The following is a 57,671-nucleotide window of genomic DNA, read 5'->3' on the forward strand; positions in this document are numbered from 1 at the left end:
GCTCTTGCCCAGCGGCGTCTGCGTCTGAGCGAAACGCCAGCGGTGCGCCACGGCAAAGGTGGGCGTGGCGCGGATGCCGGTGATTTCGGCGAAGCCCTTGAGCAGCTTGGCCTTCACGCGTTCCGCGTCGTCTTCAAGGTGTTTGGTGGACCAGGTCGGGCTGGCCTGGATGGTCCAGCGCTCGATGGGTTCGCGCCCGGGTTTGCTCGATTCGCGCGCCAGCCAGCTGATGCGGTGGTGCGTGCTGCGCGCGGCGTTCCACTGCGGGCCCAGGTGGGGCAAGCCAGGCTGCATGGCCTGGGGGTAAGCCACCATCAGCGTCCAGCAGGGGGCCACATGCACGGGAGCCAGTGCCTGACGCAGTTCGGGCGCCAGGCCCGAGGCGCGCAGCAGGTCGTGCACCTGCGGGTGCGGCATGGCCAGCACCACGCGGTCGAACCCCCCCACGACCTGTTGACCACCGGCGCTGTCTTCGGTGCGCAGTTGCCATTGTTCGGGGTGAAGCGCGTCGCGTTCGATCTGGGTCACACAGGTGTCGAGCAGCGTGGTGGCGGCCAGCGGCTGGGCCCACAGGCCCACCAGGGCGTTCATGCCGGGTGAGGCCACGAAATGCGGTTCGGTGGGCGGCGGCGCGCTGGCCAGCACATGGCCGAATGCGTCGAGCACGCGCACGGTGCTGGCGCTCCAGGGTCGCACCACCGAGGTGGCGTTGCTGCGCAGCGCGGTCTCGAAGCGCGCGTCGCGCACGGTGAAGTACTGCGAGCCGTGGTCAAAGCCGCCGAACTCGGTGCGCCGGGTCGACATGCGGCCACCCAGGCCGCGGCTTTTCTCGAACAGTGAAACCCGGTGACCGGCCTGTACCAGCGTGCGCGCGCACACCACGCCCGCCATGCCGGCGCCCACCACGGCGACGTGCAGACCCATCGACCGGGTGGCCTTGGCTTTGGGGGCAGAACCTTTGGAGGCGCGGGTCTTGGGGGATGTGGTCATGTCTCTGGGCGCTTTCTGATGACGCTTGATCGGGCTGGGTGGAGTGCTGTTGACTGTAGCAGTTGATCCCCCCATCTTCCTTGCTTTCACGCGAACCGCGCCGCGCGAGATGCCACCCTTCCAGAACACCGCGGAACTGGCTTTGCCAGGCCGCAGGTGTTGCCCCTTGGGGGGAGGCGCCTCAGGCGCTTCGGGGGGGTCATGTCTGGTGGTGGTTGTTGAGCAGCGCGGCGCGTGTGTGCGGACTTTGCAGATGATCGAGCCACCAGCGCAGTGCGCGACCCGTGTCGCTGGCGCTGCGTGGCAGGCGCCAGGCATAGGCCACGCGCAGGCTGCGGTCGGGTCGTTGCACGTTTTTCACCACCAGTCGCCCGGCGGCAATGAAGGGCTGTGCCAGCGGCAGCGGCAGGAAACCGCCACCCAGGCCACGCAGCTGGGCGTCCAGTTTGTGCTGCATGGTGGGCACGGTCAGCACGTCCTGACCGGGCAACAGGTTGTGGGTGACGCCGCGCCCACGCTGCGCGCTGTCGGCCACGGCCACGGCGCGGTGTTCGCGCAGTTCTTCGTCGCACAGGCTGTGGCTCACACCCGCCAAGGCGTGGTGGGGCGCCACGGCAAACACGAAGGTGATCGGCCCCAGCGGCGCCGACTGGATCTCGGGCAGCGAGAGGTCGGTGGGCACACCGAGGGCCAGATCGGCCTGGCCCATCTGCAAGGCTTCCACCGTGCCCGACAGCGTTTCGGCCCGCAGCTTCAGCCGTGTGGGCGCGCCTTCGGCGTAAAAGGCTTCGCAGAGTTCGAACAGCGTGGCGCGCGCGATGATCGCGTCGGCGGCGATGGTGAACTGCGGCTCCCAGCCGGTGGCCACGCGCTTGACGCGCTGCGCCACCGCGTCGAGTTCGTTCAGCAGGTGCTGGCCGGAGCGCAGCAGTTCGGCGCCTGCGGGCGTGAGCACGGCGCGGCGCGCGCTGCGGTCGAACAGCAGCACGTCGAGCGCGTCCTCGACCTGGCGGATGCGGTAGGTCAGCGCGCTGGGCACCATGCCCACCTCTCGGGCGGCGGCGGCCATGCTGCCCAGGCGCGCCACCGCCTCCAGCAGGCCCAGGTTTTCGGGGGACAAGGCGGCGCGGGGTGTGGAAGTGGCCATGGCTGCGGGGGTCAACTGTTCAAACGATTTGAATGATGCCATCAAATCCGTGCAGTCTCAATGAGCATGCGCGCTCCCACAATTCTTCCCATGCCAGCGAGATCCATCCGGTTTCAATGGCGCCACTCCCAGAAGGAAAGGAACTCACCATGCTCCAGATTCGACGCTCCGATGCCCGCGGTTTTGCCGACCACGGCTGGCTCAAGAGCTTTCACTCGTTCTCGTTCGCCGACTACTTTGATCCGGCCTGGATGGGCTGGGGCAACCTGCGTGTGATCAACGAAGACCGCATTGCCCCGGGCACCGGTTTCGGTACGCACGGCCACCGCGACATGGAAATCATCAGCTACGTGCTGCAGGGCAATCTCGCGCACAAGGACAGCATGGGCAACGTGAAGGGAATTCCCCCCGGTGACGTGCAGCGCATGAGTGCCGGCAGCGGGGTGCGCCACAGCGAGTTCAACCACGCGCCCAACAGCACCACGCACTTCCTGCAGATCTGGATCGAACCCAATGTGAAGGGCATCGAGCCCGGCTACGAGCAGAAGAGCTTTTCCGAGGACCAGAAGCGTGGTCAACTGCGCCTGGTCGCGTCCAACGACGGGGCCGAAGGCTCCGTGACGCTTCACGCCGATGCGTCCATGTACGCTGGTCTGCTGGACGGTGCCGAGACGGCCGAGCTGGCGCTGAACCCGACGCGCAAAGCCTATGTGCATCTGGTGCGTGGCGCGCTCGATGTGAACGGCCAACGGCTAGAAGGCGGTGATGCTGCGGTGCTTGCCGGCGAGAGCCACCTGGAACTTTCCCGAGGAAAGGACGCCGAAGTGCTGGTGTTCGATCTCGCGGCCTGAACACTTTTCCCCTCAACCCTCAACCTTTGTTTTTTAAGGAACCTCCATGAACGCTCTGCAAAACCCCCTGGCTCTGATTGGCCGCATCCTGTTGGCTCTGATGTTCGTGCCGGCCGGCTTCGGCAAGATTGCCGGCTTTGCCGGTGCCGTTGGCTATTCCACCGCCATGGGTTTGCCGCTGCCCACCGTGGGCGTGGCAATCGCGCTCGTGATCGAACTCTTCGGTGGCCTGGCGCTGCTGATCGGTTTCCGCACCCGTTACGCCGCCCTCGCGCTCGCCGTGTTCACGCTGGTGGCCAGCTTCTTCTTCCACGCTTACTGGGCCTTGCCGGCCGAGCAGCAGATGATGCAGCAACTGATGTTCTTCAAGAACATCGCCATCACGGGTGGCCTGCTGGCCTTCGCCGCGTTCGGCGCCGGCGCCTTCAGCGTGGACGCTCGCCGCAAGGCCTGAGCAACGGTTCTCTTTTTCACTTCGTTTGTCCACCGCGGCGCCTCGGCGCCGTGTCTTTTTCAGAAAGACCAGTCATGTCCAAAGTTGTTGTGGTTTATCACTCTGGCTACGGCCACACCCAGCGCATGGCGCAAGCGGTGGCCCAGGGTGCCAACGCAGAGCTCATCGCCATCGACGCCGACGGCAACCTGCCCGAAAGCGGCTGGGAAACGCTGGCTGCGGCCGACGCCATCATCATGGGCTCGCCCACTTACATGGGCAGCGTGAGCTGGCAGTTCAAGAAGTTCGCCGACGCCTCCAGCAAGCCCTGGTTCAGCCAGCAATGGAAGGACAAGATCGCGGCCGGCTTCACCAACAGCGCGGGCATGAACGGTGACAAGCTGGCCACCCTCAACACGCTGTTCACCCTGGCCATGCAGCACGGCATGATCTGGGTCAGCCAGGGCCTGATGCCGAGCAACACCAAGGGTGCCCAGCGCAACGACGTGAACTACCTGGTGAGCTACAGCGGTGCCATCGCGCAATCGCCGTCCGATGCGGGTGCCAACGAGATGCTGCCGGGCGACCTGGAAACGGCCCGCTTGTTCGGCGAGCGCGTGGCCTCCGTGGCGGCGAAGTTCAAGGGCTGATCGAACCCGCCGAGCAGGTCGGGGCGAGTTTCAACTCGCGGCGACCTGCAGTTTCTGGCGAGCCACCACCTGCAGCCAGGCCTGGAGGTCAGACGCCAGAAAGCGCCCCAGATCGGCTGGTGTGCCGGCAGCGGGCTCCAGCGCATCCAGCGCAAACCTCGCCTTCACCTCCGGCAGCGTGACCAGGCGTGCGATGGCAGCGTTCAGCCGGCCCACCACCTCGGGCGGCGTGCCGTGTGGGGCCACCAGCCCGAAATAGTTGAGAACGTTGAATCCGGCCTGCCCGGCCTCCACCATGCTGGGCACCTCCGGCAAAGCAGGCGTGCGCCGATCCGACGTGACCGCCAGCGCCTTGATGCGACCGTCGCGGATGAATGGCGCCAGTGCCGGCACCGTGCCTGTGACCAGGTGAATCTGCCCACCCATCATGTCCAGCACGGCGGGTGCGATGCCGCGGTAAGGGATGTGCGTGATGAAGGCGCCTGTGCGCACCTTGAGCAGCTCCAGCACCAGGTGGTTGATGCCACCGGCACCGGCGGAGCCGTAGTTGTAGAAGCCGGGCTTGGCACGAGCCAGTTGCACCACCTCGGCCAGTGTGCGGGCAGGCAGGTCCCTGTTGGCGGCCCACACCAGCGGACCGGTGGCGATCATGCCCACCGGGGTGAACTGCGCCAAAGGCTCATAGCCCGCGCCCGGCAGCGCGGCCGGGACGGTGGTGAAGGGGGCCGCCACCAGCAGCAGGGTGTGCCCATCGGGGGCGCTGCGCGCCACCGCCTGTGCGCCGATGGCGCCCGAGGCACCCACGCGGTTCTCCACCACCACAGTGGCAGGCAGCAACTCTGCGAGCTTTTCGGCCACCAGGCGGCCCACGGCGTCCGTGCCGGCCCCGGGCGCGAAGGGCACGACGATGCGGATCGGGCGCTGTGGCCAGGCCTGCGCCCAGACCGCGGGGAAAGACAAGGAAGCCAGTGCAGAGCCGGCGCCTGCCATCAGATGACGCCGGGACAAAGGGTGTTTCATGGTGATCGAAGGTCATGGCGATAGCGCCAGCCAACATTGTCGCCACCCGCTGTGACCTGATCGTGACGCTGAAGGCAAAGGTAACATCGGGCACATGAAGATTCTCAGCCTCATTCCCTGGGCAGACTGGCTTGCGCTGGTCTGCTTTTTTGCGTTGTGGACCGGCTACGCGTGGTTTGCGCGGGTCTGGGGTCGTCGGATGGGCTCGCTCATCGAGACCACCAACCGTTACCGCGGCTACTGGATGACGCAGACCACCGCGCGCGACCCCCGCATGCTCGACGGCGTCATCACCCAGACGCTGTCCAACACGCCGGCCTTTTTCTCGTCCACCTCCATCCTGGTCATCGGTGGCCTGTTCGCCTTGCTCGGCACGACCGACAAGGCGACCGAACTGATGAGTGAGATCCCATTCGCGCAAACCACCACCCTGATCGTCTTTGAGTTCAAGATTCTGGTGATGGTGTCCATCTTCGTGTACGCCTTCTTCCGTTTCTCCTGGTGCATGCGGCAATACACCTTCGTGGCCTTGGTGATTGGCGCCATGCCGCCGGCTGAGGATTTTGAAGCCGGCAAATACGACCGGCGTGCGTATGCCGAGCGCGCCGCGGCCATGGTGGGTGCGGCGGCCGAGACTTTCAACGATGGTCTGCGGGCCTACTACTTTTCGTTTGCTGCGCTGGCTTGGTTCGTTTCGCCGGTGGCCATGGTGGTGGCCACGCTGGCGGTGGTCGCCATTCTCTACAGCCGCGAGTTCCGCTCCGAGGTGCTGAGCATCCTCAAAGACGAGATACCACCGTCGAACTGAGCAAAGGGAGTCGGTGCGCCTCCTAAAATGGACGCATGTTTCTACACCTGCGCCTGCACACCGAATTCTCCGTCGTCGACGGCACCAACCGCATTGATGAAGTCGTGGCCGCCGCCGCGGCTGATGGTCAACCCGCGCTGGCCATCACCGACCTGAGCAACCTGTTCGGCGCGGTCAAGTTCTACAAGGCCGCGCGTGGCGTGGGCGTCAAACCCATCATCGGCGCCGAGGTGATGCTGCAGGGCTTCACCGAAGAGACGCCCGGTGCCATGCCCGGCAGCCACCAGCCGGCGGCACCGCGCGTGCTGCTGCTGGTGCAGGACCACCAGGGTTATCTGAACCTCAGCGAGCTGCTGGCCCGCGCCTGGACGCGCAACGAAGGCCGGGGCCAGGCGCTGGTGCACCGTGACTGGCTGCAGGAGTGCAACGCGGGTTTGATCATGCTCTCTGGCGCTCAGGCGGGCCCGGTGGGTCAGGCGCTGATGCAGGGCGACACGCAGCGTGCGAGTGACCTGGCGCTGCAGCTCTCGACCATGTTCACGCACCGCTTCTACCTGGAGCTGCAGCGTGCCGGCCGCGCCGACGACGAGCGCCATGTGTCGCAGGCGGTGCAACTCGCCGCGCGTCTGCACCTGCCGGTGGTGGCCACGCACCCGGTGCAGTTTCTGGAACCCGACGGTTACGAGGCGCACGAGGCGCGCGTCTGCATTTCAGAAGGCGAGATCCTGGGCAACAACCGGCGCGTGCGCCGCTTCACCCGCGAGCAGTACTTCAAAAGCGCCGAGCAGATGGAGGCCTTGTTTGCCGACGTGCCCTCGGCGCTGGCCAACACGCTGGAGATTGCCAAGCGCTGCAACCTCACGCTGGTGCTGGGCAAGCCGCAACTGCCCAACTTCCCCACGCCGCTGATCGATGGTGTGCCGATGCCGATGGCGGACTTCTTCCGCGAGTCGTCGTTCGAAGGGCTTGAGGAACGCCTCGCGCACCTGTACCCCGATCCGGCCAAGCGCGATGCCGAGAGGCCGCGCTACGTGGAGCGGCTGGAGTTCGAGATCAACACGATCCTGAACATGGGCTTCCCAGGCTACTTTTTGATCGTGGGCGATTTCATCAACTGGGCCAAGAACAACGGCTGCCCGGTCGGCCCAGGTCGCGGCTCCGGTGCCGGCTCGCTGGTGGCCTATGCGCTGAAGATCACCGACCTTGACCCGCTGCAATACAAGCTGCTGTTCGAACGTTTCCTGAACCCGGAGCGGGTGTCCATGCCCGACTTCGACATCGACTTCTGCCAGACCAACCGCGACCGCGTGATCGACTACGTCAAGGACAAGTACGGCAAGGACGCGGTGAGCCAGATCGCCACCTTCGGCACGCTCGCCGCGCGCGCCGCCATCCGCGACGTGGGCCGCGTGCTCGATTTCTCCTACGGTTTCTGCGACGGCATCTCCAAGCTGATCCCGAACAAGCCTGGCATGTCGGTCACGCTGCAGTACCCGCCCAACCCGAAAAAGGAGGGCGACAAGAACAACTACGCGATCGAGATGGAGCCGGTGCTGGCCGAGCGCATCGCGAAGGAAGACGACGTCAAGACGCTGATCGAACTGGCGCAAAAGCTTGAAGGCATGACGCGCAACATCGGCATGCACGCCGGGGGCGTGCTGATCGCGCCGGGCAAGCTCACCGACTTCTGCCCGCTCTACGCGCAGCCCGGCAGCGACTCGGCGGTGAGCCAGTACGACAAGGACGACGTGGAGGCCATCGGCCTGGTCAAGTTCGACTTCTTGGGCCTTGCCACGCTGACCATCCTGGAGATCGCGCGCGAGTTGATCATGAAGCGCCACCCGGGGCAGGAAGGCTTCCGGTTTGAAGACATTCCGCTCACCGACGCCAAGGTCTACGCGCTGTTTTCGCGCGGGCAGACCGAAGCCGTGTTCCAGTTTGAAAGCCGCGGCATGCAGGGCATGCTGAAAGACGCCAAGCCTTCGCGCCTGGAAGACCTGATTGCCCTGAACGCGCTGTACCGACCGGGCCCCATGGACCTGATCCCCAGCTTCGTGAACCGCAAACACGGCAAGGAAGTGATCGAGTACCCGCATCCGCTGGTGGCGGAGATGCTGAGTGAAACCTACGGGATCATGGTCTACCAGGAGCAGGTGATGCAGACCGCGCAGATCCTGGGGGGCTACTCGCTGGGCGGCGCCGACATGCTGCGCCGCGCGATGGGCAAGAAGAAGGCCGAGGAGATGGCCGAGCACCGCGAGATCTTCCGCGCCGGTGCGGCGAAGAACGACATCTCGCAGGAGAAGGCCGACGAGATCTTCGACTTGATGGAGAAGTTCGCGGGCTACGGCTTCAACAAATCGCATGCCGCCGCCTATTCGCTGCTGGCGTACCACACCGGCTGGCTCAAGGTGCACTACACGGCCGAGTTCTTCTGCGCCAACATGACGGTGGAGATGGACGACACCGACAAGCTCAAGGTGCTGGTTGATGACGCGCTCAAGATGGGCATGGCATTTGAAGCGCCCGACGTGAACCGCGGCTTCCACCGCTTCGAGCCCATCTCCAACAAGTCGATCCGCTACGGCCTGGGCGCCATCAAGGGCACGGGCCAGCAGGCGATCGAGGCCATTGTGGCCGCGCGCGAAGGCCGGGGCGAGGGACCACGGGGCGGAGAGACGGGCCCATTCAAGAGCCTGTTCGATTTCTGTGTGCGTGTGGACCGCACGCGTTTGAACAAGCGCACGGTGGAAGCGCTGATCAAGGCGGGTGGTTTCGATTCACTGCACCTCAACCGCGCGGAGCTGCTGGCCTCGGTGGACCGCGCGTTCTCCTTTGCCGCCGCATCGGCTGCCAACGCCGCCCAAGCCGACATCTTCGGTGACAGCGACCATGGGTCGAGCTCGCAAGACCCCGACCTGGTGGCCACCATGCCCTGGGGTGTGAAGGAACGCCTGACGATGGAGAAGACCGCGATCGGCTTCTACTTCTCGGGCCACTTGTTCGACGAGGTCGAGCGCGAGGTGCGCCGCTTCGCCCGCACACCGCTGGGTGACGTGATGGAGAGCCGCGACCCGGTGATCCTGGCCGGCATCGTGACCGACTTCCGTGTCATCAACGGCCAACGCGGCAAGCTCGCGCTGTTCAAGCTCGATGACAAGACCGGCGTGTTCGAAACGAGCGCGGACGAGAACCTGATCAACGCGCACCGCAACCTGTTGAAGGACGACGAGCTCATCATCGTGCAGGCGGTGGCGCAGCCCGACCGCTTCTCGGGCGGCGTGCGCCTGAAGATCCAGCAGGTGTGGGACCTGGCCGCCGCGCGCTGCCGCTTCGGCAAGTACCTGCGCGTGGCGGTGAACGGCCATGCGCCCGCCGTGGCCCAACTCGTGCGCGAGTTCCCGCCCAAGCGGGAGGTGACGGAGCAGGGTGAGCTGGTGCGGGGGTTGCCAGTGCGGCTGCAATTGCTGCGCGAAGGTGCCCAGTGCGAGTTGCAACTGGATGACCGCGCGCTGTTTTTCCCGACCGATGCGGCGCTGGCCAGCTGGATGGCGCAGGCGCACGAGCAGCGGGCGGAAATCGTGTTTGACTAGGAAGCACCCCCTGCGCCGCTGCGCGGCTTCCCCCTGAAGGGGGACAACGCCTGCGGCCTGGCAGAGCCAGTTCCGCGGCGTTTCTGGTATGGGGAGGGCGCGCCGGAGAGGTGCTTGATCAGTCCAACGGCCGCAAACCGATCACGAGTGACGGCGGCACGCGCCCATCGGTGTCCTTGGGCAGGCTGTTGGTGCGGTCGATGGCGCGCAGCACGGCTTCGTCCCAGGCGGCGTTGCCGCTGCTCTTGATGAGCTTGCGCGAGGTGATGGTGCCGTCGGGCGCGGTGCGCACTTCGACTTCGGCGCGTGGGTTGCCCGGGGCCACGTCAGTGAACACAACATTGGGTTTGATCCGCGCTGCCACCTTGGCGCCATAGCCCGGTGTGGGGCCGCTGGACTGCTGTGCGGTGCCGGTGCTCTGCGGGCCACCGCTGGCGCCGGCCTGGCCCAGCATGCGGGTGATCTGTTCGTCGCGCAGCTGTGCGAGGCGCTTCTCGTCCGCGGCCGCGGTCTTGCGTTCCTGCTCGCGTTTCTGGTCGGCCAGTTTCTGTTGACGCTCTTTGTCGTCGGCCGCTTTTTCTGCTGCGGCCTTTTTCTCCGCTGCAGCCTTCTCGGCGGCCTTCGCAGCCGCCAGCTTTTTGGTTTCCTCCTCGCGCGCCTTCTTCTCGGCCTCAGCCTTCTTCTTCGCTTGCGCGGTGGCGATCTCGGCTTGGTTCGGTGAAGGCGGCGGTGGGGCGGGTGCTGGCGCCGGGGTGGGCTTGGGCGGCGCAGGTGGGGGTGGTGCCGGAGGCGGCGGCGGAGGTTCCACCGCACGTGGCGCGGCTTGCTGCGGCAGACGCGACCAGAGCTCTGCCTCGAACGTCACCGGCTCGGCATCGTTCTGCCAAGACACGCCCCAGGTGAGCGCGATCACGAGCAAGCCGTGCGCGATCAGCGCCAGGCCCATCGGGCCGAGCCAGCGGCCGGTGGTCGGCGGCGCGAGGTCGAGGTGGTCGGCGGTGGACTGCATGTCGCTGATCAGCGGGTGGTTTGTACGGACAGGCCGACGCGGGCAATACCCGCCTCTTGCAGGGTGCTCATCACGCGCACGACCGCGTCGTACTTCACGTTTTTGTCGGCGCTGATGACGACCGGCACGCCTCCCTCGGGTGCGGCGCCTCTGCTGGCCTGCAACTGCTTCACGCGCGCCACCAGCTGAGCCATGCTCACAGCCTGTGGCTCGGTGCTGGCCGAGCCTTCGCGCACCTTGAGCTGCTCGTCCTTGTCGATCATCACCGCCACGAAGCGGTCGGGCTGGCGCCCGGCCTGGCCCACACTGGGCAGCGCGATCTGGCTCGGCGTGATCAGTGGTGCGGTGACCATGAAGATGATCAGCAGCACCAGCATCACGTCGATGAACGGGACCATGTTGATCTCGTTGATGGTGCGGCGGCCTCGGCCGCGTGATGAGACGGCGGGCATGTTCAGTGACCTGACGGCGTTTGAGTCTGCGCGCCGAGGTTGCGCTGCAGGATGTTGGAGAACTCTTCCATGAAGGTCTCCATCGCGTTGGCCACGCGGTCGATGTCGTGCGCGAAGCGGTTGTAGAACACGACCGCCGGGATGGCGGCAAACAGGCCGATGGCGGTAGCCACGAGGGCTTCGGCGATGCCGGGTGCCACGGTGGCCAGCGTCACTTGCGCCAGGGCGGCCAAGCCGGTGAAGGCGTGCATGATGCCCCACACCGTGCCGAACAGGCCCACATAAGGCGAGACCGAGCCGACCGAGGCCAGGAACGAGAGGTTGGTTTCCAGCACATCGAGTTCGCGCTGGAAGCTCGCGCGCATGGCGCGGCGCGCGCCGTCGAGCAGCGCGCCGTTGTCGGTGATGCGGCGCTCGCGCAGCTTCTGGTATTCGCGCATGCCGCTGGCGAAGATGCGTTCCATGGGGCCGCCGTGCTTGGCACTCTGGGCTGCGGCGGCATACAGGTCGTTGAGGTTGGTGCCCGACCAGAACTCGCGCTCGAAGTTATCGTTGTGCGCGCGCACGCGTTTGAGCGAGAACACCTTGCGGAAGATGGCGGCCCAGCTCACCACGGAGACGACCATGAGGAGCACCACAACGGCTTGCACCACCCAACTGGCGTTGAGCATCAATTGAACAATGGAGAGATCTTGGTTCATGCGTGTTCAGAGAAGGCTGGTCGTGAAGAAGTTTCGTGGGCCGGACAGGTTGCTCAAGGGGGCAGCTTGAGCGCGGCGATCACGGCGGGTGGTATGCGTTGCGGCCGCAGGTTGCGGTCGTCGACCCAACCGATCCGGATGGTGCCGCTGCACAGCAATTGAGCTTGTGCATCGCTGCCCGCATCGCTTTGCTGCGGTTTCAGGAGCGCACTCTGCTCAATTGTCATGGACGCGCGGCCCGCATCCACCACCCTTGCTGTAACCAGAAGCAAATCATCGAGCCGGGCAGGGCGGTGGTATTGCAGCTGGGTGTGGGTGACGACGAACATGCCGCCGACCTGCTCGCGCATGCGTTGCTGCTCGATGCCCAACGTGCGCAGCCACTCGGTGCGGGCGCGCTCGAAGAACTTGAGGTAGTTGGCGTAGAACACGATGCCCCCGGCGTCGGTGTCTTCCCAATACACGCGCACCGACCACGTGAACAGTGCCCCCACGCTCCCCGCTTCGCGTGGTTCGCTGCCCCCCCAGGGGGCTGGCCCCGCCTTGGGGCGGCCCGGCGGCGTGGCCGTTGCTGAAGTGTGCGGCAAGCTCACAGCGCTTGCTCCAGGCGAGACACAGCTTCCTGAAGCTGAGCCATCGAATTGGCGGTGGAGAAGCGCAGGTAGCGGCCCGGGTCGGCGTTGCCGAAATCACGCCCGGGCGTGGTGGCCAGTTGGCAGCGGTTCATGAGCTCGAAGGCCAGCGCCCAGCTACCACCTTCGTCGGGCCGTGCGCCTTGCGGCGGGATACCCCACTGTTTACAAAGAGCGGTCACGTCGGCCCAGGCGTAGAAGGCGCCATCCGGCATGACCGGTACGTTCAGGCCCAGGCGGTTGAGTTCGGGAATGAAGTAGTCGCGCCGAGCCTTGAACTCGCTGCGTCGGCGCTCGTATTCGGCCAGGCTGTCGGGCTCGAAGCAGGCCAGCGCCGCATGCTGCGCGATGGTGCTGGCGCAAATGAACAGGTTCTGCGCGAGGCGCTCCACCGCAGGCACCAGCGCGGGTGGCAGCACCAGCCAACCCAGGCGCCAGCCGGTCATGTTGAAGTACTTGGAGAAGCTGTTGATGCTGATGACCTCATCGCCAAGGCCATCTGGCAGACCCAGCGCGCTGTGGCCGAACGCGTCATCAAAGCTCAAGCCGAGGTAGATCTCGTCGACCATCGTCACGCCGCCCTGGGCGCGCACGAAGCGGGCGATGCGCTCCAGCTCGTCGCGGGCGATCGATGTACCGGTGGGATTGGACGGAGAGGCCAGCAACACGCCGCGTGTGGCCGGGTTCCAGTGCGCCTCCACCTGTGCCGCGCTGAGTTGAAAGCGCTTGTCGGGGCCACTCGGGATCATCACCGCGCGACCCTCGGCCGCCTGCACGAACTGCCGGTTGCAGGGGTAACTCGGGTCCGGCATCAGCACTTCGTCACCCGCCTCGATGAGCGTCAGGCAAGCCAGTTGCAGGGCGGCGGAAGCACCAGCGGTGACCACGATGCGGCTTGAATCGACCACGAGGCCGAATCGCGAGGCATACCAGCCGCTGATGGCCTCGCGCAAGGTGGGCAGGCCGAGGGCCTGGGTGTACTGGCTGCGCCCGTCGCGGATCGCACGCTCGGCGGCAGCGGTGACCAGTGGTGGCGCGGTGAAATCGGGCTCGCCGATGTTCAGGTAGATCATCGACCGGTCTCCCGGCTGTGCGTTCGCCGCCAGGAGAGATGCCGCCTTGGCGAGCTCCATCACGTAGAAGGGTTCGACGCGCTGGGCGCGCTGCGCAATCCTCACGGTGCGGCGTTCTTGCGCGGGCCAGGTTTTGACGGCGCAGCGGCCACTTCGGCCGGGCGCAGCTGTGCGGCCAGCTGGTGCAGCACGCCGTTGACGTACTTGTGGCCGTCGGTACCGCCAAACGATTTGGCCAGTTCGATGCATTCGTTGAGCACCACGCGCCAGGGCACGTCCAGGCAGTGCTGGAATTCGTATGCGCCGATCCACAGCACGCCACGCTCAATCGGTGAGAGCTCGACCAATGGGCGATCCAGCAAAGGTGTGATCAGCGTATCCAGCGCGTCCGCCTGTTCGATGCAGCCGTGCAGCAAGGCGTCGAAGTGCACGCTGTCGCATTTGTGGAAGCCGGCGAGGTCGCGCGTGAAGACGTCGATGTCGCTGGCGGCGTTTCGCCCCACCAGATGCTGGTAGATGGCCTGCAGGGCGAATTCCCGGGCGCGGGTGCGGGCCGACTTGTCGGCCGCCTTGCGGCCGATGAGACCGCTCTTGGCTTTTTCGCCCTCGGAGGAGGGAAGTTCTGTGGACATGTTCAGCCTATTTCTTGGAGCAGGTGGGCCATTTCCACCGCCACGCGGGCCGCGTCGCGGCCCTTGTCGGTCTTGCGGGCAATCGCCTGCTCAAGCGTTTCGGTGGTCAGGATGGCGTTGGCGATGGGGATCTGGTAGTCCAGGGACAGGCGCGTGACGCCTGCCCCCGATTCGTTGGCCACCAGTTCGAAGTGGTAGGTTTCGCCGCGGATGATGCAACCCAGGGCAATCAGTGCGTCGAAATCGTCGCGCTCGGCCATGGCCTGCAATGCCACGGGCACCTCGAGTGCGCCCGGCACCTTCACATGCGCGATGTTTTTGTCCTGCACGCCCAGTGCCAGCAGTTCCGCCAGACAAGCGTGGTACAGCGCGTCGGTGATGGGTTCGTTGAAGCGGGCCTGAACGATCCCGATGCTGAGCTTCTTGCCGTCGAGCAAGTGGGCTGTGCCTTTGTCTGCGCCGAACATGTGCGGCTCCGTTTCTTGTTGAATATGTGAATGGGTTCAGCCGTTGCGGCTGAGGTAGCCGGTGATTTCCAGACCGTAGCCGGTCATGCTGGGCATGCGGCGCGGGTTGCCCATGAGCTGCATCTTGTGCACGCCGCAATCACGCAGGATCTGGGCGCCAACGCCGTAGGTGCGCAGGTCCATGCGGCCGCGCTCGGGCGCCTGGGCCGAGCGAGCGGTGCCTTCAAACTGGGCCAGCAATTGCGCTGCGGTCTCCCCGCAGTTGAGCAGCACGGCCACACCGGCGCCAGCTTCGCTGATGTAGCGCAGGCTGGCTTCCAGGCTCCAGGAGTGCATGGAGCGACCGACCTCCAGCGCGTCGAGCACCGACAGTGGCTCGTGAACCCGCACGGCCACCGATTGGTCCGGGCCCCATTCACCTTTGACGAGTGCCAGGTGCAACGCACCGCTGGGCTCGTCGCTGAAGGCGTGCACCTGGAACTCGCCGAACGCGGTGTTCAGGCTGCGGGCGCCCAGCTTTTTCACCAGGCATTCGGTGCGGCTGCGGTGTTCGATCAGATCGGCGATGGTGCCGATCTTCAGGCCGTGCTCGGCGGCAAACACCTGGAGGTCCGGCAGGCGGGCCATCGTGCCGTCGTCCTTCATGATCTCGCAGATCACGGCGCTGGGACTGCAGCCGGCCATGGCGGCCAGATCACAACCGGCTTCTGTGTGGCCGGCGCGCATGAGCACACCACCCTCGACCGCCTGCAACGGGAAAATGTGGCCGGGTTGCACCAGATCGGTGGCAACGGCGTTGGGCGCCACCGCCACCTGCACCGTGCGCGAGCGGTCGGCGGCCGAAATGCCGGTGGTCACGCCCTCGGCGGCTTCGATGGAGATGGTGAAGGCCGTGCCCATCTTGGTCCCGTTGCGCGGCACCATGGGAGGCAGCTGCAGGCGCTCGCAGCGCTCTTTGGTGAGCGTGAGGCAAATCAGGCCACGGCCGAAGCGGGCCATGAAGTTGATGGCTTCTGGTGTCACATGGTCGGCGGCGAGCACGAGGTCGCCTTCGTTTTCGCGGTCTTCCTCGTCCACCAGGATCACCATGCGTCCGGCGCGCATGTCGGCCACGATGTCTTCCACAGGCGAGATGGCCACTGGGGCCAGGGTTTCAGGCGCGTTCATGCGGTTTCCTTGAGATTGATGTGACCGGCGCTGAGCATGCGCTCCACATAGCGTGCGACGGTGTCGATTTCCAGATTGACCGGACTTCCGTCGGTCAACTGGCCCAACGCGGTGTTTTGCACCGTGTGGGGAATGAGGTTGATGCTGAATTCACAGCCGTCGGCACGGTCCTGGATCGAATTGACGGTCAGACTGACGCCGTTGACGGTGATAGAGCCCTTGTAGGCCAGGTATTTTCCGAGGTTCAACGGCGCGATCACGCGCAGCTCCCAGCTCTCGCCCACCTGCGCAAAGCGGGCCACATGCCCGACGCCGTCCACATGGCCGGAGACGATGTGCCCGCCCAGCCGGTCGTGGGCTCGCAGGGCTTTCTCCAGATTGACGCAGTAGCCGGCCTGCGCCAGCCCCGTCGTGCGGGCAAGTGACTCGGCCGAGATGTCGATGGTGAAGTGGTGCTGGGGCAGATCCAGCGAGGTCACGGTCATGCAAGCGCCATTGAGCGCAATGCTGTCGCCCAAGCCGACGTCATCGAGATACCCGGAGGGTGTCTCGATCGTGAGTCGCTTGCCATGGTCCAAAGAGCTGCCCAGGTCGTGGAGGGCGGCGATGCGCCCCACGCCGGTGATGATGCCGGTAAACATCCGGCTATTTTCGCAGGGTTTTGCAGCTCGACTGGTTCGTCAGGCTGTCAGCTCCGCTCAGCCTGAGGCAGAGCGATGAATTGGATCGCCTCTACGTGCGACATCCCGTCTTGGTCGGATCGCAGCGGCGGATGCGGCCCGAGTTGGAGTAAACCACTGCAGTGGCACGACCTTCGGGCAGGTAGAACACCACGCTCCCTCCGAGAGCGCCATCGGTGGTGGTGCGGGGAAAGCCCGCAGGATTGAACATCAGGTAACCGTCCGCCACCGTGCCACGGTCGTCCAGATCATCGTCCTCCTCGCCGTTGTTCATCACGCCATCGGGGGCCGGTCCCTGCTCGACGACCAAAACGTCGGTGTCCGCCGTGTAGGCCATGTCGCGGTCGATGTCGGCGTACACCCGCCAACCCCCGACCCAACCCAGATCTTCATTCGTCACCTGCACCAGCGTGTGCCGCGACAAGCGCATGGCGTTGGCCCGGGCCAGTTGCGCTGCGTTGACGAAATTGCCGGTGACCTGGGCGACAGCGGCATTGCGGGCGAAGGTCTGGTAGCTCGGCACGGCCACCACCATCAACACTGCCGCAATCGAAAGAGTGACCATCAACTCGATGAGCGTGAATCCGGCAGCGGCGCGGCCTCGTTGTTCCGTCATGGCCAGCATGGTTTCAGGGCTGTTGAAGAACTGTTGCAGCGCCGCCGCCCCAGGCTGTCCACGGCGATCTCGGCGGCAGGGGGGTCGGCCAGCGCGGTGGTGCGAGGCACTGCAAACACCTCGATGCAGTCGCGCACTTCGGGCGTTTCTCCGCCCACGGCCTGGCACTCGCGCGCTCCGAGCACATGGCTGGCGTCCGCCACGTTTCCCGAACTCGCGGAATGGGTGCGAAACGGGGTGCTGGCCACCCCCGCTGCGAAAGGCCCCAGGTAAGTGTTGTTCTGTGTCAGGTGGCGTTCTTGCTGTTGCATGAGGTTTGCCAGGGCCGCTCTTGCCTCTGCCCGACGGCCCTTGCGCACCGATTCCAGGTAGGAGGGGTACGCCAGCGCTCCCAGGATGCCCACGATCGCAACCGTGATCATGAGTTCGATCAAGGTGAAGCCTTTGTGGTGGTGGATCGTCCCCGCCTTCATGGCGCAATATCCCGGTGGTTGTGAACCTGGCGCCAGCTCATCCGGCCAACCTGCAAGGTAATGTCGAACTGGTTCGATTGAGCCGCCGTTCCTTTGGACCCCTGCATCAGGACACCCATGCGGTAGGTCGCCGTGCGACGCCCGCTGGTGCTGCTGCCCGAGACCACGGCATTGCCCCTTTCCAGCACCATGGGCCCACCCGGCAGACCTACACCGGAGTCCCATGAGGAGCCGCGGCCGGTCAGCACGTCGATATTGAAGCCACGGCCACCACCGTCGCCGCAAGTGCCGCCCGACGGGCTGAGTGTCGTGAAAATCAGGATCCCACGATCGAGCTGCATCTCTGTCACCTGCCGCTCGCCGGCCGTGCTGGAGAAGTCCAGCACCCAGCCCTCTCTTTGGCTTTCAGCCGTTCCGTATTGGAAAGCTTCAATGTTCACCGCGCCCAGGGTGTTGATGCTGGCACTTTGCAGACGGCTGCGATCGGTGATCGTGCTTGAACTGTCCAGCAGCGCATAAAGCGATGCAGGCGGCGTGGTCGGTGCGCTGTTGTCGGTGACTTCAAGGAACTTGCCAGTGCCAACCACAACAAGCCGTTTCCCGCTGAATCCGGTGGCCGCCACCGGTGCCGACGTGATGGGCTGGCGTTTGTCGGTAGAACTCCTCGCTACAAACATCGGGTTGCGATTTTCGCCCATGGCGTTGACCTGTTCCAGGTTGCTCAATCCGTCGGTAGTGAGGGTGCTGACGCCTTGCTCGCGAAACGACAGGTTCCACACATTGCCTTGCAGATCACCGGCAAGAATGGCCTCCAGGTTGCCGCTTCCCGGCGTCTGGACGGTTGTGATCTGGATCAAACCCGGCGCGGTGGATGCATCTCCGGGCGGCAACTCGATGCGCCAGAAGTTCACCCCCTCCTGCCACGGTCGGGACGACGAGGGCTTCGCTTCAAGGTCGATCAGGAAGATCGAGGGATTGGCGTTGCTGTTGGTGTTTGCATCGCTGCGGTGGTTGTTGACGCCACCGGGCACGATGGCCATCCATTTGTAGGAATCCGTTCCGGCACCAGCGTCGTTCATCCGCACGCGCGCCACCCGTGGTTTGCCAAGAACATTGCCCAGCGCGGGATGATCTGCGTCCGTGAACTCCCACAGCACGTTGTCCTTGGTGAACCCATCGGGATCAGTGACATCGATGGCGAAGATGCCTTGCGCACCTGCGCCTGCACCCGACACCAGCACGCTGCGCCATTGGCCTTCGATCTGGGCCTCTGCTGCTGTGGGCGTGGCATCCAGCAAGGGGCGGTGGACATAGTTGACGTCGGTTATTGCATGGAGGCGTGGGACGAGAAAGCCCGGGATGTAGGCAAACGCCTCGCTACCGTCGTCGGCTCGGAAGGCATGGAGCATGCCGTCGTTGGCATTGGCAAACACCACGGGCGTGCGGGTCTTGTTGGTTTCGCGGAAGGCGGCGTAGCCCGTTCCGCTCAACGTGGGAGTGGGTGCGCCTTGGTACACCAGACCTGCGTTCACCACGCTACCCAGTACCAGCTGGCGGGGACGGAATGGCAGCAAAAGGTTGGACCGGCTCTGTTCCTGGCGGCGATCACCCCGCAGGTAGTGCAGGCGGTCCGAGCCCAGGCTGTCGGCGGTGCCTGACGGGTCCCGGTTCAGTGCACTCTTGTGCGCTGAAGCCAAAGAGCCATCCCACACAAACGGAGAGGGATCCAGCGTGCCCTGCTGCCCCAGGGGAGCGCCCACCACGATGTTGCGATCAGCGCCATGGTCAGCCCGCGTGCGCAAGGTCAGCATTTCTGCTGCATCCCATTCGGGGGTGTTTGCCACTGTGACCACTCCTGTGCTGGACGAGAGGCTCAAGGCAAACTTGCGAACCCTGCCGCTCCAGTCGTTGGATTCCGGGTTGAAGCTGCCTTGAAACACGGCGGCGGCCTCGTCGCTGCGCAGTTGCTGGGACGAAGCTGCTCCGCCGGCGATGCTCCTGGTTTCAGTGGCCAGTGACCGGAAGACTTCAGCGATGGAATCCAGGAAGGTTTGCGGATCGCTCACCACGAAGTAGTTCCGCGCATCGCCATCGGCACGTTGCCAGGATAGATTTTCGCCCGATGCGTAGGGACTGCCCGTATTGCCAGTGAGGCTGTCGTCGAAGCCGCCATATTTGGCCGCCAGAAAGAGCTGCGTGCCTCGACGCAGGGTGGCGTTGGAGCCAGTGGTGTTGTAGGAGTTGACGTCGATGGAAAAGGTGCTGATGCGGGCCTTGGGCAGATCTGTGCGGAAGCTTTGCGTGTTGGCGAAATGCGCCAAACCAGCCATCAAGTAGGAGCCCGTCGACTCAACGACGACGTTGGTCGCGATGTTGGACAAATCCACACGGTAGGGATCGTTCAGTGAAATGTTGAAGGCTTTTTGCGCTTTACCGGTGCTGTCGGTGTAGCTCACCCCCAGGTTGGCTTCAAACGAACCCACCACGTTGGTCCACTTTTCCACGTCAAGTGGCACAGGCTCTTCTTCAGAGGCTCGAATGCCGTCGCCGCCGCGTATCTTTTTGTTGCCTGGCAGGTAGCGATCGCCGTGCGTGAAGGCATCGGCGATGGCCAGTACGTTGTTGCGCAGGCAACTGCGCCCTTCTCCCGTGTTGTCTTTGAAACCCGTAAATGGGTCCGTCCACGTCCGGTACGCAGGAAAGTTTTCCGCCAACGATCGGTCACTGGCTGACGTGCCGCTGAGTCCGGCGGTGGCCAACGGCGTGGGCTGTTGGCCCTGCAGATAGCGGAAGGCCTCGTAGTAGAGCTCGCTCAAAGGGTCCCAGTCCTTGGTCGTGCCGAGTGCATCGGGATCGAGAGCGCTGAAGCCGTTGATGTAGGTGATGGCGCCCGACTGGCCATAGCCCTGATCGCCGTAGTCGGCGTGGCCCAACTGGGGATTGCGGTTGAAAACCCCGGTCACGGAATCCCATTCGCTGTGTGGATTCGTGGCGGCCATCAGATCGAAATTGGCATCGAACTGCTTCGAGCCGAGGTACTTCAAAGGTGTCCGCATCACACCGCCGTAGCGGAAATAGTTGTCGTCGTTCAGGTAAGAGAAAACACTCACCCGAACGTTGTCGGAGTTGACCTGGAATTGCCCGACAGGTTTGAAAAAGGTACCACCGCTGGCGTTTTGGTATGGAAAGCACAGGCCGCTCCAACGACGGGTCGTCTGGTTCTGGAGCATCGGGCGGTTGGCGGCGCTGTTGGCATCGCACACCATGACGCGGGTTAGGTAAAACCGCCCCTGAGAGGTATCACCATGCCTGACCAGCCGGTCACTTTGGGCGTTCGCAACACCAAAGGGATTCAGGCAATCCGTGCCCCCGTCGTTCTCCTTGGCGAAATACACCCGGTTGATGCAATTGCGGATGAAAATGCCATCTGTGAATTCACTGGCCGCAAAAGGTGTGCGCAGTGCGATTTGATCCGTGCGAAGACGCTTCAAGGGGAAGAATGGCCCGGAGTACGAAGAACCAGGCAGATAGGCCCTCTCGAGGATGGTTCTGCCAGCGCCTGTGCCTTCGTCGAATACACGGGTCCCTCCCGTCAGGCCGTACCGCATGATGTCGATGGCCGACGTGGTGGCCCAATTGAGAAAGTTGCCATCGAACGACTGGCCGCTAGGGCAGGCTGCATCAATGGTGCTTTTGGCGCTGCTGTAGGAAAAGTACTCGCCAGTGATTCCACTGGCTGTGACATTGGCGTAGCAAACCATGTGGTCGTAGTAGCCGATGTACTTTCGATTTGGATTGAAATCGTTGAGATCGCCGGGGGAGGATGTGTAGGCAGATCCTAAGGTAGGCGTTTCCACCGACAGGGCCAGTATGAGGTTGGCCTTGGCCTTCGATCCGTTCAGGTACAGGGGATCGTTGGGCAGCGAAACCAAAGGCGTAGTAGTGGTCTCTTGGTTGAATGCCAGGCCTGCCACGGTGGCCACTGCTACGCAGAGCACGATGCCCCAGACTTTTCGAGCGATGTTCGCCACGGCTTACTCCTTGCGAAAGAACATTTGCAGCATCACCTGGATTTCCTCGCGCGGGCCGAAGCCCACGGCCGTGACCCGGTACAGATTGCGCGGAGCGCCCTCGTTGCCGCCAGGTGTGGGGTCGGGGATGAGTTCGATGAGATAACGCGGTGTCCGCGCGGGCTGCACGCCACTGGTGCCCGCCGCGTACTGCCGGCCTGTGTAGTCGCCAAAAGCCACGGTGCGGTTGGTGTCCGTGAAGCTGACGGTTGACCAGATCGGGCTTTCGCCGGCGCTCGCGGGCAAACACATGCCCACGGTGGTGCTGCCGGTGCTGCACCCCTCTTCGAAGCCAGCGATGGAGGTGGGGGAGAAGAGGCTCGAGCGGGTGGAGCCCGGGCCCCGGATGTCCAACTCGGCGTCGAGCAGGGCCGCTTCGGCGGCCTGGAATGCGATCAAGCGGTCACGGTCGTAGCGGCTGCTGCGTTCGGACATGAGGACCAGTTGGGAAGCCGCGACCCCGAGCAGACTGGCGATCACCAGCAGCACCAGCGTGGCGATCAGGGAAAAGCCCCGCTCGCGCTTGGCGGAGGAATGCGTGAAGGGCCGCTTCATGGCATGGTCAGGTCATTGCGCAAATGCACAGTGAAGCTGTGCAATGTGCGTAAGCGCCCATCGGCCGGAGTCACCAACACACTGCCAACATCGTTGACATCAGCGAAGGTGGTGCCCAATGGCCAGAAGGTCTTGGCGGCGACTTCGACAGCAGAACCGACAGGACCGCGGACGACCAAGCCGACACGCACGGCCCGAACGCGCCGCCAGTTGGCTCGTGTGGCGGAGGCATCACCTGCCACCGTGAGCTGGTCGGCGCGCAACCAGCGATCGGCCACACTGTCGTTGGTGTTTGCCGCTGGTGCAACCCCTGGTTCCACCGCATCGGTGCCATACAGCACCTGAAAACTCTCGACACCTTCTACCAGTGGCCTTGAGTCTTTCCAGGCACCGCTGTAGGTGGCGCAGCTCAGCGAGGCTTCACCGCTGTCGCTGTTTCTGGACACGTGGAAAAGGCTGATCGACCGTTCTTCAAGCTTGGCAGTGGGGGGCGCTGCTTCGGCACCCCCACCGCAGTTGAGCATTGTGCGATCACCGGTGGCAGCGTTGCTCGCTGCGCTCATGCCTTGGAACCGGATCACCAGAATGTCGCTGCCGTTGAGGCAGGTCGTGGTGGTGTCGCTGCCGCATTTGTCGGGTCGATCGTCGTTGGTGATGTCGGTGCTGGTGCTCAGCTTCTGGTCGGACGGGACGGCATAGAACGCGTTGTCCCAGCCAAAAATGTCGGGTTCGAGGTCGATCGCGGAGTTCTGAAGCCGCGCCACCGATTGCAGGTTGGCTTGTGGGTTTCCCCAGTCCTCATAGCCAGCTTGAAGGATCACCGACGTCAGCAGTTCGGTGGCCAGGCGCACCTTGTCTCGGGCCGCCGAACCGTGGTCCACCGCATTGAATCCCCGACTGGCGCTGAAAAGAAGCCCGATGGCCACGAGCACTAGAAGCAGACCCAGGGTCATGGACACCAACAGTTCGACCAGCGAAAGGCCGCGTTGCTTGATGCGGGTGCCTTTCATGACGCACTGCCCGCTGTGACCGGGATCACAACAAGTGGGCTGGATGCAGCCGATCCAAAAATCAAGGTGCCTTTGGTGTTGATGCGCGTCCAGGCGATCTTGGCCACCAACACATCACCCGTGTCGTCGCAGTCCCATTCGGCTGCGCCAGTGGTGGCGTGAAAAGGGGTGCTGTCAAAGCAGATGCGAACGCGCGGAGAGGGCAGCTCGGACTGCAGCCGCCCCATCCATTCATGGACCTGCCATTGCGCGTTGCTCAGGCGTTGCGCGTCCGTGTTGCCGGAGCACGTGTCCACCCGACAGTTGACCGGTGGCGCTACCAAGGCTCCCGAGTCATGGTCGATCAAGTAGGGATTGGCCGTCGGCAGGGTATTGAGCGCGACCCGGTGGTTGCCACGCATGGCTTCGGCCAATTCCCCGGCCAGCGCGGCGGCGACCACTTGGTAGCGCGTCTGCGTGTTGGCTTGCAACGCTGCCGCCTGCATGCCCGCTGACCCCAGCATCCCGATGCTCAGGATGATGATGGTGACCAGGACTTCAATCAGGCTGAAGCCCGCTTGGTGCGTGCATGGGGATATGTGAGGTGCTGAGGACATGCCCACACTCTAGCTTCAAAAATGAATTTTAAAGTGGCATAGGTTGGCAGCCTTACACCGTGCTTTGTAGGTTAAATTAATACTTCATTCGACGTGCTGGCCTGTGGTCGGTAGTTGCGTTGAGGCGTCGAAAGGCGGACACACAACTTGCCGTAAGGCTTGGAAATCGTTGCGCTTTACCGGTTCCAGCACTCCATCGGCCCCAGCGGAACTGGCACCTCGACGGTAGGAGCTTGCGCTCTTGTGCCAGCCTGATCGGTCCGGAAGGACGCGCACCGGTCACTTGACTGAGCAGCATTGGGCGTCGCCGTCAAGGTGTAGCCAATGCCGTTGGAAACGGCAACGATGTTGTAGCGCCCACCCTCGACGAACAGCACGCCGGGTGGAATGGCGGCTGTGAGCGGGTAGGTGCCTTGCGCCGTGGCGGTGCGCTCCATCCACTGGGCAGCCTGCAAAAGCGCCGCGCGTGCATTGGCGCGGTGGCTTCGCATCACATACTCGTTGTAGCTGGGCAAAGCCACCGCCGCGAGCAACGCCACCACAGCCACCGCGATCATCAGTTCGATCAACGTGAATCCGCGGTTTGGGCGGCGGAAACAGGACATCAGCGCACCTCCCGCCAGTCGGCGCGGGCGCCTCGGCTGTTGCCAAGCTGCAGTTTGCCGCGCGGGATACAGCCACTGCCTCCGCATGCTTGCACCGAGCCCGGGCCATTGACGACGTTCGTACCGAGCTCGCCGCTACCCTCATAGCCCTGGTTGCTGACGTTGAAAAAATCAACGTCCTGAAGGCCATCGATACCCACGAGCTCGTCCGACGCCACCAGCACACTCGTGGCATTTTTCATGTTCATGCTGGCATCGCTGCTGAAGAACACAGGCGAAGAAGAGGGGCGGCCAGTGATCATGTTCAGCACGGTCATCCTGGCCTGCCCGGCGGCGGTCTGAGGGTCGCAACTTTCGCCACCCGCGGTGGGGGACGGAGCCATGCTGGGGATGATCACCCGCTGGCCTTGCAGGGGGCTTGGCGGATTGAGCACGCGCTCACCACTGAGCGGAAGATCCATGAACCAACCGCGTTTCGCGGTGTTGTCGGTGCGCGAATACGAAATGGTGTTGTCGGAGGAGTTGGAGTAGATCGTGTCGACCATGTCGCCGTCTGTCTCTGTTTGGGTCACCGCCGTGGTGATGCTCTGTTGCACCAGCCCATCACGACCCGCCGTTATGGGCTGCGCGTCGGCCAGCTGGAGCAGTTTGGCCTCCGTGTCGAGAGCATCGATGATGGGAGTGAACTTGCTTTTGTCCCAGACGGAGTAGATCGTCTGTACAGCGGCGCTGGCCGGGTCGCTCGCCTGCATGTTCTGGCCGGTGCCGAACATGACCTGGGTTCCGCCCATGGGGTGGGCCATGATCAAAGGTGCGGTGGTGATCGGTTGCACGGTCGACGCGGCGTCTCGGGCAACGAAGAGCGGTTTGCAGGCGGTCGAGTCCTTGCAGGGCTGCGCGGCACCGTCCCAGGCGCTGACGCCCCAGTCGGTGTCGCTCTTGCTGGAGAGGTCGAATTTCCACAATTGCCCCTTCAGATCACCCGCGTAGGCGATGTCGATCATGCCATTGGCGTTGAGGTCGACCAGTCGAGGCGGTGCCAGGCCATTCGATGCACTGGTGGTGGAGTTGGCGACGATGCGCAGCAGGCTGCGATCTCCATCCAGGTACTGGATCAGCAACACCGGCCGCTCATTGAAGCTGTTCACGCCATTGCCCAGCACCACGGCCCAGCGCTTGTTGTTGAGCTTGACTATCTGTTCGCTGCGGCCGCCGGACAAGGTGTCGGTCACTGGCGCGCCGTAAATGTGGCCAACGTCCTGATGGTCGTCGAATGCACCAGTGGAGTTGCCGGGAAATGTTCGATCCAACCAGACCGAGGTGTTGGTCACATTGGTGGGGTCGGTGACGTCCGCCACGAAAAAGCCACGGCCGCCTCCCCCCAGCCCGCTAACCAGAACCGTTCGCCAATTGGGGGTGGGCGGCGTGCTTGCGTTGGCGACCCAGCTGGTATCGACATCGCCGGTGAATGGGTGTCCGTCCACGAAGTGGCGGTGGGTGTATTGGGGCAAGGTGTAGTCGCGCAGGCCAGCGTATGCAGCGCGCGGCACATAGGCAAAGCGTTCTGCACCTGTGGCACCGTCAAAGGCGTGCAGCATGCCGCCGTTGGCGCCGATATAGACCGTGTCTGGCCGGTTGATGTGCGTCGAGCGGAAGCTGGCGTGACCGGCATGCTCGAACTTCAGCCGCTTTGGAGCAGCCACCGTCCAAAGATTGGAGTTCACGACCGTGCCCATGCGGGACGCCCGCTGGCGAAAGCTGCCGGCCGGTGCCTCGCGTGACCGGTCTCCGCGAAGGTAGTCCACCCTTTGCCCGCCCACGGTGGCGGTGTCGGAGCCGCGCAAAGCAGTTTGTTGCTCTGAGCTCAGCGATGTCCAGTTGAAGTTGATGCCTGCTGCGCCCGAATGCGAGAGGATGCGCCGGTCTGCCCAGTTCAGCCCGGTCGCATCGAGTTTGGAGGACGCCGTCCAGATGGGCAGCGTATCCACCGTTCGCGTGGCCGCGCTGATCTTGTAGGCTTCCACGTCACCGCTGAAGCGCTCCATGTCGTAGCTGGCGAGGTATATGCGGCCATCGGTGCGAAGTTGCGTTGAGTTCGCGGCGATGCTCACGCGAGCCTGCCCGTTCTCCGAGGAAAGACCCTCCAGGATGCCCTTGAACGCGTTCACCAGAGACTGAGCATCGGGCGCCGGAATGAAACGGCCACGGCTGTTGAGTGCCGTGTGCCACAGGTCGGCCTTGCGCGCGTCGGCGCGAATTTCATAGTTGGCGTCACCGTCGCAAGGAAGGTTGCCTGCTCCACTGACCGACGCGTTGCAGAAAGGCGTGACCCAGATCTTGTCTCCCCGGATGAGTGGGGCAAGACCTGAGAAGGTGTCGCCCATCCAGGTGGGATAGGACGTGTTCGTTGACCATTGGGCAGCGCTTTTGAATCCGATGGTGTAGGTCACCATGTGTTGCCATGTGGCGGGATTGTTGCGGGGGTTCCAGTAGCTCTCCAGTTCGGCGGGTGCACTGGTTGTGCCGAAGTTTTGCTCGGAAAACTGCTCGGCCGGCACCGGTTTGAGATGGTTGGGAATACTGGGCTGCAGGTCGCGTGACCAGTAGTAGAAGGCGAGATCAGACAATGTGCTCAGCGTGGAACTGCCCCAGGTGTCGCGGTAGAGGCGGGTCTGCGTGTTGGTAGAGGCGACGGAATAGAGCGTGCCGTCGGGCAAAACAGTTTCGGTTCCGTCTGCATTGCCGCCGCGAACAATGCGTGTGCCGGGCGGGCCGGAGGTATCGCGTTCGCCCGAGGCCCAGGAGTGGCCGTACTCTCCGTCGGTCATGAGGATGTGGTACGACCTGCGGCACGACAACACAGGCAACTCTTCGGTGCCAGGATGAGCAGCCCATGGACTGTTGGTGCCCAAACCCGTGGCGCTGAGATACTGGCCTGCGTTGTCCATCATGAAGTGAGAGGGCGTGCCTCGCACGATGGCGATCGAATCGACCCAGTTGAAGAAGTTGGTTCGGTGTTGCCCGGCAAGTCGTCGCATGCCGTTGTACCCTCGGCAGATGCCCGTGGTGCTGGTGCTGCTTCCGGGAATGGTGTTGCAGCCATGCATGGATTGCCATGCCAGGCGGATCTGGTCGTCGGGAAGGTTGCTCGCGGCGAAGGTGGTTTTGAGCGCGGTGCGCAGTTCGGCAACCCCGGTGGAGCCCATGCTGGTGGAGTTGTCCACCGAGACGATGATGTTGGGCGCCGGGTCCCGGGCCAGTGTGGGTGGTGCCTGAGAGAGCAACAGGGGTGCCGCCACGACGGCCTGACTGAATCCGGCGATGGTCAGAGCGGCAGCGCGCGGGGTGAACGTAAAGGATGGCATGGCGGTTTCTCGCTTTCAGTCGAAATCTCTTTCGAGGTACGGAACGAACACGGAGCGCAACCGCACCTGGGTGCCGGGTTTTCGGCCCTGCACATGAGCCGTGATGCGGTAGACAAATGGGTGATCGGCAACGGGCAACTGGGTGGAAGTCGCGATTCCCTCGTTGGTGAAAATCTCGGGATGGCGAAAAACTTCAACCCAGTACCGCGCCTGCCCCGCCGTGAGCAGGGGGTTGCCGGCCGCACCCGGGGTCGCACCTGTGAACTGCCCATAGCTCGCACCCGCCGCCTGCATGTTGGCCAACTGGGCGGTCCATGCACCAGCGGTCTCGAGCTGGGTTGTGGTCTCCGGAAGGCAAATGCCCTGTCTGCAGATGCCCATAAAACCTGGTGCCAAACGGGCCGCAATGATGTCCAGGTCGTCTTCGCCTTTGCCGAACGGGAAATACGCTGCGTTCGCTGCGCGGCACCCGGTGAAGGTTGCGTTCCCCGCGCAGGATTGGCCATTGGACTGACGGCCGCTGATGTCCATTTCGGCGTCGCGAATCAGGGCTTCGGCGGCGGCGAATGCGCGCTCGTGATCGCTTTCACTGCCCACCAGTTTTTCGTTGAGCCAACCCACGCGGTTGCTGGCCAGCAGCACGAAGGTGGTGAGCAACAGCATCACCATGACAACCACCAACGCAATGCCGCGCTGGGATGAAGCGTGCTGGCGAGGGCAGGGTTTCATAGTGCGATGTTCCTGAGGCTGAACACCCGCACGAACACACGGCGGATGCGGCCATCGTCGGCGATGACTTCGCCATTGCGGCAACCTGCGATGTTCTGACCGGTGTGGCCACCGACCTGACCTGCCATGCGCAGGCACACCATGATCGCTTCCACCGAGTTCCACTCGGTTTCGGTCCAGGTTGCGTTTGCGTCCTGGTATTGCAGGTTGCCGTTGGTGCGCCTGCCGTAGCGCACTTGAAAGTCTTCAACGCCTGCGATCAACGGTCCGGGGGTGGCGTTGCCGGAGCCCAGGCAGCGCAGGTTTTGGTCGACAAGTTCGAATCGGTTTTCGATGTCCACATTGGCTGCCACGTTTTGTCCCAGGCAGTCCACCGCGTTCAGTGAAACTTCGCTGTCGTGGCTGATTTCGAGGATATCGGGGTCGTCGTCACCACCATCAGTTCCTTGCAGAGGCTGTGGCTCCAGTGAGCTCCCGTAACCTGCAAACTTGTCCGTGAATGTGACTAGGCCAGGGCTGTTGTCGATCAACCTCACGGCACCCGCCTGACGAATGTGGTGGCCGATGGAGCGAAATGCCATGGCCGCGTCCTGTTGAAGCCGTGTGCTGTCACCCACGGTGGCCGAGGCCGATCGGGTGGAGCCAAAGCTGCTGACAGCGACCACCGACACGATGGCGCCGATCGCCAGTCCCACCAGCAATTCGATCAAACCCACGCCAGATTCACGCGCAGGGCGTTGGGCGACACGTGATTGCGGTTTCATGGCCGTATGTAGACAAGGTGGCATGTGAAATTCACCGGACAAGTGAAGCCAGCCATACCGGTGCCCACAGCACCGGCGGCGTCGGTCACGGCATCGGCGCGTGTGAAAAGGGCATCTTCCGCGTCGGTCGCCAAGGCTTTGTTCTTGCCCTCCAATTCCGTCCAGCGCACCAACACGCCGAACTGGTTGGTGTCGGTGTTGGAGCGGAACACCTGGGCGTCGCCGCTGGGCAGCAACGTGGCCACATTCAGCTTCCAGGCCCGCAGGTCAAAGGCGGCGAGTTGGGTCCCATTGCAGGCCGTGGCCAGGCAGTCGGCGCCTGCAGCGGCCGGCGCTCCCCAGAGGGTTTCGTACGGGTTGGGTGTTGGATTGGTTTGGCGGACGATCGCATTGCTCTGCATGCGCTCGGCCAGATCGTTGGCCATCTGCACGGCGACCGCTCGTGCGTTGCTGTTGCGCGACTCCGTGAGTGCGCTCACCTGCAGTCTGGCCAAACCCAGCACGCCCAGTGAGAGCACCAACAAGGCCACGAGCGCCTCGATCATGGCGATACCGTGCTGCCTTGAGGAAACGCAACGGTGCATGGGGGGCTTCATCATCATGGGCACGCCATCGCGCCGTCCACTGCTCGAATCCGGCCGCTCCGAGCTAGGCAAACTGCTACACCGTCAGCCGCATTGAATCCAGCACCCGAAGGGAAAATGTCGATACGAGCGATCGGTGGATGACCGAAGCGACTGATGGTGACTATCGAAGCGCCAGGTGGTCTGCGAAGACTCACTCCAGGCTTTCCCTGCACCACGTGCAGGACGGGCTCACCTGCGTTGAGCGTGCCGTTGCCATTGAGGTCTGCAAATGCAGTCCAGCCGCAATCCCAATCGAGGGGCGCCTGAACCTGAGGGCAGGGGTCGGTACGGCGAAGCACAACGCTTTGCCCACGCGAGATGGCCTCCACACGGGCATTGGCAAGGGACGCCTGCAATTCCTCGCGCATCGATTCCACGCGCATGCGGCGCAGCATGTCGGCAAAACTGGGCGCTGCCAATGCCGCCAAGACCCCCAACATGGCGACAACAACCATCAGCTCAATCAGCGTCAAGCCTTTGGAGCGAAGCGGATCGACAAGAGGGGAGGTATTCAACCGAAACATGCCGGCACTCTAGCAGGCATGTTTGAATACTTAAGTGCCGAACGGATGGCAGTAAGTAAATGGAAGACAGGAGGATTGAATACTATATTTGCAGTATTTTTTTTCGTTGGCTAGGTCGTGTGAAAGGCTGAACGATCGGCTGCGAGGCCCTTCGATGGTTCAACCCTGCTCGGTTTGGAGGAAGGCGTCTCGTCCTTGCACCCGGGCAACGATGCGGAGGTCATCTCCCTCTCTATCCACCGATGTGAAGTTCAATTTGATGCCGTCCTTCAACTGCTGCAGCGGCCCGAAACTGGAAACTCCTGCACCGGCTCCGAGCAGTTTGGGCGCAAGGTAGACCAGCAGTTCGTCCACCAAGCCCTCACGCAGGAACGACCCGTTGAGCTTGCTCCCCGCTTCCACATGCAGTTCGTTCACCTCGCGTTTTGCCAGATCGCGCAGCAAGGCGTGCAGATCCACCTTGTTGCTGGCACCGGGCAGGTGAGTGAGGAGGGCGCCGCGTTCCCGCAACGCCACTTCTTTTCTGGGATCAAGTGCCGCGTGATAGATCCACACTTGGCGTGGTAGCCCCCCAGCCAAAGGCTCGAACAGGCGAGCAGTCACGGGCGTGCTGAGATCGCTGTCCACCACCACCAGATGAGGTTGCCTGGAGACCTCGGGTAGCCTCACGTCAAGCCGCGGGTCGTCCTGGAGCACCGTGCCGATTCCGGTAAGCACGGCGCAGGCACGCGCCCGCCAAGCGTGCCCGTCTTCGCGGGCTCGCTCGCCTGTTATCCACTGGCTCACGCCGTTATCGAGCGCGCTCGTGCCATCCAGCGAGGCCGCCATCTTCATGCGCACCCACGGGATGCCGCGGACCATGCGGCTGAAGAAGCCGATGTTGAGTTCGCGGGAGGCCCGTGCGGCGTCGCTATGGGGGGGCAGCAGCTCCACGGCGATGCCTGCCGACCTCAGGCGAGCAAGTCCTTGCCCGGCCACCAACGGGTTGGGGTCGGTGGAGGCCACTACCACCTTGCCGATCTTGGCTGCGATCAAGGCATCACAGCAGGGCGGCGTGCGACCGTGGTGAGAGCAGGGTTCCAGTGTGACAAAGGCCATGGCACCTGCTGTGTCGTGACCGTTTTTCCGGGCATCTCGAAGCGCCACGATTTCGGCGTGTGGGCCGCCAGTTTCCTGTGTGTGTCCCAGTCCGATCGCCAGTCCATTTTCGGATTGAATCACGCAGCCAACCCGAGGGTTCGGGTTGGACAACCGGATCGAATTCAGAGCCAGCGCAAGTGCTCTGTCCATCGCCGGGCCACCAAGCAGGTCAGTCACCGCCAGCAAGCGGCATCTTGTGCAGCCGTGGTGGGCGCCGCATCTTTGGTTCCTCGTTGATCCAACGTGAGCGTGCCACAGGTGGTGTCCCCCGCTTGCGGACCTCCGGGCACGGCCTGCATTTGATAAGCGTTGGTTGCTGGAGCCGCGACAAAAGAGAAGGTATAGCTGGCACCAAGCTCGGCACGACATCCCAGCGCTGGTAGCTGCGCGGAGGTTACGGCAGTTGCACATCCCGTGCCGGTGGTGTTGTAGGCAAGGCATGTGGTGTAGTTGCGCTCCATCCACTGGGCCAGTTCCAGCATGCAGCCTGCAGCCACCGCACGGCGCGTTTTCAGAACGTGTGATTGGTAGGAAGGGTAGGCAATGGACGCGAGGATGCCCACGATGGCCACAACGATCATGAGTTCCATCAGTGTGAAGCCTCGCTGGCTCCCGACGGATGCGAGAGTGCTGATGCGACTGGGTTTCATGGGCAGTGTCCAGCGTTGAATGTGTGTGTCAGTGAGGCCATGGTATCAATCCCGAACGATTTCCCGCCAGGACAGTCGGCCCTTGAGCGAGCCTGGACCTGAGTTGGGGCCGCCACCGCCAGGGATATTGACGCGAACGTCGTCAACTATGCCCTCCGATCCACCGACGGCAAGGCGGTCGCCCACCAAGATCACCTCGCCCGGCATACCCACTCCCAGGTCGATGGATCCGATGTACGGCTCACCCGTCCCACCCGTCCCACCCGTCCCACCCGTCCCACCCGCGACATCATCGAGGAAATCACCGTTGTCGTTGACGTCAAAGAACGGAAAAGTGAGGCGAGCGCAAGTGAACGGATTGACGGCGTTCAGGAAGCCAATGCCACCTGATACACATTGATCGATCACCGGAATGATCGAGCTCCCGATCAATGTGGTTTCCGCAAGCGAGAACAGCCGCGAAGACGAAACCATTCTCTCGCCGGCGGCAGGGAGATCGATAAAACAACCCCTCTTGCTGGCCATGTCGCCTGCGGCGGATGCCTCGATCACCCGAACGGGTTTGCCAGCAAAGGTGGAGCTTGCAGATATGGTTCTTTGGACCAGATCGGATCGCACCGGCGCAGATAGCGTCGCGCTCTCGTCGATCACGCTGTACCAGGTCTGGGCGTCTGTGTTGGTGGGGTCTCCGGTCTGGAAGTAGCTGCCGGTGCCAAAAAACACAAAGCGTTTGGTGAAGTTGATGTCGGTCGACACGTTGTTGGTGGCCACGGTGATGGGGGCTGTGATCGGTTGGCGTTTTCCGGCCGAATCACTGGCCACAAAGATGGGTAGACCGCCGTTTGCGATGCTCCATGACGCTGTGGTTGAACTGGAAACATCAAACTTCCACAAGTTGCCCTTCAGATCGCCCGAGTAAATGACATCCACCAGGCCATCGTTGTTGGAGTCGAACAGGCCTGGAGTGGCCATCCCGTTGTCGCTGCCGGCGAGCGTGTCGAACTTGCGGATAACCGCACCTGTGGCGAGGTCGAGGATGTAGAGCACGGCACGACCATTGGTGCTGTTGTAGCCGTTGCCCACGATCACAACCCAGGTGCCGCCGTTCATGCGCGCAATGACGGGGCGGCCCAGCATGTACCCCAGGTCTCCATCCGTTGTTCCGTTGAATCTCTCCCATTTGATGTCCGTGGCGCTGAAGCTAGTGGGAGTCGAGACGTCGAGCGCAAACAGGCCTTTGCCACCGCGTCCCAGTGCGCTGACCAGATAGTTGCTGCTGAGGCTGGGAGCTTTGCTCGACACGGCGATATCTCCATCAACGTAGTACTCGTGGGCAACGTTGAAATTGGGATCCGCCAGGTTCTTGAGTCTGGGCATCACGCTGCTGGGAATGTGCGCGAAGAGTTCGGTGCCCGTTTTTGAGTCGAAGGCATGCAGCATGCCGTCATTGGCGCCCACATAGACCGTGTTCGTGTCCTTCACGAACACGGGAGAGGAATGGGAAATGTCACCGAGAACCGTCGTAGACGCACGGTCACGCAGTGCGCCGCCGTTCTGAATTTCCGATGTTCTTACCCCTGTGACGTAGTCGAACAGCGTTTCATTTCCGCTGAAGAGCGCTTTTTCAGTTGGGGACAAAGATCTCCAGGTGAAGATTTCCCCCTTGGTGCCCGAGTGGTAGTAAATTTTGCGCGCCGTTGCTGCCGGGATGCCTGCTGCAGCATTCCATAACGGGCTTGTACCGACACCCGCAGTGCTGACAGGATAGGCCGCAAGGTCACCGGACCATCGCATGCTGTTGAAGGTGGCCTGATACACCAGCGCATCGGTGGAGAGCACCGTGCTGTTGGCAATGATGTTGCCACCGCTTCCGCTGCTCTCGATGATGTTGTCGAAAGCGCGCTTCAATGCCTCGCGCAGTTTCAACGGGTTCTGCACCAGAAAGTAGGTGTCGGGCACGCCGTTGTTGTCTGCATCCCACTCCAGGCGCAGATTGGGTGCGTCGATGTTGTCCCGATTGATGAAGCCGCCGTACTTGGCGGCATACCACAACGGGTCGCGCAAAAGACTGGCGCTGCTGCCGTCGGGCGTGAACACATAGGGTTTGACGGGCGAGCTGATGGTGGGCAACGTGGAACACGCCGACGGTGGCGTGGCCACATCGCAGTAGCCTGGATCGCGCTGAACCGTGTCGAAAGGAACGTTGAGGAAGTAGCTCGGCGCGCTGCTCTCATCCCGGGCGACCAGGTACACGCCGTCCTTGGTGGTCCCGGAGATCACATAGCCCATCACCTGTTGAATGCCACCAGCCTGGTAGGTGGGCGTTACCGTCACCGACAAGGTGTTGTCCACATTGGCTTGCACCACGTACCTGGCGATGGCGTCCATGTCGTGGTCGCCGCCTTGTTCCACGTCTTCAAAGTTGATCAGGAACTCCGCGTAGTAACGACCACCATTGATACTGGTATCGAAGACGCTTTTCGTGTCTTTGGGGTCACTCGCGTTGGCGATGGTTTCGACAAAAAAGTCAACGATCTGGTTGGTGGGTTGATAGTCACCCTTCGCTGCCGAGATGCTCGATCCGGAAACCGATTTGGAAAAGGGCACGACGTTGATCGATTTGCCGTTGGGGAGCCAGGCTTCAATGCGTGGCAGCGGTGAACTCAGCGCCACCACGTAGGTGTCGATCGACTGCTTGTCCTTCAGGGTCGGACGCAGGTCGGTGGTCTTGGCATGGTAGGCCACCGAGGCCGAGTAGTAGCTGCCCTGCTTGGTCGGCTCCTCGGGCGCCAGGCCGCGGATGGAGCCCAACGAAGTGACGGTCTTGGCGGTGGGCGCTGCGTCGTAGCTGGACGCGAGAGCACTTGACTGTCCAATGAAGCGCAATCCTGTGATGTTGGATTCGACCGAAGTGATGGTGTTGCCGCGTGTGGAAACGTCGAGGCCTGTCAGATCTCCGGTGTAGCTGTTGAAGACGCTGCCAGGCACCGAGTCTGAGTCGAACGACGGGTTGATGTCCGAAATCGCCAGGAAGTTGGCCCGTGAGCAGTAGGGCGCATTGGCAGCGCTGGTGCTCTCATAGGGATCGTCCCAGGTCACGCTGCTCAGGCCGACCTGCGTGTCCATCGTGCTGGAAACGTTGAAACTGCTGGTGGGCGTCTTTGTACCCGAGAAGTATCGGGTAGCCTCGTACATCATTTCGGCGATCGGGTTGCCCCAGTCGACGAGCTGTCCTTCCGTGGCAGCCTTGGCCGAGTCCGCGTATGGACTGGATTTCCAGTACTCACCATTGCTGGTACTTTGGTTGAAGCCGCGGATGCGCAGCGCGTTGAACGTGTTGACGATCTTGGCGTCCACCAAAAACTGTCCGGTGTTTGGGTTGATTTCGTTGGCAAACGAAGACACCACTTTGCGCAAGCGCCCGCCCGACATGTGCTGGTCGTAACTGCCACCCAGCAAACCGAACAGCATGCTCTCGTTTTCACCGTATTCGTGGAGCAGTCCGAATGGCTTGTAAGTCTTGACAGTGCCGTTGACGTACTCCTTGCAGTCGGTCATGAATGTGCCGACGCAAACCTTGGCACGCACGGTGAAGTTCTGCTCTGCGCCCGTGCCTGTGGGGAACGCGCCCGATGCCAAGGTGTCGTGCAGGACAGGGCGTTCCTTGGACGCCCATTCATAGACACGCTTGTTGTCACCGACCTCGGTGCGGATGCGCAGGAGTGGTGGCAGGTTGCTGCAGTTGTTCAGGGTGGCGCAGCTCACATCCCGGTTGGCGGTCAGGTTGCCAAAGAAGTGCCGCTTGGTGGTGGCGGTCGGCTCACTAAGCGGCGTGTAGTCGCCGATCTTGTAGCCGTGGCTGCTGTGATACTCCTTGCCCCAGCTGTGGGCGTCCTGCGGGATGTAGCTGCGCCTGAGGACCGTTTCGGTGGTGGTATCCACATCACGCGTGCCACCGTAAAGCACCTTCTTCAATGCATCGATCCGGCTGGTGGTGATGTAGTTGAGCCAGTTGCCTGACCAGCGCCCGGGGCTGTCTCTGAAACTGCACACACCCGCTACCGCGGTTGCAACGGGCTGGAACAGCTCCTGGTTTTTGTCGGTGTTCGTAACGTACTGGTAGCAAAGCTTGGAGTCGTACAGGCCGTAGTATTCAATGCCGGGTTTGAAGTGGGTGTCCAGCGTGCCGTCACCGTTGATGTCACTGGCGTCGTTGTAAGCCTCGTAGAAGAACTTGTGATCCTTGCTGGCGACCAGCATGGTCATGGGGCGGGCACTGACCGTGGCACCCAAGGGCTTGGATGGCCAGATGAGGGCGCTGACGCTCAGATTGGTCGTGGCGATGGCCATCACGGCCAGCACCTTCAATCCCAGATTGCAACGTTCAAACGCATTCATGTTCTAACTCCCAAAAATTCAGTCCGTGCCGTACACCGACTGCAACATGACAGCGGCTCGGTCGTTCCCCGCATTGCTGCGAGCGGTGATGCGGTAACGTTTGCAGTTGGTGGCGGCGCTGGCGTTCTGGGCACACGGAAAGGTGTTGCCCAGGTATTCGATGAAGTACTGCGGGGTGACGCTCAAGGCGCCGCTTTCCACGGCGGTGGCTGTCTGCCAACCGGTGAAGGTGGCATCCTGCCAGCGCGGCGTGGCAGTGGACACCGGTGTGCTGCACACGCCCGCAGTGCAACCGCTCAGGGCCGCGGGCGTCGGAATCGTTGTCTGCACGATTCCCTCTGCCTCGCGCAGTGCCGCTTCGGCGGCTTGGAACGATACGCTTCTGTCAAAGGTGTGAGCGGTCATCTTCTCTTCGAGCGTGACCGTGCGCATGGCGCTGAGTCCCACCAGCGTCATGACGACGAGCAGGATGAGGGCAACGATCAAAGCCACACCGCTTTGGCGGCGGCGTGATGCTGGACATTGGCGGGACGGGTTGCGCATGGTTTTCATCACGACGATCGATTGCGCAGGTTCACCACATGGATGAGCTCGCGCGATACGGGCTGCTGGTTGGTGCCCAGCACGTTGACGGTTTCAAGCACGAGACGCATGCGCACGGCAATGACTTCGTTGGCCGCGGCGGTGGACCAATCGGTCGCGGCTGTGGCCACCGACCACGTTGTGTCCAGGTTGCTGGTCGCCTTGTTGCGGAACAGGTAGTCAATCTGCATGTCGACCACGCCTTCGGCAATTTCATCGAATGCGTCCAGCGGCCCACTCGATGGCGGCGGGCTGATGCGCCTGACGCGAAAGAGCGAACGCCCGCCCCGTCCGTTGTTCCCGACGTACCAGACGCCAACATTCAAGGGGGTGACGAACCCCCCTTCCTTGAAGGTCTTCCCGGTCCCAAGGCTCGTGCAGACCGTGGGGAAACCCAGACCCTTGCTGCAGTTGCCCGGGGCGGGACTGGAGACGCCCGTGTTGTGCACGATGGTCGTGTTGGTTCCCGGTGATGAGTTGGTGATCTGCAGCACGGCTGCGGAGTCCGGGTCGCACACCATCACGATCATGCCCTCTGCCAGGCCATGATTCACCGTGGCCATCTCAAGCGAGGCAGCCGTCGGGTTGTGGTTGGTGATGACGGGGCCATCCTGCTCGTCACTGCTGAACACCAGAATGGCGTCGGTGCCTGCGACGCGCTCGGTGGCCGCCGTTCCCGTGGCCACAATGCCGGTCGCTGCTTGAGTTTCATCAAATCCACGGACCGTGCCGGCTTCCAGGCTGGACGACCACTGCGTCGCCTTGTCATTGAGCACGTTGGCCACTTGCTGTGCTCCACAGGGGTTGCCGCCTGCCTGACGGATTTCCCGCGCCATCAACTCGAACGAAATACGTGCATTCTCTTGCAGTCGGCCGAGGTTCTCGTTTGTTCGAAAGGACTGCTGGTTCGATACAAAGACGCTGATCACTCCGCCGATGATGACCAGTCCCAACACCATGGCGATCATCAACTCGATCAAGGTGTAGCCAGTTTGCTTGCGCAGTCGCATCATCTGGGGCGCGGGGGAGGCGGAGGAAGTCATAGGCGGCTGGTGGTGGTTATGCGTTGCGCGGCCAGTCCGCCCGCGCGGCTGTCGTCCCAAGTGATCTGTACGGTACACAGGCCGCTCACATCGCAGTTGATGGCTGCGCATGTGGCATCCGTATCGCCCAGGCTGCGTTTGAGACTCACGATCCAATCCTTGCGATTGTTGTCGGCCAAAGTGGCGCCAGTGATGGATCCATCGCTGCAGACTGAGTCGATCACGCCTCCAGCGCCGACCGGCCCCGTGTTGTAGTTTTGCAAGATCGCGTTGGGTCGATCGGCGCGCATCGCGTCGAGCATGTAGTAGCTGAGCATCACGGCCTGACCCCGCGCATAACTGCTCTGATTGGTCTTGAGGGCGTTGGCCTGCAGACCTGCCATGCCGAGCAGTCCGAGTGCCAGTATGAGTACCGCGACGAGCACTTCAATCAGGCTCGCGCCTTGCTGAAGCCTTTTCCGTTTGGCTGATGGCTTGAGGTGAATGCTGTATTTCTTCATGACAGAGGGCATGTGGCGGCGACGCTGGATGGTGTAGTCGTGAATAGGCGGCCTGTAGTGCTGATGTCAACATCGCGAGCCCGAGCCGCGTTGGACAGTGCTCCCGAGGTGTTGCAGACGCGTATCCGACCGGACTGCGCCGTGCCGTTCATCAACTTGGGTTGGCCATCGGCAGCGTAGGAAACAAAGTCGTTCATGCCGGTGGGGCCTGCAAGCACAATGCCCGCCGCTGAAGCCGCGCCCGTGACCAAGATGACTTCGCCGGTGTCCACGGACGCGTCCGTACCCGCGCGAATGGGATCTGTGTACACGATCCAGCCTTGAGACCAGTTGCCTGCGGTGGTGCACTGTGTCCCGTTGCTGCTCTTGCAGACGGTGACCCTTGATCCCCGTCGAATGGCCTCGCTTCGGGCGGCAGACAAGGCACTCACAAGATCATTGGTTGTTGTGGTCAGCCGGCTGGAAGCGACGGCGGATTGGAAACTCGGCACTGCCACCGCCAACAGGATCGCCAAGATGACGACTCCGACCATCAGTTCGATCATGGTCACGCCGCGCTGGCGAAGCGGTGCACCGTTGGGTATGTGGGTAAGTGAATGTGTCACGCCGAGATTCTCAGCTTGATGCCCCGATTGACCTTGGACAGACGCCGAAGTGCGTCCTGCGCAGGACAGACGGTCGCTATGTGTGAAGCATTCTTTTTTTACGAAGGGAATACGTTCAACGTACTATTTTTGATCGGGCGGCGTGATTAGTTTTATGAGGCTACAAAGCCGAAAGAAACCATGAAGAATGATTGCTTTGTTGTTACATGTGTTCATTCCGCCTGGGTGGGCCTTCCCGCGGCGTGAAATTACTCACGGAGGCGCCACCGGCGCCCTTTCAACGCCGCACTTCGTCCACCAACGCCCGAAACTCGTCGATGTCCTCGAAGCTGCGGTACACGCTGGCAAAGCGCACATAAGCCACCTTGTCGAGCTTTTTGAGCTCGCGCATCACCATCTCGCCCAGGCGGTTGGCGGCCACCTCCCGGTTGCCCAGGTTGAGCAGCTTCTCTTCAATGCGCTCGATGGCTGCATCAACCTGCTCCGTGCTGACGGGGCGCTTGCGCAGCGCCAGGGAAAACGAAGCACGCAGCTTGTCCGGCGCGTAGTCCACCCGGCGACCGTCCTTCTTCACCACCGCCGGAAAACTGACCTCAGGCCGTTCGTAGGTGGTGAAGCGCTTCTCGCATTGGCCGCATTGGCGCCGGCGCCGAATGAAGTCCGCGTCTTCCGACACCCGGGTCTCGACAACCTGGGTTTCAAGGTGACCGCAGAAGGGGCATTTCATCGGGCCGGGCTCAGAGGGTCAGCGGTAGACGGGGAAGCGGGCGGTCAGGGCGTTGACCTTGGCACGCACTGCTTCGATGTTGGCCGCGTCGCGCGGGTTGTCGAGCACATCGGCGATCAGGTTGGCAGTGATGCGAGCTTCCTCGTCCTTGAAGCCGCGGGTGGTCATGGCCGGGGTGCCGATGCGCACGCCGCTGGTAACCATGGGTTTCTCGGGATCGTTGGGAATGGCGTTCTTGTTGATGGTCATGTGCGCACTGCCCAACACGGCTTCGGCTTCCTTGCCAGTGATGCCTTTGGCACGCAGATCGACCAGCATGACGTGGCTTTCGGTTCGCCCGCTGACGATGCGTAAACCGCGCAATGTCAGCGTTTCGGCGACGATGCGTGCATTTGTCAGCACTTGCTGCTGGTAGGTCTTGAATTCCGGTGCCAGTGCTTCCTTGAAGGCCACTGCCTTGGCGGCGATCACGTGCATCAGCGGGCCGCCTTGCAGGCCGGGGAAGATGGCGCTGTTGATGGCCTTTTCGTGTTGCGCCTTCATCAGGATGATGCCGCCGCGCGGACCACGCAGGCTTTTGTGGGTGGTGGAGGTGACCACGTCAGCGTGGGGCACCGGGTTGGGGTAGATGCCAGCCGCGATCAGGCCAGCGTAGTGGGCCATGTCGACCATGAAGATGGCGCCCACGTCCTTCGCGACCTTGGCGAAGCGCTCGAAATCGATGCGCAGGCTGTAGGCCGACGCGCCGGCGATGATGAGCTTGGGTTTTGTCTCGTGTGCCCTTCGCTCCATGGCGTCGTAGTCGATCTCTTCCTTGTCGTTGAGGCCGTAGGAGACCACGTTGAACCACTTGCCGCTCATGTTGAGCGCCATGCCGTGGGTGAGGTGGCCGCCTTCGGCCAGGCTCATGCCCATGATGGTGTCGCCGGGTTTGAGGAAGGCGAGGAAGACAGCTTCGTTGGCCGAGGCGCCGCAGTGGGGTTGCACGTTGGCCGCATCGGCACCAAAGATCTTCTTCACGCGGTCAATGGCCAGCTGCTCGGCAATGTCGACGAACTCGCAGCCACCGTAGTAGCGCTTGCCGGGGTAGCCCTCGGCGTATTTGTTCGTGAGTTGAGTGCCTTGAGCGGCCATCACCGCGGGCGAGGCGTAGTTCTCGCTGGCGATCAGCTCGATGTGATGTTCCTGGCGGGTGTTTTCGGCCTGAATGGCTGCGAACAGCTCGGGATCGGTTTGCTCGATGAGAATGGTGCGGTCGAACATGGCAGTCCTTCTAGAGGTGAATCCTTGTGCATTGACAAGGGCTGCCCAGGCGAACGGCTGAACACCCGCGCTGCATCAGCAGGGGTGGCACGCTTCCCAGTGGTTGTCCCGGCCGCAGATCGATGTTGGGTGTGATCGGGCAGGGGGGCCACGTCAGCGGCAGACCTCACGGATCAGATCGTGGGTTGCGCGCCTATCGCCAGTTGCGTACTCGGTGAGTTTAGCCGAGGGGCATGAGGCTCACCGCCCAATGCCATAAAACCCGGACGCTCAGGATTGCGCCAGAGGGGTCGTTTGCGGCGTGGTGGCAGGAGCCGCGGGGCCGGCCTCGAGTTCAGTGCCGGGTGCGACGACTGGGGCGGGAGTCGGGGCCGGCGCCACCACATTGGTGGGGCGTGCCTGCGGAATGTAGCGCTGCAGCGGCTTGCCCAGGGCCACGCTCTGGATGCGCATGTGCTCGGACATCACTTTGTCGATGTACCAGCCGCCATCGGAGGTGACCGCGCCCACATACAGGCGCAGGCCGCCTTCAACCGATCCTGCGCGCTTGATGCAGTCCTGCAGCACCCGCACGCCCACCCGCAGGTTGGACACCGGGTCGAAAGCGGCGAGCTGGCCACCGAAGTCTTCGTACTTGTCGGTGTGCACACGGGTCAACACCTGCATCAGTCCCTGAGCACCCACGGGGCTTTGGGCGAACGGATTGAAGCGGGACTCGACGGCCATGACGGCCAGAATCAGCGTGGGGTCCAATTTGGCTTTCTCGCCGATCTCGAACGCCTCGGCGACCAGAGCGCCCAGGGGCTCAGGCGCGACACGGTACTTGCGGCTGAGCCAATAGGTCACGTTGGCCTGCTGCTTGGGCAGATCCCCGATATGTGCCGCAGTCACGCGGTCGATGGCGGAAGGCTCCACGGCGATCAGGGGCTCTTCCAGGGCGGCTTCCTGGCGCTGCAGCAGCCAGCCCAGCAGTTGCTGTTCGGCGCTCTGGCGCAGGTCGGCCCGCGCGCTCAGCACGATCAGGCCCACGGCGAACAAGGTGCCCAGCAGGGCGACGCTGTTGCGCGTGATGTCGAGAAAGCCGCAGTAGGTGTCACCCAGCGTGGCTTTGAGGGATGCCACGACACCTGAGGTGCTCTTGTGTGGCGAGGTCGTGAAGGTTGTCATGTGTCGCTCCGGTCATGGCCGCCACCGATATGAGTCGGCTCGGCTGGGTGAGGTCGCCGTCGAAGGCTGGACAAATGGGTCTGGCGATCAACTTAGCCGGGGAGGGCAGCGTTCGGGGATTGCCTTGGAGGGCAAAGTTGGCGGATGTTAGGGGGTTATAAATACTCAGTCAATGTTTAAATGTCAATTCAAAGCTACTTTTGGTTATGAACAAACGGTTGCAATGACCGCTCAAGCGGTTCGCTAGCGGGAAACCCAGTGCCCGCAGGGCTTGCAGGCGCGAATAGCGAATTTAACCGTTCATCGGTTCAAGCCCACCTTTCACGTCGCAAAACGGGGTTTCGGGTCTCCTGAATAGGCTTGAGAGGCGTGATTGAAAAGCTTCATGGGCGATCCGACCGACTTGTCTTGCCGCAGGAGGGACCCGGGAGTACGCTTGGCGTGCCAGTCGTGATGACCGGCATCAGCCGACCCAGCGGTGTAGCCGCATGACGGCCCCCAACGGGAGCAATCTGTTGCTTCCAGGCTGGAGAGACATCAAACTCCCTCCGCCAAAACAGACGGCATGAGCATTCAAGCCCGCCGTCAACCCCGGCAGACCTCGTCTGTCGGGGTTTCTTGTTTCTGGGCTCCTTCGGTAGATGAAGTGCAACGCGACCTGAGTTCGGAGACACTGGCGCAATGCTTTTCGCCCACACCCCGCGCCCATGAGCAACCGCTCTTCCAGTCTCCCGTCCAACCCGTGGCTCAGACGTCTGATTTGGGCCGTTCTGGGTGTGATGTTGCTGTGGCTGGTCACATGGCTGGCGGTGCCCGCGCTCCTGAAATGGCAGCTGCAAAAGCAAGCCAGCCAAGCCTTGGGTCGCCATGTGACGGTGCAACGGGTGGATTTCCGGCCTTGGTCGCTGGAGCTGTCGGTGGAGGGAGTGCGCATGGCCACCGCCCAGGGCGATGGGGAGCAACTGTCGGTGGCCCGGCTCTATCTGAACGCCGAGCTGCAGTCGATCCTGCGGCTGGCGCCCGTGATCGATGCCTTGAAGATCGAGCAACCGCGTCTGGCAATGCGCCACCTGGGTGGCGGGCGCTACGACGTGGACGACATCGTGCAGCGTCTGCGTGTGCCGCCGTCAGATCCCGCGAGCGAACCCGCACGGTTTGCGCTGTTCAACATCGAGCTGGCCGGTGGCGAATTCACCTTGGTGGACGACACGGTGGGCGTGACCCACCAGTTGCGGGGTCTGGCGCTGAGCGTGCCGTTTCTGAGCAACCTGGCTTCGCGCCGCGAGGTGGTGACCGAGCCACGTCTGGCCTTCGAGCTCAACGGCAGCGCTTTTGATTCGCGTGCAGCCTCCACCCCGTTTGCCCCCGATCGCGAAACCGATGCCAGCCTGTCGATTCCTGCACTCGATCTGGCGCCCTATTTCCCTTACTGGCCCGCGGCCTGGACCCTCAAACCCGAGGCGGGGGTCCTGAATCTGAACCTGAAACTGGCCTTTGTGCAGCGCGACGTGCCGCAGGTGTGGCTCTCGGGCGATGTCGCGCTCACGGTGTTGAAACTGGTGGAACGTGCGCCAGGCGGTGGCGCAACGGGCGTTTTGTCGTGGGAGCGCCTGGACGTGAAACTCAACCGGGTCGAGCCGCTGGCGCGCAGGATGGATCTGGCGGCCATCGAACTGAAGGCGCCGAACCTGACCGTCTCGCGTGATGCCCACGGGCAACTCAACCTGGCCCGCCTGGCCAGCGGCTTCGGGTCGACAGCGCCACTGGTGCCGGCTGGGGCCCAGGCGCCAGCGGCGCCACCCGTGCCTTGGGAAATCCAGCTCGGCAGGTTGGATGTGGAGGGCGGACGCGTTCAATGGCGCGACGATGCAGTGAATCCCCGGACCGAGATGGCGCTGGATGCGTTGCGCTTGCAAACCAGCGGGCTGAGCTGGCCGGTGCGTGCGCCGATGCCTTTCGAGGTGTCGGCGCAACTCGACCAGACCACCATCAACGTGAAGGGCACCGCTACCGACGTCACTGCGCAAGCGGAGCTGTCTCTGGGAGACATTCCCCTGGAGCGTTTCGCTCCTTATATATCCAGCGCGCTCAAACCTGCCTTGCAAGGACGGCTGGGCGCTGAAGGTCGAGTCGAGTGGCAAGCCGCGCAGGGCGATCGGCCCATGGGCCTGCAATTGATGGCCGCCCGGATCGACCTCAACGAGTTGAAACTCGGGCCAACCCGGCAACCCCTGGCCAGCTTGAAGCGTTTGCTGATGGAAGACCTGCGGATCGATCTTGCCCAGCGCAGCGTCGACATGGGCAGCCTGACCCTCACCCAGCCCCAGTTGAGGGTGCAGCGGGAGGCCAATGGCAGCTGGATGTTCGAGCCCTGGCTGGTGGCGACAACCTCTCCAGTCAGCAGATCAACCGCAGGTCCCGCCGGGCAGGCGACCCCCTGGCGCGCAGGTCTGACCACCTTGCAAATCGCGGGTGGTTCGGTCGGATTTGTCGACCGCATGCCTGCGCGCCCGGTGACGCTGGCCATCTCCAATCTGCAACTGGACCTCAAGGGTCTTCGGCCGCTGGACGTGGACCAGAAAGACATGGCGTTGTCGGTCAAGGCCAGGGTGGGTGCTGGCCCGTCCAGCCAGGTTGCGCCTGGCCAGATCTCGGTGGCCGGTGCCTTGCGTCTGCCCGCGCCGGGGGGTGCGGGCATGCGGCTGGACGCCCGGGTCCAGGCCGAACGCCTGCCCGCGCACGCGCTGGAGCCTTACTTTGCCGATCGCCTCAACCTCGAGCTGCTGCGTGCCGACGCAAGCTACCGGGGGACGGTGAAAGCCAGCCTGCCCGGTGGCGCCCTGGCTCTCAACCTGCAGGGCGACGCCGCGCTGGATGAACTGGCTGCCAATACCTTGTCGCCCGCTGAAGATCTGTTGGCCTGGAAGTCGCTGCAGGTGCGCGGCCTGCAGCTTGCCCTGGTGCCCGGGCAGGCAACCAAGGTGGCGGTGCGCGAAACGGTGCTCACCGACTATTTCGCCCGCCTGATCATTGACGAGGCCGGCAAGATCAACCTGCAAGGCCTGTTCAACCCACCCGGGGAGGCACCCCGTGCCGAACAGGTGCCGCCGCAGACCACCGCGGCCGCCAGCGGGCCCGGGCCCGACATCCGCATGGGTCCGATCAGTCTGGTCAATGGCCGTGTGCGGTTTTCCGACCGCTTCATCAAGCCCAACTACACCGCCAATCTGAGCGAACTCACCGGAAGCCTGGGCGCTTTCTCCAACGCAAAACCGGCCGGCGCCGCACCGGAGCTGGCGGCTTTGTCCTTGCGCGGGCGCGCCGAGGGCACGGCCGCGCTGGAGATCGACGGCCAACTCAACCCGCTGGCGCAGCCGCTGGCACTCGACATCAAAGGCCGCGTGCGCAACCTGGAGTTGCCGCCGCTGTCGCCCTACACGGTGAAGTACGCCGGTTACGGCATCGAGCGCGGCAAGCTCAGCGTGGACGTGGCCTACAAGATCGATCCCGACGGCCGGCTCAGTGCGAGCAACCAGATCGTGCTCAACCAGCTCAGCTTTGGTGACCGCGTGGCCGGCAGTGAAGCGCCCAACCTGCCGGTGAAGCTGGCGGTGGCGTTGCTGGCTGATCGCAACGGCGTGATCGACATCAACCTGCCGGTGAGCGGTTCGATCAACGACCCCCAGTTCCGCTTGGCGCCGATCATCTTCAAGCTCATCTTCAACCTGATCGGCAAGGCCATCACCGCGCCGTTCTCGTTGATCGCCAGTGCGTTCGGCGGGGGTGCGGAGGCGCCCAGCCAGGTGGTGTTTGCGCCGGGCAGTGCGGTGCTGGCACCCGAAAACCAGCAGCGGCTGGAATCGGTGGCCAAAGCGTTGACCGACCGCCCCGCACTGCAGATCACGGTGGTGGGACACAGCGATCTGGAGGCCGAGCGCAGCGGCTACCAGCGCAGCCGGCTCGACGAACGCGTGCTGGCCGAGAAGCGCCGGGCCCTGGCGCGCGAGGGCAAGCCGATCCCCGACACGCTGGCGGTGTCTGCCGACGAATACCCGGCGCTGCTCAAAGAGGTGTACCGGCGCGCCGACATCCCCAAGCCGCGCAACCTGATCGGCATGGCCAAAGACATTGCGCAGCCCGAGATGGAGGCCTTGCTGCTGGCTTCGATACCGGTCACGCCCGACGCGCTGCGCGATCTCGCGGTGGCGCGTGGGCAGGCGGTGAAAGACTTTCTGGCCAGCCGGTCCCTGCCCGAGGACCGCATGTTTCTGGGCGCGCCGCAGCTGGCCCGCCAGGGCGATGACTGGCGGCCGCAAGCCGAACTGCGTCTGGCACCGCGCTGATCGAACCTCCGGCCAAGACCCGATCAGGTCCGTAAGGTGGCGCGCACTCGAACAGCGGCGACAATACGCGTTTGCCGCGCCGCTCTGGCGCGGCCTCTGTCTTGATTGAACTGACGCCTCCATGTCGCTGTTTTCCCTGCGCAAGTCTTCCTCATCCCCTCAAGCTTCCCTACCTGCCGTGAACACGCCCACCCCTTCCAAGTCCGCAGCTGCTGCGGCCCATCCCCTGGACGCCGTGACCGGTGGAGCGTTTTCCGCGCCCACCTCGGGCGAGCGCGCTGCGCGCATCCGCGAGTGGCTCGCCACGGAGCCGGGCCTGGAGCAGATGAACGAGGTCTACAAGGAGTTGTCCAACCGCGACCGCGGTGCAGCCAAGCCCCTGAAGGAAAAGCTCGACGAGCAGAAACGCTTGAAGTCGCAGGAGCAGATGGCGGTGGAGTGGGCGCAGAAAGCGCAGGCCCTGCTGGACCATTCGCGCCTGAACCTGGCCGACGCGCTGGCTTGGCAGCGCGATGCCGCCCGCGCGGGCGCGCCGCTCTCGCGTGAGCCTCTGGCCACGCTGCGCCAGGCGCTGGCCGAGCGCGTCAAAGCCATCGAAGACCTGCAACACCGTGTGCAGGTGGAGCGTGAGGCCGCGGTGTTGATCGCGCAACGCATCGAGGTGCTGTCCACCAAACCCTGGCGCGAAGCCCAGCACAGCGCCCAGACGTTGCAGGCCGATGTCGCCCAGTGGCAGGAGCAGGCCAGCGGCCTGGCGCAGGACCCGCAATGGGCCAGCGTGGACGTGAAGTTCCCGCCCATGCTTGACGCCTCGCGCAAGCAATTGCAACTGGTGTGGGACGCGTTCGAAGCGGCCCTGGCTCAGGCTGTGGCCGCAGACGCCGATGCGCAAGCGCCGCTGCCCGCCGTACCCGTGTGGGCCGACGAGCTGCGCGTGGCGCGCGGCGGCGAAGCCGCTGCCGTGGCCGAGAAGCCCGCGGTGGACACGCAAGCCCAGCAAGAGCGCCGCGCCCGCGTGAGCACCGAACTCGGCCATGCGCTGGATGTGCTGGAGCGCGAACTCGCCGAAGGCCATGGCAAGGCCACGCCCAAGGCCGCTGCCGACGTGCGCGCCGTGCTCAAGGCCAACGGTCGTTTCGTCAGCGCCGCGCTCGACGCACGCGCCCACGCGGCACTGAGCCAAGCCGGCGAACTTGAAGGCTGGCAGCGCTGGCGCGCCGACCAACTGCGCGAAGAACTCGTGGCCAAGGCCGAAGCCTTGCTGCAAGCGCCCGAAGGCCAGCGCCTTGGCGGCCGCAAGATGCAGGAGACCCTGCGCGGCCTGCGCGACCAATGGAAGACCACCGACCAGGGTGGCCAGCCCAACCACGCCTTGTGGAAGCGTTTTGACGAAGCCTGCACCGAGGCCCACAAGCTGGTGGAAGCCTGGCTGGTGCAGGTGCGCCAGCAGGCCGAAGCCCACAAGACACAGCGCCTGGCCATCATTGCCGAATTGAGGGCATGGACCGAAGCGCACGCTGGCAACACCGACTGGAAATCCCAGGTGCGCGCGCTGCACACGTTCTCGGAGCGCTGGCGCGAAGCCGGCCACATGAGTGAAAAGGCGTTTGCCGAAATGCAGCCGCAGTGGAAAGACGCCATGCACGCGGCCCACGCGGGCCTGGAAGCCGCGCAGGCCGAGAGCACGGCACGCCGCAAGGCACTGATTGAAGAAGCCACCGCGCTGGGCGCTGCGCCCATGTTGCGCATCGATGCGGTGAAGGCGCTGCAGCAGCGCTGGCAGGCCGAAGCGCATGCGGTCCCGCTGGAGCGCAAGCACGAGCAGAAACTCTGGGAAGCTTTCCGCCAGCCGATCGACGAGGCGTTCGCGCGCAAGAGCACCGAGCGCGAGAAGGCCACCACGTCGCTCAACGCGCATGACCAGCGCGTGCTCGACGCGTCGCGTGCGCTGGAGCAAGCCAGCGCGAGCGGCGATGCGCAGCGCATTCGCGCGGCCATGCACGAACTCGAGTCGGCGCTGGCCGGCCGGCCGCCTGCGGTCGAGTCCGCGCCCGTCGCCGTTGCCGCTGCTGAGAAAGCCGCGCCGAGCGAGTCCGTTGTGGAGCCTGCAGAGCCCGCGACCGAAGCGGTCGACGAAGCTGGCGAAGCCGATGAAGCCGAAGCGAGCGGCGCCGAGGTGGCCGCCCCGGCTGAACCGGTGGCGCCAGCCAAACCCGCTGCACCGCCCAAGAAGCTGGTGGCCATGCGCGGTGACGACCGTCCCGGCATGAAGAAGGCCGAACCCGCCGGCCGCGATGCGCGCGGTGGTCGCCCCGACTCGCGCCGCGACGGTGGTGCTGGTCGGCCAGATTCGCGTGGCCCCCGCGATGCCCGTGGCCCGGGTGCAGCAGCCCCGTGGCGCGACGAGCGCGAGCAGCGTGGCCCGCGTCTGGGCGACGCGGCGTTCCGCGCCCAGCGCCAAGCCATCGAATCGGCCGAGGCCAGCTTGCGCAAGCTCGCAGCGCAAGCCCACGGCGAAGTGCTCACGCAGCTCATGACGGCGTGGGAGAAGCGCGATGCCGAGCAGATGCCCACGGCCCAGGTGCTGGGCTCGCGCGTGAGCGCGGCCAGCCGCGGTGCGTGGTCAGCCGCCGTGTCCAAGGCCGCCGGCGCGTTGCCGGCTGAAACTTTGTTGCGCCTGGAGATGGCCGCAGAAGTGCCCACACCAGCCGAACACCTGAGCGAACGCCGCATGCTGCAACTGCAGTTGCTCACGCGCCGCCACGCGGCGGCACCGAGTGAAACCTGGGTTGAGGATGTGGCTGGCGTGCTCGCATCGCCGTTTGATGCGTCGGCTGCCCGCCGTCTTCAAACCGTGTTGAAGGTATTGCTCAAGCGCTGAATCCGTCGCCCACCAGCATGCAAAGGCCCATGCAGACTCAGTCTGCGCGGGCCTTTTTCATGGGGCGGGACGCAGGTCTGAAAAAGCCGTCGTACAGCACCACCAGCGCCGGAAACTCTTGCGCGAACCGGTCACGGCTCACGAAGTAGGCTTCGCACGTGACGGCAAAGAACTCGGCGGGGTCCTTGGCGGCGTAGTCGTCGAGCCAGGGGCGCTCGGCGCCGAAGCGTTCCGCCATGGTCACGGCTTCCCGGAAATCGTCGAACGCGACCTGCATGGTCTGGCGCCACAAGCTTCTCGCCTCAGTGCTACTGCGTGTGTCCATGAACTCCTTGGGCAAGGGCGGTGCGCCGTCCGGATGCTCGCCGAGCGAGATGCCGCGCATGTCCATCTTGTGCACGAACTCGTGGATCACGACATTGCTGCCGCTCTCGGCCGCCACGCTTGCATGAGCGACTTCTTCCCAGCTCAGCATCAGCGGGCCGCGGTCCATGGCTTCACCGGCCAGCACTTCGTCGTAGTGGTGCACCACGCCAGCCCCGTCGGTGGTCTTGCGCCGTGCCACGACGGCACCGGGCTGCACCACGATGCCGACGAAATCGCCGTACCAGTCGAGCAGCTTCAGCGGATCACGCACTGCTTCGCCGGATGTGCCGTGCATGTGCAGCAGCGGCAGGCAGGCTTGCGCTGCGATGGCGAGGGCCATCGCATCGGTGAGGGCAAGCCCATTGGCACCGTGGAACTCTTTCTCAACCAGGAAGTGGGTGCACAGCAGGCGCAGGCGCGCGCGCTCTTCGCGGTCGAGCACCGACAGAAACGGGTGGGCGGCGAGGGTGGATTGCCAGAGCGCGTCGGGCACCGGTGTCGGCTGGCGCAGCGAGCGCGGCAGCAGGCGCTGGAGCAGAGCGATCATCACAGCGGCAGTGGGATGCGGCGCAGCCCCCGGGCGTCGAGTCGCAGCACCTCTGCGCGTGGCGGTTGAGCGGCGGCATCCCAGTCGCTGAGCACCACGCGCTGCAGGCCGTCGCCCAGAGCGTGTTCGGCCGGGCGGTGGGTGTGGCCGTGAATCAGGGTGTGGGCGCCGGCGGCCAGCAGGGAGTCACGTGCTGCGGTGGTGTCCACATCGGCCCACAGGCTGGGATCGCCCGCGGTGCTGCGTTTGCGCGCCTCGCTCTGCTCGCGCAGACCGCGGGCTATTGCCGTGCGTTCGGCCAAAGGGCGGGCCAGGAACTCGCGCTGCCACGCCGTCTGACGAACCTGCTTGCGAAAACGCATGTAGTCGGTGTCTGCCAGGCACAACGCGTCACCGTGGCTGAGCAGCCAGTGCTGGCCCAGGAAGTCGAGTGCGGTCGGATCGCTCAATCCCTGCATGCCGCAGGCCTTGAGGCCTTCGGCACCCAGCAGGAAATCGCGGTTGCCGGCCATGAAATACACGGGGGTGTGCAGGCTGAAAGCCTTGAGGGCATCGGCGCAAGCGCGCCAGAAGGTCTGGTCGGTGGAGGCGCTTGAATCAAGCACGTCGTCACCCACCCATACCTCGAACAGGTCGCCCAGGATGAAGAGGGCGTCGGCCTGTTCATGCGCGGGGCGCTGCAGAAAAGCGCGCCAGACCTCAAAGGTCTTCGGCTCGCCAGGCTGCAGGTGCAGGTCTGAAATGAACTCGACCGCTTGCCAGTGCGCGGGTGCGCGCAGCTGGGCAGAGCGGTCGGGAGAGGGGGCGGACATCAGGCCAGGGGCTGCCAGGGGCAACGCCCCCGGGGTCACAGAGCGATGGCTTTTTCGATCACCACATCGTCCTTCGGCACGTCGTCGTGGAAGCCCTTGCGGCCGGTGGGCAGCCCTTCGATCTTCTTGACGATCTCAGCGCCCGAAACCACCTTGCCAAACACGGCATAACCCCAACCCTGCGCGCTGGGCGCGGTGTGGTTGAGGAAACCGTTGTTGGACACGTTGATGAAGAACTGCGCGGTGGCCGAGTGCGGGTCGCTGGTGCGCGCCATGGCCAGGGTGTAGGTGTCGTTCTTCAGGCCGTTGGTGGCCTCGTTGGCGATCGGCGCGTCGGTCGGCTTCTGGGTCATGCCGGGTTCGAAGCCGCCGCCTTGCACCATGAAACCGGGGATGACGCGGTGGAACACGGTGTTGTTGTAGTGGCCCTTGTTCACGTAGGCCAGGAAGTTGGCGGCGGACAGGGGGGCTTTTTCAGCGTCGAGTTCGATCGTGATGACACCGTGACCGGTGATGTGCAGTTCGACTTGGGGGTTGGCCATGGTCATTTCTCCAGGGTGGCTTTGAGGATGGTGATGGGGGTTTTGGGTACGTCGGAGGGAAACGGGCCACCGGAGCCGGTCGGGGTTTCCTTGATCTTGTTGACCACGTCCATGCCCGAGACGACTTTGCCGAACACGGTGTAGCCGTAGAGCTCGCCGGCGTTGAGCAGGCTCGCGCGCGGCACGTCTTTGTAGATCTTGCCGCGGTACTCGAACTGGGGCACCGGGTCGCCGGGGGGAATCGGGGTGGGATCGAGGAAGGCGTTGTCCTGGACGTTGATGAAGAACTGTGACGATGCAGACTGCGGGTCGTTGGTGCGTGCCATCGCCACCGTGCCGACCGTGTTGCGCGGGCCGCCACGCTGCAGCGCAGCCTGGCCTTCATGCGCCACGGGCGCGCGGGTGGACTTTTGTTTGTAGCTGGCGTCAAAGCCACCACCCTGCACCATGAAGTTGCTGATCACGCGATGAAACACCGTGCCGTCGTAGTGCTTGTCCTTCACGTACTGAAGGAAATTCTCGACCGTCTTGGGGGCCTTGTCAGGGTAGAGCTCCAGCACGATGTCACCCATGGAGGTTGTGAGCTTCACGCGGGGTGCTGCGTTTTGAGCCAGGGAGGGCAACCAGGCCAAGGAAGCTGCCACGGCGAGGGCGCCGAGCACTCCACGGCGCAGCGGCTTGGGGGCTTGCATTGTCATCAGAGGGTTCCTTCGAAAAAGATGGTCCAGCGGTCGCTTTCGCGGATCCAGTACTGGCGCTTGGTCACGCCGCGGCTCTGGCCGGCGGCGACCTCGCCGAACGTAACGATGCGGGTGTCCTCGGTGTCGTTCCAGCGCAGGACCGACAGGTCCTTGATCGCCAATTCGCGCGGACCCGTGGTGCGCAGTTCGCCTTCCACCTTGGGCCACCATTGAGCCAGATCGCGCCCCTGGGTCGAGAAGCGGGTTGAATAAAACCCTTTGAGCTCGGTCAGATTGCCTTCGCTCCGGCTGCGGCGCCAGGCCTCCAGCACGCTTTCGAACTGCTCGCGGTCGCTGCTCAGAGCGTCGGGTTGGACCCACTGCAATCCGGGTGCAATGACCACCGGTGTGGTGCGAATCTGCACCGTGGCGAGCACGCGCTCGAGGTCCGGGTTGGACAGCACGACACACCCGTCCGACGCCTGTGGGGCACGCACGAACTGGTCGCTGGGCGTGCCGTGCAGCCAGATGCCGCTACCGGTCTTGCCACGCTGCACGTCGAGCGGGTTGGGGTAGTTGATGGGCAGGGCGCCCACGCCGTAGAGGTCGGGCAGATCGGCCGGGTTCAGGCTGCTGGTGATGTAGTACACGCCCAGCGGCGTGCGCTTGTCGCCCTCGACGGCCTTTTCAATGCCGGACAGGCCCACCGAGATGTAGAAGTCCGCGACCAGCCGCAGCCTGGGCTGGCGGTCAGCATCGGGGCTGGAGCGCGCCGGGTTGAGATTTTCGAACAGGTACAAGCGCGAGCGCGATGCGTCGATGGCAATGGCGTGGCGGCTCTGAGGTGCGAGCGTGAGGAACTGGGAGGGAATGCTGCCTTCGGGCGGACGCTCGGTGAGTGCCAGCAAGCGGCGGCGCGACTCTTCGCGCAGCGTGGACAGCTGTTGGCTGGCGGCCAGGGCCTTGGTGTCGGGCACGTCACCGAGCTGGCGCACGGGCCGGGCCTGCAGGCTCAGCAGGTCGCCGTGCACCAGGTGGGCCAGCTGAAAGTTGGGGTGGTCCTTGACCAGTTTGTCGGCAAGCGCGAGCGCCTCGCGGTGCTGGCCCTGGCTGATCAGTTGGTAAATCCCGATCAGGCGCGCTTCGGCCTGCCCCAGCATCGGCTTGACGGCATCGAATCGGGCAGGGGTCAGGCTGGTTGTCTGCAGGCCCGAGGGATTGACCGGCAACTGGCTGCGCGCCGCGTCTTGAACGTGGGCCATGGCCTGGTTGAGCAGCGAGGGCTCGGTGGTGTCGAGGGATGTGACTGGACCAGGGCTGTTGGCCCGTGACACGTCTTGCCGGCCGGCGTTGATGAGCACGACCAGCAACACGCAGCCCGCCAGCGCGCCCAACCCCCAGGCGGCGCGTCGGCTCATGCCCGCTCCTTGTCCCAGCAGACCCGCGGGCACACTGGCATGACCGCGTTGACCCATCCTCCGACCGGCCATCAAGAGCCCGTGGATTCGCGCACGATCAGCCAGCGGTTGCCGCTCTTGACCATATCGAGCGTTTTGCGGCTGGTGACGTTGAGGGTATCGGAGGTGTAGTCCTGGCGAAACCGGGCGGTGGCCTTGTCAGCGTTGACCGTGACCTCCAGATCGCTCACGTCCACCCCGATGCGGGTGCGAGGTTCGATGCGGGCACGGCGATCCGACTCCCAGGCCTTGCGGGCCTGGCCGCCGGGTGGAGCGAAGCTGCTGGCGTAGGCGCCAAGGTAGCCGCTCATGTCCTTGGAGGACCATGCGCCAGCCCAGGCGCGCACGGCCGCCTCGACTTCACGCTGGGCATCGGCCGCCACTGCGGGCGCAGGCGGTGCGGCGGCGGGGGCCGCAGCGGGGCTGGCCGGTTTGGTGACCGCCACCACGGGCGCCGGGCTGGTCGGTTTGGCCGCTGCCGGAGCGCTGGCAGGTGCCGCAGCCACCGAAGCCGCCGCAGCACCCGAGCGGGTGTCGGCGGCAAACAGGTTGCGGATCAGGCTGAGCTTGGGGGCCACCGCCGGGTTGGTGCCGTCAAGTTGCAGCGCCTTGCTGTAGGCCTGGCTGGCAAGTTTGGCGTACACATCGCCCAGGTTCTCGTGGGCGGTGGCGTAGCTCGGGTTGGTGCGGATCGCCATCTCGAGCGCGGCGCGCGCCTTGTCGAACTGGCTCTGGCCGGCGTAGAGCACGGCGAGGTTGTTGTAAGGCTCGGGCAGTTCGGGGAAGTCTTCGGTGAGCTTGCTGAAGGTGGTGATCGCGTCTTGTGTCTTGCCGCTCTCGGTGAGGATCACGCCCTTGAGGAAGCGCATCTGCGGATCGCGCGCCTTGCCCACCAGGTACTGATCGGCCTTGGACAGAGCCTCGGCCAGTTGGCCACTGCGCAACAGGCGGTTGACTTCGGCGTACTCCTCGTTCTGCGCCATGGCCATCGACGTGCCCAGACCGATCGCCACAGCCACTGCCAGGCAGCGCAAACGCGAGGCCATGCCGGAGCGAACCACGAAGGGAGAGGTACCACGCAGGGTGGTTTGAAGATTCACAGGGTGGGACATGGGACCTCGGAGAGCGAACCTGGGCCACCGAAAGTCGGTTGCATCCAGCGACACGTTGATCGAAGGCCCGATGTTGCATGGCACGCAGCATCGGGCTGGATATACTGGCGCATTGTATCTGAGGGGTCTGTTTCTCATGGCTGATCCAGACCGCCAGCAGCACCCCGCGTGGCCTGTGTGACACAGGTCGGCCGCACCAGTTGCCGCGTCAGGTTTTCCACCCCGTTTCGCCGCGCAGAACCCGTGCCCGCTTTCCCGACATGACCCTGAAAATCCACAACACGCTCACGCGCCGCCTGGAGGACTTCCAGCCCATCGAACCCGGTCATGTGCGCATGTACGTCTGCGGCATGACGATCTACGACCTGTGCCACATCGGCCACGCCCGCATGATGATGGCGTTTGACGTGGTGCAGCGCTGGCTGAAGGTGAGCGGCTACCGCGTGACCTACGTGCGCAACATCACCGACATCGACGACAAGATCATCAAACGCGCGGTCGAGCGCGGCATCACGCTGCGCGCCCTCACCGACGAGATGACCGCCGCCATGCACCAGGACATCGGCCTGCTGGGCATCGAACCCCCGAGTCTGGAGCCGCGCGCCACCGAGTACGTGCCGCAGATGCTTTCGCTGATCGACACGCTGCAGCAGAAGGGTCTGGCCTACCAGGCCGACAACGGCGACGTGAACTTCGCGGTGCGCAAGTTCGAGGGCTACGGCAAGCTCTCCGGCAAGTCGCTCGACGATCTGCGTGCCGGCGAGCGCGTGGCCGTGGCCAGCGACAAGAACGACCCGCTGGACTTCGTGCTCTGGAAATCGGCCAAACCCGACGAGCCGGCCGAAGCTCAATGGGCCAGCGCTTACGGTGCGGGTCGCCCGGGCTGGCACATTGAATGCTCGGCCATGAGCTGCGCCACGCTGGGCGAGACCTTCGACATCCACGGCGGTGGCGCCGACCTGCAGTTTCCGCACCACGAAAACGAGATCGCCCAAAGCGAAGGCGCCACCGGCCAACCCCTGGCGCGCTTCTGGATGCACAACGGATTCGTGCGGGTGGACAACGAGAAGATGTCCAAGAGCCTGGGCAACTTCTTCACCATCCGCGAGGTGCTGGCCAAGTACGACCCCGAAACGGTGCGCTTCTTCATCCTGCGAGCGCACTACCGCAGCGCGCTGAACTACAGCGATGTTCACCTGGACGACGCCCGTGGCGCGCTCAAACGGCTTTACACCGCGTTGTCGCTGGTGCCGGCCGCGCCCAGGACCCAGATCGACTGGAGCCAACCGCACGCGCAGCGTTTTCGCGCCGCGATGGACGAGGATTTCGGTACGCCCGAGGCGGTGGCCGTGCTGTTCGAGTTGGCCGGTGAGGTCAACCGCGGCAAGGACCCCGCGGTGGCGGGTTTGCTGAAAGCACTGGGCGGCACCTTGGGTCTGCTGCAGGCCGATCCTGCGACCTACCTGCAGGGCGGGGCAGGGTCGACCGACGGTCTGGATGAAGCAAGCATTGCCACGCAGATTGCCGCGCGCGTTGCCGCCAAGCAAGCCAAAGACTTCGCCGAGGCCGATCGCATCCGCAAGGTCTTGCTGGAGCAGGGCGTCGTGCTGAAGGACAGTCCTGCCGGCACCACCTGGGAACGCGCCTGATGGCCACGACCATCCTGCCCGACGTGGGCCCCGATGCGCCCGACTACTGGTTGGAGGCCTGCCGCCACCTCATGAAGCGCGACCGCGTGATGAAGAAGCTCATCCCGCAGCACGGCGGCGTGAGCTTGCAGTCGCGCGGGGATGCGTTCGTGACGCTGGCGCGCAGCATCGTGGGACAGCAGATCTCGGTGAAGGCGGCGCAGTCGGTCTGGGACCGGTTTGCCGTGCTGCCCAAGAAGATGGTGCCCGCCCAGGTGCTCAAGCTCAAGGTCGACGACATGCGCGCGGCCGGCTTGTCGGCCCGCAAGGTCGAGTACCTGGTGGACCTGGCGCTGCACTTTGCCAATGACCAGGTGCACGTGAAAGCTTGGGCGGAGATGGACGACGAGGCCATCATTGCCGAGCTGGTGGCCATCCGCGGCATTGGCCGCTGGACGGCCGAGATGTTCCTCATCTTCCACCTCATGCGGCCCAACGTACTACCGCTGGACGACATTGGTCTGCAGAACGGCATCAGCCGCTGTTACTTTTCGGGGGAACCGGTGAGCCGCAGTGAAATCCGCGAAGTGGCGAGTTCATGGGCCCCTTTCAGCAGCGTCGCGACTTGGTATATTTGGCGCTCTCTCGACCCGGCCCCGGTCGCTTACTGAACCCGATACGTCGTTGACACCCGCGCCCGATGCATTCGGGCCGTGGCCCGATGTCCTGATGACAGGACACTGGCTTCGCACCACAAGACCACAGGAGTCCACCTTGGCCAAAAAGAACTTTCTCGACTTCGAGCTGCCCATTGCCGAACTCGAAACCAAGATCGAGGAACTGCGCTACGTGCAGACGGAATCCGCAGTCGACATCTCCGAAGAAATCGAACAGCTCGCCGGCAAAAGCCTGCAGCTCACCAAAGACATCTACAGCAGCCTCACGCCGTGGCAGATCACCAAGATCGCGCGCCACGCCGACCGGCCCTAC

The 57,671-nt window shown here is 63.8% G+C and carries 50 protein-coding genes, 1 pseudogene and 1 riboswitch (2 of these 52 cut by a window edge); of the genes and pseudogenes, 10 read left to right on the forward strand and 41 right to left on the reverse strand.

Annotation, left to right across the window (positions count from 1 at the left end; genetic code table 11):
- Both IV113_RS12955 and IV113_RS12960 read right to left on the reverse strand, forming a co-directional pair.
- Positions 1–924: the 5' portion of an FAD-dependent oxidoreductase gene (locus tag IV113_RS12955; RefSeq protein WP_291085710.1), read on the reverse strand. It extends 111 nt beyond the left edge of the window; 924 of the gene's 1,035 nt are visible here — the first part of the coding sequence; it begins with the start codon at positions 922–924; the stop codon falls past the left edge of the window.
- Between the two features lie 265 nt (positions 925–1,189).
- Positions 1,190–2,137 carry a LysR family transcriptional regulator gene (locus tag IV113_RS12960; protein ID WP_291085532.1) on the reverse strand — a complete coding sequence of 316 codons (948 nt, stop codon included), beginning with the start codon at positions 2,135–2,137 and terminating at the stop codon, positions 1,190–1,192.
- 149 nt (positions 2,138–2,286) lie between these two features.
- On the opposite strand from IV113_RS12960, the gene IV113_RS12965 reads away from it, so the two are divergent.
- From IV113_RS12965 to IV113_RS12975, 3 genes are all read left to right on the forward strand, one after another.
- Positions 2,287–2,988 (forward strand): pirin family protein, encoded by a 702-nt coding sequence (locus tag IV113_RS12965; RefSeq protein WP_291085535.1) that lies wholly within the window; start codon positions 2,287–2,289, stop codon positions 2,986–2,988.
- 46 nt (positions 2,989–3,034) lie between these two features.
- Positions 3,035–3,442 carry a DoxX family protein gene (locus IV113_RS12970; protein WP_291085538.1) on the forward strand — a complete coding sequence of 136 codons (408 nt, stop codon included), beginning with the start codon at positions 3,035–3,037 and terminating at the stop codon, positions 3,440–3,442.
- Between the two features lie 74 nt (positions 3,443–3,516).
- Positions 3,517–4,071: a flavodoxin family protein gene (locus IV113_RS12975; protein ID WP_291085541.1), complete on the forward strand. Its 555-nt coding sequence runs from the start codon at positions 3,517–3,519 to the stop codon at positions 4,069–4,071.
- Positions 4,072–4,101: 30 nt separating this feature from the next.
- Here IV113_RS12975 and IV113_RS12980 read toward each other — a convergent pair whose 3' ends face one another.
- Entirely contained in the window at positions 4,102–5,091 is a 990-nt protein-coding gene (locus tag IV113_RS12980) for a tripartite tricarboxylate transporter substrate binding protein (RefSeq protein ID WP_291085544.1), read from the reverse strand.
- Positions 5,092–5,185: 94 nt separating this feature from the next.
- Between IV113_RS12980 and IV113_RS12985 the strand changes: the two genes are divergently transcribed.
- Positions 5,186–5,899, forward strand: a complete 714-nt coding sequence (locus tag IV113_RS12985) for a DUF599 domain-containing protein (RefSeq protein ID WP_291085547.1) — start codon at positions 5,186–5,188, stop codon at positions 5,897–5,899.
- A 35-nt stretch (positions 5,900–5,934) separates the two neighbouring features.
- Positions 5,935–9,492, forward strand: coding sequence for a DNA polymerase III subunit alpha (gene dnaE / locus IV113_RS12990; RefSeq protein ID WP_291085551.1), 3,558 nt, complete (start codon positions 5,935–5,937; stop codon positions 9,490–9,492).
- Between the two features lie 118 nt (positions 9,493–9,610).
- On the opposite strand, the gene tolA is transcribed toward dnaE, so the two are convergent.
- The 32 genes and pseudogenes from tolA to IV113_RS13145 all read right to left on the reverse strand — a co-directional run bounded on the left by tolA (position 9,611) and on the right by IV113_RS13145 (position 42,313).
- A complete protein-coding gene (tolA, locus tag IV113_RS12995) occupies positions 9,611–10,501 on the reverse strand; it encodes a cell envelope integrity protein TolA (RefSeq protein ID WP_291085554.1) in 891 nt (296 codons plus the stop codon).
- Positions 10,502–10,509: 8 nt separating this feature from the next.
- On the reverse strand, positions 10,510–10,953 hold the full coding sequence (locus IV113_RS13000) for a biopolymer transporter ExbD (protein WP_291085557.1): 444 nt from the start codon (positions 10,951–10,953) through the stop codon (positions 10,510–10,512).
- A 2-nt stretch (positions 10,954–10,955) separates the two neighbouring features.
- A complete protein-coding gene (gene tolQ / locus IV113_RS13005; RefSeq protein WP_291085561.1) occupies positions 10,956–11,654 on the reverse strand; it encodes a protein TolQ in 699 nt (232 codons plus the stop codon).
- 53 nt (positions 11,655–11,707) lie between these two features.
- Positions 11,708–12,139, reverse strand: coding sequence for a tol-pal system-associated acyl-CoA thioesterase (gene ybgC, locus IV113_RS13010; RefSeq protein ID WP_291085713.1), 432 nt, complete (start codon positions 12,137–12,139; stop codon positions 11,708–11,710).
- Positions 12,140–12,243: 104 nt separating this feature from the next.
- Entirely contained in the window at positions 12,244–13,464 is a 1,221-nt protein-coding gene (locus IV113_RS13015) for a pyridoxal phosphate-dependent aminotransferase (protein ID WP_291085564.1), read from the reverse strand.
- Complete coding sequence (gene nusB / locus IV113_RS13020; protein WP_291085566.1) at positions 13,461–13,991, reverse strand: transcription antitermination factor NusB; 531 nt, start codon at positions 13,989–13,991, stop codon at positions 13,461–13,463. The genes IV113_RS13015 and nusB overlap by 4 nt, the downstream gene beginning before the upstream one ends.
- Positions 13,992–13,993: 2 nt before the next feature.
- Positions 13,994–14,458, reverse strand: coding sequence for a 6,7-dimethyl-8-ribityllumazine synthase (gene ribH, locus IV113_RS13025; RefSeq protein WP_291085569.1), 465 nt, complete (start codon positions 14,456–14,458; stop codon positions 13,994–13,996).
- Between the two features lie 36 nt (positions 14,459–14,494).
- Entirely contained in the window at positions 14,495–15,625 is a 1,131-nt protein-coding gene (gene ribBA, locus IV113_RS13030) for a bifunctional 3,4-dihydroxy-2-butanone-4-phosphate synthase/GTP cyclohydrolase II (RefSeq protein WP_291085572.1), read from the reverse strand.
- Positions 15,622–16,266, reverse strand: coding sequence for a riboflavin synthase (locus IV113_RS13035; protein WP_291085576.1), 645 nt, complete (start codon positions 16,264–16,266; stop codon positions 15,622–15,624). Before IV113_RS13035 ends, ribBA begins: the two co-directional genes overlap by 4 nt.
- A gap of 91 nt (positions 16,267–16,357) precedes the next feature.
- A complete protein-coding gene (locus tag IV113_RS13040; RefSeq protein ID WP_291085579.1) occupies positions 16,358–16,921 on the reverse strand; it encodes a GspH/FimT family pseudopilin in 564 nt (187 codons plus the stop codon).
- Positions 16,918–17,394, reverse strand: a complete 477-nt coding sequence (locus IV113_RS13045) for a type IV pilin protein (protein WP_291085582.1) — start codon at positions 17,392–17,394, stop codon at positions 16,918–16,920. Before IV113_RS13045 ends, IV113_RS13040 begins: the two co-directional genes overlap by 4 nt.
- Positions 17,391–21,425 (reverse strand): PilC/PilY family type IV pilus protein, encoded by a 4,035-nt coding sequence (locus tag IV113_RS13050; RefSeq protein ID WP_291085585.1) that lies wholly within the window; start codon positions 21,423–21,425, stop codon positions 17,391–17,393. The genes IV113_RS13045 and IV113_RS13050 overlap by 4 nt, the downstream gene beginning before the upstream one ends.
- 3 nt (positions 21,426–21,428) lie before the next feature.
- Positions 21,429–22,019 carry a PilX N-terminal domain-containing pilus assembly protein gene (locus IV113_RS13055; protein WP_291085588.1) on the reverse strand — a complete coding sequence of 197 codons (591 nt, stop codon included), beginning with the start codon at positions 22,017–22,019 and terminating at the stop codon, positions 21,429–21,431.
- Positions 22,016–22,870: a PilW family protein gene (locus tag IV113_RS13060; protein ID WP_291085591.1), complete on the reverse strand. Its 855-nt coding sequence runs from the start codon at positions 22,868–22,870 to the stop codon at positions 22,016–22,018. The genes IV113_RS13055 and IV113_RS13060 overlap by 4 nt, the downstream gene beginning before the upstream one ends.
- A 78-nt stretch (positions 22,871–22,948) precedes the next feature.
- Positions 22,949–23,029, reverse strand: a pseudogene (locus IV113_RS26245) (prepilin-type N-terminal cleavage/methylation domain-containing protein); the annotation flags it as partial.
- Complete coding sequence (gene pilV / locus IV113_RS13065) at positions 23,026–23,625, reverse strand: type IV pilus modification protein PilV (protein WP_291085594.1); 600 nt, start codon at positions 23,623–23,625, stop codon at positions 23,026–23,028. The gene pilV (IV113_RS13065) and the pseudogene IV113_RS26245, both read right to left, overlap by 4 nt.
- 176 nt (positions 23,626–23,801) lie before the next feature.
- Entirely contained in the window at positions 23,802–24,230 is a 429-nt protein-coding gene (locus tag IV113_RS13070) for a type IV pilin protein (RefSeq protein ID WP_291085597.1), read from the reverse strand.
- The gene (locus IV113_RS13075) at positions 24,230–27,595 is read right to left on the reverse strand and encodes a PilC/PilY family type IV pilus protein (RefSeq protein WP_291085600.1); all 3,366 of its coding nucleotides are present in this window, start codon (positions 27,593–27,595) and stop codon (positions 24,230–24,232) included. Before IV113_RS13075 ends, IV113_RS13070 begins: the two co-directional genes overlap by 1 nt.
- A gap of 15 nt (positions 27,596–27,610) precedes the next feature.
- The gene (locus IV113_RS13080) at positions 27,611–28,324 is read right to left on the reverse strand and encodes a pilus assembly protein (protein WP_291085603.1); all 714 of its coding nucleotides are present in this window, start codon (positions 28,322–28,324) and stop codon (positions 27,611–27,613) included.
- The gene (locus tag IV113_RS13085; protein WP_291085606.1) at positions 28,321–29,088 is read right to left on the reverse strand and encodes a PilW family protein; all 768 of its coding nucleotides are present in this window, start codon (positions 29,086–29,088) and stop codon (positions 28,321–28,323) included. The genes IV113_RS13080 and IV113_RS13085 overlap by 4 nt, the downstream gene beginning before the upstream one ends.
- Positions 29,085–29,672 carry a type IV pilus modification protein PilV gene (gene pilV / locus IV113_RS13090; protein WP_291085609.1) on the reverse strand — a complete coding sequence of 196 codons (588 nt, stop codon included), beginning with the start codon at positions 29,670–29,672 and terminating at the stop codon, positions 29,085–29,087. The genes IV113_RS13085 and pilV (IV113_RS13090) overlap by 4 nt, the downstream gene beginning before the upstream one ends.
- A 14-nt stretch (positions 29,673–29,686) precedes the next feature.
- Complete coding sequence (locus IV113_RS13095; RefSeq protein ID WP_291085612.1) at positions 29,687–30,238, reverse strand: GspH/FimT family pseudopilin; 552 nt, start codon at positions 30,236–30,238, stop codon at positions 29,687–29,689.
- A 159-nt stretch (positions 30,239–30,397) separates the two neighbouring features.
- Positions 30,398–31,528: a bifunctional diaminohydroxyphosphoribosylaminopyrimidine deaminase/5-amino-6-(5-phosphoribosylamino)uracil reductase RibD gene (ribD, locus tag IV113_RS13100; protein ID WP_291085716.1), complete on the reverse strand. Its 1,131-nt coding sequence runs from the start codon at positions 31,526–31,528 to the stop codon at positions 30,398–30,400.
- A 23-nt stretch (positions 31,529–31,551) separates the two neighbouring features.
- A complete protein-coding gene (locus tag IV113_RS13105; RefSeq protein WP_291085615.1) occupies positions 31,552–32,028 on the reverse strand; it encodes a type IV pilin protein in 477 nt (158 codons plus the stop codon).
- Positions 32,029–32,073: 45 nt separating this feature from the next.
- The gene (locus IV113_RS13110; RefSeq protein ID WP_291085618.1) at positions 32,074–36,426 is read right to left on the reverse strand and encodes a PilC/PilY family type IV pilus protein; all 4,353 of its coding nucleotides are present in this window, start codon (positions 36,424–36,426) and stop codon (positions 32,074–32,076) included.
- Positions 36,427–36,444: 18 nt separating this feature from the next.
- On the reverse strand, positions 36,445–36,918 hold the full coding sequence (locus tag IV113_RS13115; RefSeq protein WP_291085621.1) for a PilX N-terminal domain-containing pilus assembly protein: 474 nt from the start codon (positions 36,916–36,918) through the stop codon (positions 36,445–36,447).
- Positions 36,919–36,977: 59 nt separating this feature from the next.
- Entirely contained in the window at positions 36,978–38,051 is a 1,074-nt protein-coding gene (locus IV113_RS13120; RefSeq protein WP_291085624.1) for a PilW family protein, read from the reverse strand.
- The gene (gene pilV, locus IV113_RS13125) at positions 38,048–38,551 is read right to left on the reverse strand and encodes a type IV pilus modification protein PilV (protein WP_291085627.1); all 504 of its coding nucleotides are present in this window, start codon (positions 38,549–38,551) and stop codon (positions 38,048–38,050) included. The genes IV113_RS13120 and pilV (IV113_RS13125) overlap by 4 nt, the downstream gene beginning before the upstream one ends.
- Positions 38,548–39,156 carry a GspH/FimT family pseudopilin gene (locus IV113_RS13130; protein WP_291085630.1) on the reverse strand — a complete coding sequence of 203 codons (609 nt, stop codon included), beginning with the start codon at positions 39,154–39,156 and terminating at the stop codon, positions 38,548–38,550. Before IV113_RS13130 ends, pilV (IV113_RS13125) begins: the two co-directional genes overlap by 4 nt.
- 277 nt (positions 39,157–39,433) lie before the next feature.
- Positions 39,434–39,883: a transcriptional regulator NrdR gene (gene nrdR, locus IV113_RS13135; RefSeq protein WP_291085632.1), complete on the reverse strand. Its 450-nt coding sequence runs from the start codon at positions 39,881–39,883 to the stop codon at positions 39,434–39,436.
- Positions 39,884–39,901: 18 nt separating this feature from the next.
- On the reverse strand, positions 39,902–41,146 hold the full coding sequence (glyA, locus tag IV113_RS13140; protein WP_291085636.1) for a serine hydroxymethyltransferase: 1,245 nt from the start codon (positions 41,144–41,146) through the stop codon (positions 39,902–39,904).
- 36 nt (positions 41,147–41,182) lie between these two features.
- Positions 41,183–41,363: riboswitch (ZMP/ZTP riboswitch) on the reverse strand.
- A gap of 53 nt (positions 41,364–41,416) precedes the next feature.
- The gene (locus IV113_RS13145) at positions 41,417–42,313 is read right to left on the reverse strand and encodes a transglycosylase SLT domain-containing protein (protein WP_291085639.1); all 897 of its coding nucleotides are present in this window, start codon (positions 42,311–42,313) and stop codon (positions 41,417–41,419) included.
- 707 nt (positions 42,314–43,020) lie between these two features.
- Here IV113_RS13145 and IV113_RS13150 point away from each other — a divergent pair.
- Both IV113_RS13150 and IV113_RS13155 read left to right on the forward strand, forming a co-directional pair.
- Positions 43,021–46,656, forward strand: a complete 3,636-nt coding sequence (locus IV113_RS13150; protein ID WP_291085642.1) for a DUF748 domain-containing protein — start codon at positions 43,021–43,023, stop codon at positions 46,654–46,656.
- Positions 46,657–46,777: 121 nt separating this feature from the next.
- Entirely contained in the window at positions 46,778–49,537 is a 2,760-nt protein-coding gene (locus IV113_RS13155; protein WP_291085645.1) for a DUF349 domain-containing protein, read from the forward strand.
- Between the two features lie 37 nt (positions 49,538–49,574).
- Here IV113_RS13155 and IV113_RS13160 read toward each other — a convergent pair whose 3' ends face one another.
- The 6 genes from IV113_RS13160 to IV113_RS13185 form a co-directional block, all read right to left on the reverse strand.
- A complete protein-coding gene (locus IV113_RS13160; protein ID WP_291085648.1) occupies positions 49,575–50,450 on the reverse strand; it encodes a M90 family metallopeptidase in 876 nt (291 codons plus the stop codon).
- Positions 50,450–51,262, reverse strand: a complete 813-nt coding sequence (locus IV113_RS13165) for a UDP-2,3-diacylglucosamine diphosphatase (RefSeq protein ID WP_291085651.1) — start codon at positions 51,260–51,262, stop codon at positions 50,450–50,452. The genes IV113_RS13160 and IV113_RS13165 overlap by 1 nt, the downstream gene beginning before the upstream one ends.
- A 35-nt stretch (positions 51,263–51,297) precedes the next feature.
- Positions 51,298–51,804 carry a peptidylprolyl isomerase gene (locus tag IV113_RS13170; protein ID WP_291085654.1) on the reverse strand — a complete coding sequence of 169 codons (507 nt, stop codon included), beginning with the start codon at positions 51,802–51,804 and terminating at the stop codon, positions 51,298–51,300.
- Positions 51,805–51,806: 2 nt separating this feature from the next.
- Positions 51,807–52,496, reverse strand: a complete 690-nt coding sequence (locus IV113_RS13175) for a peptidylprolyl isomerase (protein WP_291085719.1) — start codon at positions 52,494–52,496, stop codon at positions 51,807–51,809.
- 5 nt (positions 52,497–52,501) lie between these two features.
- Positions 52,502–53,902: a L,D-transpeptidase gene (locus IV113_RS13180; RefSeq protein WP_291085657.1), complete on the reverse strand. Its 1,401-nt coding sequence runs from the start codon at positions 53,900–53,902 to the stop codon at positions 52,502–52,504.
- Between the two features lie 71 nt (positions 53,903–53,973).
- Positions 53,974–54,930, reverse strand: a complete 957-nt coding sequence (locus IV113_RS13185; RefSeq protein WP_291085722.1) for a tetratricopeptide repeat protein — start codon at positions 54,928–54,930, stop codon at positions 53,974–53,976.
- 383 nt (positions 54,931–55,313) lie between these two features.
- Here IV113_RS13185 and cysS point away from each other — a divergent pair, with 383 nt between their 5' ends.
- The 3 genes from cysS to IV113_RS13200 all read left to right on the forward strand — a co-directional run.
- Positions 55,314–56,702 carry a cysteine--tRNA ligase gene (gene cysS / locus IV113_RS13190; RefSeq protein WP_291085660.1) on the forward strand — a complete coding sequence of 463 codons (1,389 nt, stop codon included), beginning with the start codon at positions 55,314–55,316 and terminating at the stop codon, positions 56,700–56,702.
- On the forward strand, positions 56,702–57,352 hold the full coding sequence (locus IV113_RS13195) for a DNA-3-methyladenine glycosylase 2 family protein (RefSeq protein ID WP_291085663.1): 651 nt from the start codon (positions 56,702–56,704) through the stop codon (positions 57,350–57,352). The genes cysS and IV113_RS13195 overlap by 1 nt, the downstream gene beginning before the upstream one ends.
- A gap of 103 nt (positions 57,353–57,455) precedes the next feature.
- On the forward strand, positions 57,456–57,671 hold the start of the coding sequence (locus tag IV113_RS13200; RefSeq protein ID WP_291085666.1) for an acetyl-CoA carboxylase carboxyltransferase subunit alpha. The gene runs 786 nt beyond the window's last position; only the first 216 of its 1,002 coding nucleotides appear in the window; its start codon is at positions 57,456–57,458; its stop codon lies off the right edge, out of view.

Source organism: Hydrogenophaga sp. (assembly GCF_018780385.1).
Lineage (GTDB): Bacteria > Pseudomonadota > Gammaproteobacteria > Burkholderiales > Burkholderiaceae_C > Hydrogenophaga.

Coding starts and splice junctions, on each gene's coding strand:
- IV113_RS12960 (WP_291085532.1), bottom strand. CDS start 2,137: ATGGCCACTTCCACACCCCGCGCCGCCTTGTCCCCCGAAAACCTGGGC.
- IV113_RS12965 (WP_291085535.1), top strand. CDS start 2,287: ATGCTCCAGATTCGACGCTCCGATGCCCGCGGTTTTGCCGACCACGGC.
- IV113_RS12970 (WP_291085538.1), top strand. CDS start 3,035: ATGAACGCTCTGCAAAACCCCCTGGCTCTGATTGGCCGCATCCTGTTG.
- IV113_RS12975 (WP_291085541.1), top strand. CDS start 3,517: ATGTCCAAAGTTGTTGTGGTTTATCACTCTGGCTACGGCCACACCCAG.
- IV113_RS12980 (WP_291085544.1), bottom strand. CDS start 5,091: ATGAAACACCCTTTGTCCCGGCGTCATCTGATGGCAGGCGCCGGCTCT.
- IV113_RS12985 (WP_291085547.1), top strand. CDS start 5,186: ATGAAGATTCTCAGCCTCATTCCCTGGGCAGACTGGCTTGCGCTGGTC.
- dnaE (WP_291085551.1), top strand. CDS start 5,935: ATGTTTCTACACCTGCGCCTGCACACCGAATTCTCCGTCGTCGACGGC.
- tolA (WP_291085554.1), bottom strand. CDS start 10,501: ATGCAGTCCACCGCCGACCACCTCGACCTCGCGCCGCCGACCACCGGC.
- IV113_RS13000 (WP_291085557.1), bottom strand. CDS start 10,953: ATGCCCGCCGTCTCATCACGCGGCCGAGGCCGCCGCACCATCAACGAG.
- tolQ (WP_291085561.1), bottom strand. CDS start 11,654: ATGAACCAAGATCTCTCCATTGTTCAATTGATGCTCAACGCCAGTTGG.
- nusB (WP_291085566.1), bottom strand. CDS start 13,991: ATGTCCACAGAACTTCCCTCCTCCGAGGGCGAAAAAGCCAAGAGCGGT.
- ribH (WP_291085569.1), bottom strand. CDS start 14,458: ATGTTCGGCGCAGACAAAGGCACAGCCCACTTGCTCGACGGCAAGAAG.
- ribBA (WP_291085572.1), bottom strand. CDS start 15,625: ATGAACGCGCCTGAAACCCTGGCCCCAGTGGCCATCTCGCCTGTGGAA.
- IV113_RS13035 (WP_291085576.1), bottom strand. CDS start 16,266: ATGTTTACCGGCATCATCACCGGCGTGGGGCGCATCGCCGCCCTCCAC.
- IV113_RS13040 (WP_291085579.1), bottom strand. CDS start 16,921: ATGACGGAACAACGAGGCCGCGCCGCTGCCGGATTCACGCTCATCGAG.
- IV113_RS13045 (WP_291085582.1), bottom strand. CDS start 17,394: ATGAAGGCGGGGACGATCCACCACCACAAAGGCTTCACCTTGATCGAA.
- IV113_RS13055 (WP_291085588.1), bottom strand. CDS start 22,019: ATGAAGCGGCCCTTCACGCATTCCTCCGCCAAGCGCGAGCGGGGCTTT.
- pilV (WP_291085594.1), bottom strand. CDS start 23,625: ATGTCCTCAGCACCTCACATATCCCCATGCACGCACCAAGCGGGCTTC.
- IV113_RS13070 (WP_291085597.1), bottom strand. CDS start 24,230: ATGTCCTGTTTCCGCCGCCCAAACCGCGGATTCACGTTGATCGAACTG.
- IV113_RS13075 (WP_291085600.1), bottom strand. CDS start 27,595: ATGCCATCCTTTACGTTCACCCCGCGCGCTGCCGCTCTGACCATCGCC.
- IV113_RS13080 (WP_291085603.1), bottom strand. CDS start 28,324: ATGAAACCCTGCCCTCGCCAGCACGCTTCATCCCAGCGCGGCATTGCG.
- IV113_RS13085 (WP_291085606.1), bottom strand. CDS start 29,088: ATGAAACCGCAATCACGTGTCGCCCAACGCCCTGCGCGTGAATCTGGC.
- pilV (WP_291085609.1), bottom strand. CDS start 29,672: ATGCACCGTTGCGTTTCCTCAAGGCAGCACGGTATCGCCATGATCGAG.
- IV113_RS13095 (WP_291085612.1), bottom strand. CDS start 30,238: ATGTTTCGGTTGAATACCTCCCCTCTTGTCGATCCGCTTCGCTCCAAA.
- ribD (WP_291085716.1), bottom strand. CDS start 31,528: ATGGACAGAGCACTTGCGCTGGCTCTGAATTCGATCCGGTTGTCCAAC.
- IV113_RS13105 (WP_291085615.1), bottom strand. CDS start 32,028: ATGAAACCCAGTCGCATCAGCACTCTCGCATCCGTCGGGAGCCAGCGA.
- IV113_RS13110 (WP_291085618.1), bottom strand. CDS start 36,426: ATGAATGCGTTTGAACGTTGCAATCTGGGATTGAAGGTGCTGGCCGTG.
- IV113_RS13120 (WP_291085624.1), bottom strand. CDS start 38,051: ATGACTTCCTCCGCCTCCCCCGCGCCCCAGATGATGCGACTGCGCAAG.
- pilV (WP_291085627.1), bottom strand. CDS start 38,551: ATGAAGAAATACAGCATTCACCTCAAGCCATCAGCCAAACGGAAAAGG.
- nrdR (WP_291085632.1), bottom strand. CDS start 39,883: ATGAAATGCCCCTTCTGCGGTCACCTTGAAACCCAGGTTGTCGAGACC.
- glyA (WP_291085636.1), bottom strand. CDS start 41,146: ATGTTCGACCGCACCATTCTCATCGAGCAAACCGATCCCGAGCTGTTC.
- IV113_RS13145 (WP_291085639.1), bottom strand. CDS start 42,313: ATGACAACCTTCACGACCTCGCCACACAAGAGCACCTCAGGTGTCGTG.
- IV113_RS13150 (WP_291085642.1), top strand. CDS start 43,021: ATGAGCAACCGCTCTTCCAGTCTCCCGTCCAACCCGTGGCTCAGACGT.
- IV113_RS13155 (WP_291085645.1), top strand. CDS start 46,778: ATGTCGCTGTTTTCCCTGCGCAAGTCTTCCTCATCCCCTCAAGCTTCC.
- IV113_RS13160 (WP_291085648.1), bottom strand. CDS start 50,450: ATGATCGCTCTGCTCCAGCGCCTGCTGCCGCGCTCGCTGCGCCAGCCG.
- IV113_RS13165 (WP_291085651.1), bottom strand. CDS start 51,262: ATGTCCGCCCCCTCTCCCGACCGCTCTGCCCAGCTGCGCGCACCCGCG.
- IV113_RS13170 (WP_291085654.1), bottom strand. CDS start 51,804: ATGGCCAACCCCCAAGTCGAACTGCACATCACCGGTCACGGTGTCATC.
- IV113_RS13175 (WP_291085719.1), bottom strand. CDS start 52,496: ATGCAAGCCCCCAAGCCGCTGCGCCGTGGAGTGCTCGGCGCCCTCGCC.
- IV113_RS13180 (WP_291085657.1), bottom strand. CDS start 53,902: ATGAGCCGACGCGCCGCCTGGGGGTTGGGCGCGCTGGCGGGCTGCGTG.
- IV113_RS13185 (WP_291085722.1), bottom strand. CDS start 54,930: ATGGCCATGGCGCAGAACGAGGAGTACGCCGAAGTCAACCGCCTGTTG.
- cysS (WP_291085660.1), top strand. CDS start 55,314: ATGACCCTGAAAATCCACAACACGCTCACGCGCCGCCTGGAGGACTTC.
- IV113_RS13195 (WP_291085663.1), top strand. CDS start 56,702: ATGGCCACGACCATCCTGCCCGACGTGGGCCCCGATGCGCCCGACTAC.